General features: G+C 63.9%; 64 protein-coding genes and 1 tRNA gene (1 of these 65 only partly in view). 28 read left to right on the forward strand and 37 right to left on the reverse strand.

What is annotated here, in order from left to right; genetic code table 11:
* Positions 1-143: 143 nt before the first annotated feature.
* From ACFPO9_RS19475 to ACFPO9_RS19490, 4 genes are all read left to right on the forward strand, one after another.
* Positions 144-2,852, forward strand: a complete 2,709-nt coding sequence (locus ACFPO9_RS19475) for a polysaccharide deacetylase family protein (protein WP_379773716.1) — start codon at positions 144-146, stop codon at positions 2,850-2,852.
* Between the two features lie 105 nt (positions 2,853-2,957).
* Positions 2,958-4,253, forward strand: a complete 1,296-nt coding sequence (locus ACFPO9_RS19480; RefSeq protein WP_379773719.1) for a family 1 glycosylhydrolase — start codon at positions 2,958-2,960, stop codon at positions 4,251-4,253.
* 3 nt (positions 4,254-4,256) lie between these two features.
* Complete coding sequence (locus ACFPO9_RS19485; protein ID WP_379773722.1) at positions 4,257-4,997, forward strand: SDR family NAD(P)-dependent oxidoreductase; 741 nt, start codon at positions 4,257-4,259, stop codon at positions 4,995-4,997.
* Between the two features lie 19 nt (positions 4,998-5,016).
* Entirely contained in the window at positions 5,017-5,298 is a 282-nt protein-coding gene (locus tag ACFPO9_RS19490) for a KTSC domain-containing protein (RefSeq protein WP_379773725.1), read from the forward strand.
* A gap of 368 nt (positions 5,299-5,666) precedes the next feature.
* Here ACFPO9_RS19490 and acs read toward each other — a convergent pair whose 3' ends face one another.
* On the reverse strand, positions 5,667-7,661 hold the full coding sequence (gene acs, locus ACFPO9_RS19495; RefSeq protein ID WP_379773727.1) for an acetate--CoA ligase: 1,995 nt from the start codon (positions 7,659-7,661) through the stop codon (positions 5,667-5,669).
* Positions 7,662-7,860: 199 nt separating this feature from the next.
* On the opposite strand from acs, the gene ACFPO9_RS19500 reads away from it, so the two are divergent.
* The 4 genes from ACFPO9_RS19500 (at position 7,861) to ACFPO9_RS19515 (ending at position 11,119) form a co-directional block, all read left to right on the forward strand.
* Positions 7,861-8,469 carry a TIGR00645 family protein gene (locus ACFPO9_RS19500; protein ID WP_379773730.1) on the forward strand — a complete coding sequence of 203 codons (609 nt, stop codon included), beginning with the start codon at positions 7,861-7,863 and terminating at the stop codon, positions 8,467-8,469.
* A 16-nt stretch (positions 8,470-8,485) separates the two neighbouring features.
* Positions 8,486-10,021, forward strand: a complete 1,536-nt coding sequence (locus tag ACFPO9_RS19505; protein WP_379773733.1) for a fumarate hydratase — start codon at positions 8,486-8,488, stop codon at positions 10,019-10,021.
* 84 nt (positions 10,022-10,105) lie between these two features.
* Positions 10,106-10,969, forward strand: coding sequence for a glutamate racemase (gene murI / locus ACFPO9_RS19510; protein WP_379773735.1), 864 nt, complete (start codon positions 10,106-10,108; stop codon positions 10,967-10,969).
* A gap of 74 nt (positions 10,970-11,043) precedes the next feature.
* Positions 11,044-11,119: transfer RNA gene (locus ACFPO9_RS19515), tRNA-His, on the forward strand.
* 350 nt (positions 11,120-11,469) lie between these two features.
* Here ACFPO9_RS19515 and ACFPO9_RS19520 read toward each other — a convergent pair.
* Genes ACFPO9_RS19520 through ACFPO9_RS19530 form a run of 3 tightly spaced genes read right to left on the reverse strand, consistent with a single transcriptional unit; the run spans position 11,470 to position 12,835 of the window.
* Entirely contained in the window at positions 11,470-11,958 is a 489-nt protein-coding gene (locus ACFPO9_RS19520; protein ID WP_379773738.1) for a hypothetical protein, read from the reverse strand.
* Entirely contained in the window at positions 11,955-12,458 is a 504-nt protein-coding gene (locus tag ACFPO9_RS19525; protein ID WP_379773740.1) for a glycoside hydrolase family 24 protein, read from the reverse strand. Before ACFPO9_RS19525 ends, ACFPO9_RS19520 begins: the two co-directional genes overlap by 4 nt.
* Positions 12,455-12,835 (reverse strand): hypothetical protein, encoded by a 381-nt coding sequence (locus ACFPO9_RS19530; RefSeq protein ID WP_379773743.1) that lies wholly within the window; start codon positions 12,833-12,835, stop codon positions 12,455-12,457. Before ACFPO9_RS19530 ends, ACFPO9_RS19525 begins: the two co-directional genes overlap by 4 nt.
* 132 nt (positions 12,836-12,967) lie before the next feature.
* On the opposite strand from ACFPO9_RS19530, the gene ACFPO9_RS19535 reads away from it, so the two are divergent.
* Positions 12,968-13,513, forward strand: a complete 546-nt coding sequence (locus ACFPO9_RS19535) for a serine O-acetyltransferase (RefSeq protein ID WP_379773746.1) — start codon at positions 12,968-12,970, stop codon at positions 13,511-13,513.
* A gap of 47 nt (positions 13,514-13,560) precedes the next feature.
* Here the strand turns inward: ACFPO9_RS19535 and ACFPO9_RS19540 are convergent, their stop codons facing one another.
* The 28 genes from ACFPO9_RS19540 to ACFPO9_RS19675 form a co-directional block, all read right to left on the reverse strand.
* Positions 13,561-15,591 carry a right-handed parallel beta-helix repeat-containing protein gene (locus ACFPO9_RS19540; RefSeq protein WP_379773749.1) on the reverse strand — a complete coding sequence of 677 codons (2,031 nt, stop codon included), beginning with the start codon at positions 15,589-15,591 and terminating at the stop codon, positions 13,561-13,563.
* Positions 15,592-15,681: 90 nt separating this feature from the next.
* On the reverse strand, positions 15,682-17,895 hold the full coding sequence (locus tag ACFPO9_RS19545) for a hypothetical protein (protein ID WP_379773751.1): 2,214 nt from the start codon (positions 17,893-17,895) through the stop codon (positions 15,682-15,684).
* Positions 17,896-17,898: 3 nt separating this feature from the next.
* A complete protein-coding gene (locus ACFPO9_RS19550) occupies positions 17,899-19,179 on the reverse strand; it encodes a hypothetical protein (protein WP_379773753.1) in 1,281 nt (426 codons plus the stop codon).
* 21 nt (positions 19,180-19,200) lie between these two features.
* Positions 19,201-19,956: a hypothetical protein gene (locus ACFPO9_RS19555; RefSeq protein ID WP_379773756.1), complete on the reverse strand. Its 756-nt coding sequence runs from the start codon at positions 19,954-19,956 to the stop codon at positions 19,201-19,203.
* Positions 19,953-20,414 (reverse strand): hypothetical protein, encoded by a 462-nt coding sequence (locus ACFPO9_RS19560; protein ID WP_379773758.1) that lies wholly within the window; start codon positions 20,412-20,414, stop codon positions 19,953-19,955. Before ACFPO9_RS19560 ends, ACFPO9_RS19555 begins: the two co-directional genes overlap by 4 nt.
* Positions 20,411-20,740: a hypothetical protein gene (locus ACFPO9_RS19565; protein ID WP_379773760.1), complete on the reverse strand. Its 330-nt coding sequence runs from the start codon at positions 20,738-20,740 to the stop codon at positions 20,411-20,413. The genes ACFPO9_RS19560 and ACFPO9_RS19565 overlap by 4 nt, the downstream gene beginning before the upstream one ends.
* 2 nt (positions 20,741-20,742) lie before the next feature.
* Entirely contained in the window at positions 20,743-21,309 is a 567-nt protein-coding gene (locus ACFPO9_RS19570; RefSeq protein ID WP_379773762.1) for a hypothetical protein, read from the reverse strand.
* Complete coding sequence (locus ACFPO9_RS19575) at positions 21,306-22,727, reverse strand: hypothetical protein (protein WP_379773765.1); 1,422 nt, start codon at positions 22,725-22,727, stop codon at positions 21,306-21,308. The genes ACFPO9_RS19570 and ACFPO9_RS19575 overlap by 4 nt, the downstream gene beginning before the upstream one ends.
* A complete protein-coding gene (locus ACFPO9_RS19580; RefSeq protein ID WP_379773767.1) occupies positions 22,727-23,371 on the reverse strand; it encodes a phage adaptor protein in 645 nt (214 codons plus the stop codon). The genes ACFPO9_RS19575 and ACFPO9_RS19580 overlap by 1 nt, the downstream gene beginning before the upstream one ends.
* Positions 23,372-23,704, reverse strand: a complete 333-nt coding sequence (locus ACFPO9_RS19585) for a hypothetical protein (protein ID WP_379773770.1) — start codon at positions 23,702-23,704, stop codon at positions 23,372-23,374. It lies immediately after the preceding gene.
* Positions 23,705-23,781: 77 nt separating this feature from the next.
* Positions 23,782-24,774, reverse strand: coding sequence for a N4-gp56 family major capsid protein (locus ACFPO9_RS19590; protein WP_379773772.1), 993 nt, complete (start codon positions 24,772-24,774; stop codon positions 23,782-23,784).
* Positions 24,775-24,786: 12 nt separating this feature from the next.
* Positions 24,787-25,626: a hypothetical protein gene (locus ACFPO9_RS19595; RefSeq protein ID WP_379773774.1), complete on the reverse strand. Its 840-nt coding sequence runs from the start codon at positions 25,624-25,626 to the stop codon at positions 24,787-24,789.
* A 41-nt stretch (positions 25,627-25,667) separates the two neighbouring features.
* Positions 25,668-25,910 (reverse strand): hypothetical protein, encoded by a 243-nt coding sequence (locus ACFPO9_RS19600; RefSeq protein WP_379773776.1) that lies wholly within the window; start codon positions 25,908-25,910, stop codon positions 25,668-25,670.
* Positions 25,907-26,110, reverse strand: coding sequence for a hypothetical protein (locus ACFPO9_RS19605; protein WP_379773779.1), 204 nt, complete (start codon positions 26,108-26,110; stop codon positions 25,907-25,909). The genes ACFPO9_RS19600 and ACFPO9_RS19605 overlap by 4 nt, the downstream gene beginning before the upstream one ends.
* 17 nt (positions 26,111-26,127) lie before the next feature.
* Positions 26,128-28,281 carry a portal protein gene (locus tag ACFPO9_RS19610; RefSeq protein ID WP_379773782.1) on the reverse strand — a complete coding sequence of 718 codons (2,154 nt, stop codon included), beginning with the start codon at positions 28,279-28,281 and terminating at the stop codon, positions 26,128-26,130.
* Entirely contained in the window at positions 28,281-29,741 is a 1,461-nt protein-coding gene (locus ACFPO9_RS19615) for a phage terminase large subunit family protein (RefSeq protein WP_379773784.1), read from the reverse strand. Before ACFPO9_RS19615 ends, ACFPO9_RS19610 begins: the two co-directional genes overlap by 1 nt.
* On the reverse strand, positions 29,725-30,216 hold the full coding sequence (locus ACFPO9_RS19620; RefSeq protein ID WP_379773787.1) for a DUF2280 domain-containing protein: 492 nt from the start codon (positions 30,214-30,216) through the stop codon (positions 29,725-29,727). Before ACFPO9_RS19620 ends, ACFPO9_RS19615 begins: the two co-directional genes overlap by 17 nt.
* 34 nt (positions 30,217-30,250) lie before the next feature.
* Positions 30,251-30,883: a putative metallopeptidase gene (locus ACFPO9_RS19625; protein WP_379773789.1), complete on the reverse strand. Its 633-nt coding sequence runs from the start codon at positions 30,881-30,883 to the stop codon at positions 30,251-30,253.
* 234 nt (positions 30,884-31,117) lie between these two features.
* Positions 31,118-31,546 (reverse strand): hypothetical protein, encoded by a 429-nt coding sequence (locus tag ACFPO9_RS19630; RefSeq protein ID WP_379773792.1) that lies wholly within the window; start codon positions 31,544-31,546, stop codon positions 31,118-31,120.
* A gap of 120 nt (positions 31,547-31,666) precedes the next feature.
* Complete coding sequence (locus ACFPO9_RS19635; RefSeq protein WP_379773795.1) at positions 31,667-32,542, reverse strand: DUF2829 domain-containing protein; 876 nt, start codon at positions 32,540-32,542, stop codon at positions 31,667-31,669.
* A gap of 14 nt (positions 32,543-32,556) precedes the next feature.
* Positions 32,557-32,829: an Acb2/Tad1 domain-containing protein gene (locus ACFPO9_RS19640; RefSeq protein WP_379773797.1), complete on the reverse strand. Its 273-nt coding sequence runs from the start codon at positions 32,827-32,829 to the stop codon at positions 32,557-32,559.
* 112 nt (positions 32,830-32,941) lie between these two features.
* Positions 32,942-33,997 (reverse strand): tyrosine-type recombinase/integrase, encoded by a 1,056-nt coding sequence (locus ACFPO9_RS19645; RefSeq protein ID WP_379773799.1) that lies wholly within the window; start codon positions 33,995-33,997, stop codon positions 32,942-32,944.
* Complete coding sequence (locus ACFPO9_RS19650) at positions 33,994-35,373, reverse strand: replicative DNA helicase (protein WP_379773801.1); 1,380 nt, start codon at positions 35,371-35,373, stop codon at positions 33,994-33,996. The genes ACFPO9_RS19645 and ACFPO9_RS19650 overlap by 4 nt, the downstream gene beginning before the upstream one ends.
* The gene (locus ACFPO9_RS19655; protein WP_379773804.1) at positions 35,370-36,431 is read right to left on the reverse strand and encodes a replication protein; all 1,062 of its coding nucleotides are present in this window, start codon (positions 36,429-36,431) and stop codon (positions 35,370-35,372) included. The genes ACFPO9_RS19650 and ACFPO9_RS19655 overlap by 4 nt, the downstream gene beginning before the upstream one ends.
* Positions 36,428-36,832: a hypothetical protein gene (locus tag ACFPO9_RS19660; RefSeq protein ID WP_379773806.1), complete on the reverse strand. Its 405-nt coding sequence runs from the start codon at positions 36,830-36,832 to the stop codon at positions 36,428-36,430. The genes ACFPO9_RS19655 and ACFPO9_RS19660 overlap by 4 nt, the downstream gene beginning before the upstream one ends.
* Positions 36,833-36,835: 3 nt before the next feature.
* Positions 36,836-37,015: a hypothetical protein gene (locus ACFPO9_RS19665; protein WP_379773808.1), complete on the reverse strand. Its 180-nt coding sequence runs from the start codon at positions 37,013-37,015 to the stop codon at positions 36,836-36,838.
* 11 nt (positions 37,016-37,026) lie between these two features.
* Positions 37,027-37,281: a hypothetical protein gene (locus ACFPO9_RS19670; RefSeq protein WP_379773810.1), complete on the reverse strand. Its 255-nt coding sequence runs from the start codon at positions 37,279-37,281 to the stop codon at positions 37,027-37,029.
* 104 nt (positions 37,282-37,385) lie between these two features.
* The gene (locus tag ACFPO9_RS19675; protein WP_379773813.1) at positions 37,386-37,634 is read right to left on the reverse strand and encodes a transcriptional regulator; all 249 of its coding nucleotides are present in this window, start codon (positions 37,632-37,634) and stop codon (positions 37,386-37,388) included.
* On the opposite strand from ACFPO9_RS19675, the gene ACFPO9_RS19680 reads away from it, so the two are divergent.
* The 18 genes from ACFPO9_RS19680 (at position 37,627) to ACFPO9_RS19765 (ending at position 47,732) form a co-directional block, all read left to right on the forward strand.
* A complete protein-coding gene (locus ACFPO9_RS19680; protein WP_379773815.1) occupies positions 37,627-38,460 on the forward strand; it encodes a S24 family peptidase in 834 nt (277 codons plus the stop codon). The two genes, ACFPO9_RS19675 and ACFPO9_RS19680, sit on opposite strands and share 8 nt — an antisense overlap.
* Positions 38,457-38,921 carry a hypothetical protein gene (locus ACFPO9_RS19685; protein ID WP_379773818.1) on the forward strand — a complete coding sequence of 155 codons (465 nt, stop codon included), beginning with the start codon at positions 38,457-38,459 and terminating at the stop codon, positions 38,919-38,921. The genes ACFPO9_RS19680 and ACFPO9_RS19685 overlap by 4 nt, the downstream gene beginning before the upstream one ends.
* Before the next feature lie 253 nt (positions 38,922-39,174).
* Entirely contained in the window at positions 39,175-39,360 is a 186-nt protein-coding gene (locus tag ACFPO9_RS19690) for a hypothetical protein (protein WP_379773821.1), read from the forward strand.
* Positions 39,357-39,632, forward strand: a complete 276-nt coding sequence (locus ACFPO9_RS19695) for a hypothetical protein (protein WP_379773824.1) — start codon at positions 39,357-39,359, stop codon at positions 39,630-39,632. The genes ACFPO9_RS19690 and ACFPO9_RS19695 overlap by 4 nt, the downstream gene beginning before the upstream one ends.
* A complete protein-coding gene (locus ACFPO9_RS19700; protein ID WP_379773827.1) occupies positions 39,626-39,832 on the forward strand; it encodes a hypothetical protein in 207 nt (68 codons plus the stop codon). The genes ACFPO9_RS19695 and ACFPO9_RS19700 overlap by 7 nt, the downstream gene beginning before the upstream one ends.
* Position 39,833: 1 nt before the next feature.
* A complete protein-coding gene (locus tag ACFPO9_RS19705) occupies positions 39,834-40,025 on the forward strand; it encodes a hypothetical protein (RefSeq protein ID WP_379773829.1) in 192 nt (63 codons plus the stop codon).
* Between the two features lie 40 nt (positions 40,026-40,065).
* Positions 40,066-40,755, forward strand: a complete 690-nt coding sequence (locus ACFPO9_RS19710; RefSeq protein WP_379773832.1) for a PRTRC system protein E — start codon at positions 40,066-40,068, stop codon at positions 40,753-40,755.
* Positions 40,756-40,767: 12 nt separating this feature from the next.
* Positions 40,768-41,172 carry a PRTRC system protein C gene (locus tag ACFPO9_RS19715; RefSeq protein ID WP_379773835.1) on the forward strand — a complete coding sequence of 135 codons (405 nt, stop codon included), beginning with the start codon at positions 40,768-40,770 and terminating at the stop codon, positions 41,170-41,172.
* Positions 41,173-41,177: 5 nt separating this feature from the next.
* On the forward strand, positions 41,178-42,224 hold the full coding sequence (locus ACFPO9_RS19720) for a PRTRC system protein F (protein WP_379775035.1): 1,047 nt from the start codon (positions 41,178-41,180) through the stop codon (positions 42,222-42,224).
* Positions 42,221-42,961, forward strand: a complete 741-nt coding sequence (locus ACFPO9_RS19725) for a PRTRC system protein B (protein ID WP_379773838.1) — start codon at positions 42,221-42,223, stop codon at positions 42,959-42,961. Before ACFPO9_RS19720 ends, ACFPO9_RS19725 begins: the two co-directional genes overlap by 4 nt.
* Positions 42,962-42,977: 16 nt before the next feature.
* Complete coding sequence (locus ACFPO9_RS19730; protein ID WP_379773840.1) at positions 42,978-43,784, forward strand: PRTRC system protein A; 807 nt, start codon at positions 42,978-42,980, stop codon at positions 43,782-43,784.
* 4 nt (positions 43,785-43,788) lie between these two features.
* Entirely contained in the window at positions 43,789-44,568 is a 780-nt protein-coding gene (locus ACFPO9_RS19735) for a PRTRC system ThiF family protein (protein ID WP_379773843.1), read from the forward strand.
* On the forward strand, positions 44,565-44,759 hold the full coding sequence (locus ACFPO9_RS19740) for a hypothetical protein (protein ID WP_379773845.1): 195 nt from the start codon (positions 44,565-44,567) through the stop codon (positions 44,757-44,759). Before ACFPO9_RS19735 ends, ACFPO9_RS19740 begins: the two co-directional genes overlap by 4 nt.
* Positions 44,756-45,304, forward strand: coding sequence for a hypothetical protein (locus ACFPO9_RS19745; protein WP_379773847.1), 549 nt, complete (start codon positions 44,756-44,758; stop codon positions 45,302-45,304). The genes ACFPO9_RS19740 and ACFPO9_RS19745 overlap by 4 nt, the downstream gene beginning before the upstream one ends.
* An 8-nt stretch (positions 45,305-45,312) precedes the next feature.
* Complete coding sequence (locus ACFPO9_RS19750) at positions 45,313-45,600, forward strand: hypothetical protein (RefSeq protein ID WP_379773850.1); 288 nt, start codon at positions 45,313-45,315, stop codon at positions 45,598-45,600.
* On the forward strand, positions 45,597-46,244 hold the full coding sequence (locus tag ACFPO9_RS19755; protein ID WP_379773853.1) for a J domain-containing protein: 648 nt from the start codon (positions 45,597-45,599) through the stop codon (positions 46,242-46,244). Before ACFPO9_RS19750 ends, ACFPO9_RS19755 begins: the two co-directional genes overlap by 4 nt.
* Positions 46,241-46,477, forward strand: coding sequence for a DUF4224 domain-containing protein (locus ACFPO9_RS19760; protein WP_379773855.1), 237 nt, complete (start codon positions 46,241-46,243; stop codon positions 46,475-46,477). The genes ACFPO9_RS19755 and ACFPO9_RS19760 overlap by 4 nt, the downstream gene beginning before the upstream one ends.
* Complete coding sequence (locus ACFPO9_RS19765; protein WP_379773857.1) at positions 46,434-47,732, forward strand: hypothetical protein; 1,299 nt, start codon at positions 46,434-46,436, stop codon at positions 47,730-47,732. The genes ACFPO9_RS19760 and ACFPO9_RS19765 overlap by 44 nt, the downstream gene beginning before the upstream one ends.
* Positions 47,733-47,956: 224 nt before the next feature.
* On the opposite strand, the gene ACFPO9_RS19770 is transcribed toward ACFPO9_RS19765, so the two are convergent.
* Together ACFPO9_RS19770 and ACFPO9_RS19775 are read right to left on the reverse strand one after the other, a co-directional pair.
* On the reverse strand, positions 47,957-48,367 hold the full coding sequence (locus ACFPO9_RS19770; RefSeq protein ID WP_379773859.1) for a hypothetical protein: 411 nt from the start codon (positions 48,365-48,367) through the stop codon (positions 47,957-47,959).
* Between the two features lie 144 nt (positions 48,368-48,511).
* A complete protein-coding gene (locus ACFPO9_RS19775) occupies positions 48,512-48,877 on the reverse strand; it encodes a hypothetical protein (protein WP_379773861.1) in 366 nt (121 codons plus the stop codon).
* A 297-nt stretch (positions 48,878-49,174) separates the two neighbouring features.
* Here ACFPO9_RS19775 and ACFPO9_RS19780 point away from each other — a divergent pair, with 297 nt between their 5' ends.
* The gene (locus tag ACFPO9_RS19780) at positions 49,175-50,698 is read left to right on the forward strand and encodes a vanadium-dependent haloperoxidase (protein ID WP_379773863.1); all 1,524 of its coding nucleotides are present in this window, start codon (positions 49,175-49,177) and stop codon (positions 50,696-50,698) included.
* Positions 50,699-50,751: 53 nt separating this feature from the next.
* On the opposite strand, the gene ACFPO9_RS19785 is transcribed toward ACFPO9_RS19780, so the two are convergent.
* The 3 genes from ACFPO9_RS19785 to dusA all read right to left on the reverse strand — a co-directional run.
* Complete coding sequence (locus ACFPO9_RS19785; RefSeq protein WP_379773865.1) at positions 50,752-51,093, reverse strand: energy transducer TonB; 342 nt, start codon at positions 51,091-51,093, stop codon at positions 50,752-50,754.
* A 75-nt stretch (positions 51,094-51,168) separates the two neighbouring features.
* Positions 51,169-52,968, reverse strand: a complete 1,800-nt coding sequence (locus ACFPO9_RS19790; protein ID WP_379773868.1) for a methyl-accepting chemotaxis protein — start codon at positions 52,966-52,968, stop codon at positions 51,169-51,171.
* Positions 52,969-53,313: 345 nt separating this feature from the next.
* Positions 53,314-53,526, reverse strand: the 3' end of a protein-coding gene (dusA, locus tag ACFPO9_RS19795; protein WP_379773870.1) for a tRNA dihydrouridine(20/20a) synthase DusA. Its footprint extends 780 nt past the window's final position; only the last 213 of its 993 coding nucleotides appear in the window; its start codon lies off the right edge, out of view — the gene reads right to left on this strand; the stop codon is at positions 53,314-53,316.

The raw sequence follows: 53,526 nt of genomic DNA on the forward strand, positions 1-53,526 counted from the left end.
TATAACCTCACGGCCAAACTGTAATGAACGCTTGCACAAAAGGGGGCGTCCATGTACGGGGACGACGGCACTTGCGTAATTCTCTGTTCCAGATCCGCCGAGTGGTGATATTGTTGCCGAGTTAAAACTTTTGACACCCGGCCGTGAAACGCAAAGCCCTCTATCTCGTCATCTTCGCCGTCGCCGCTGCGGGCGCCGGTTCCGGCACCTGGATCGCCTCCCGCAAGCCGAACACGCCGGCGGCGCCGCAAGCCGCCGGGCCGGCCATGAACGTCAGCGCCGTCTCGGCCGACCTGGCGCGCATGCTCGATGCGTATCGCAAGATGATCGTGCTGACGCTGGACGAAGACAAGCTGTCGGACGCCGCCAGGGCCCGGACCCACGAAGTCGGCCAGCAGCTCTTCCACGAGAACCAGGAGCGCATCGCGAAGGTCGATGAAGCGCTCACTAAGCTGCTGGCGTCCGGCGATCCGCGCCGCTTCGATGCGGTCGGCGGCCTGCTCGATTACGTCGAGTCGGGCGAGGGCCTGTACGACGCCGACCGCCTCGCCTTCCGCGAGCTGATGCAGTCGCTGCTTGGGCAGGTGGCCAAGGATTCGTCGCTGCCGGCCATCAAGCTGCACAAGCGCGTGTCGGAAGACCTCGATGCGCTGGCCGAGATCGAGCGCAATTACGAGAAGGAGATCCGCGCGGTGTTCGGGCGCTTCGAGTCGCGTTCGATCGCTCTCAAGCGCGAGAAGTGGGACAGCTACACGGCCTACCTGAAGACCCTGTACCAGCGCGAACGCATCCTCAAGGATTATGGTGTCGTGCTCCCCTACCCGGCCAAGCCTGAACCGGCGGAGCCGGGCATGCCGCCCCAGGCCCAGCAGCCGCAAAAGGATGAAGACGAAATCTTCGGCAAGGCGCTGCCGAAGAAGACCATCGTCCTGACCTTCGACGACGGCCCGCACCGCCGCTACAGCGAGGAGATCGCGGCCATCCTCAAGCAGTACAAGGCGCCGGCCGTGTTCTTCAGCGTCGGCCGCAATATCGGCACGCTCGATGCGAAGGGCGAGGCGCACCTGAACGCCGGCGCGGAGGTCAGCCGCAAGCTGATGGCGGACGGCTATGTGCTGGCCAATCACAGCCTCACGCACGCGCAGCTGTCCAAGCAGAGCGGCGACGGATTGAAGAACGAGATCCTCGGCACCGACACTTTGCTCCGTGCGGTCAACCCGCAACGCTCCGCCCTCTTCCGCTTCCCCTACGGCGCACGCAACAAGGAAGGCATGCACATGCTGGCCGATGCGCATCTGAAGTCGGTGATGTGGAATATCGATTCGCTGGACTGGGCGGATCCTGTGCCGTCCTCGATTGCCGACCGCGTGCTGCGCTCCGTCGACAAGGAAGGCCGCGGCATCATCCTGTTCCACGACATCCACGAGCGCACCGTCAAGGCGCTGCCGCTGGTGCTGGAGAAGCTTGCAGCCGAGGGTTACCAGTTCGCGGGCTGGGATGGCAGCACATTCAAGGTAAGCGCTTCCACCGCGGCGGCGCCCGTGCCACGCGCGGCCGCCACCGGCTATGCGAATTCGTGGGCGATCCTGGTCGGCGTCGACGCGTACAAGAAGTGGCCGCGCCTGCAGTATGCGGTGCGCGATGCCGAGGGCGTCGGCCAGGTGCTGGTGCAGAAGTTCGGCTTCGCGCCCGAGCGCGTGATCACGCTGAAGAACGAGCAGGCGACGCGCGCCGGCATCCTCGGCGCTTTCCACGACCTCATGGAGCGCGGGAAGAACGCCGGCGGCCTGCAGCCGAACGACCGCGTCTTCGTGTTCTTCGCCGGCCACGGCGCCACGCGCAAGCTCAGCTCGGGCCGCGATCTCGGCTACATCGTCCCCTACGACGCCGACCCGGACAATCTGGCCACGGACGCGATCCCGATGACGGAAATCCAGAACATCGCCGAGAGCCTGCCGGCCAAGCACGAGCTGTTCGTGATGGACGCCTGCTACAGCGGCCTCGGTCTGACGCGCGGCGGCGCCAATGCATCCTTCCTGCGCGAGAACGGCCGCCGCCTCGGACGCCAGATGCTGACCGCCGGCGGCACCGACCAACTGGTGTCCGACGGCGGCCCGAACGGCCATTCGGTATTCACCTGGACCCTGCTGCAGGGCCTGGGCGGCAAGGCCGACCTGAACGGCGACGGCCTGATCACGGCGACCGAGCTGGCGGCCTATGTGGCGCCGGCGGTGTCCAGCGTCTCGCAGCAGACGCCGGCCTTCGGCAGCCTGCCCGGCTCCGAGGGCGGCGACTTCGTGTTCGAACTGCCGGAAGAGACCGAGTTCCTGAATACGAACACGGCCCAGCTGTCGAACGATGCGATCGCGCTGAACACGAAGCTGGATGCGAAAGGCCCGTCGCCTGCGACGGGCGCGCCCCTGACTGTCGTGGTGAAGGATCTGCAGGGCGGCACCGCGACCATCACCGCGCCGGCGGCGGTGCCGGTGTCGAGCCGCCAGCAGGCCCAGCGCGCCAACGACCACGGCCTGCAACTGTACAAGGAGAAGCAGTATGCGCAAGCCGAGACGCAGTTCACCGAGGCCCTGAAGCTGCGGCCGAACTTCGCGCTGGCGGCCAACAATCTCGGCTTCGTGTTCTATAAGCAGGACAAGTTTGCGGAGGCCGCGCGCTGGTTCGAGAATGCGATCAAGATGGATCCATCGCGGGCGATCGCTTACATGAATCTGGGCGACGCGTATGCGCGGGCTGGGCAAGGTGACAAGGCCAAAAACGCGTACAAGACTTACCTGGAACTGGCGCCGGGTGGGAGTGGCGCGGGGTATGCGAAGCAGCAGCTTGAGAAGCTGTAAATGTGCAGGCGATTTGTATCACTCTGTTAGTTGGGTTCGCTTTCGAACGAAGGAATTGTTAACGGTCAAGTAAGCTGCTCTCAAGATTCTGAACAGGAGAGTGGCGTGTTTACTGGCTTCATGTTTGCAACCGGCATCGAAAACAGCATTCCCACCATCGGCAACGGCAAGTTCCGCGTCGATGAGATGGAAAAGTGCGGTCATTACAAGCACTGGCGGACCGACTTCGACCTGGTGCAGGAAATCGGTCTTCGCTTCCTGCGTTACGGTCCGCCCTTGCACAAGACCTGGCTCGGGCCTGGGCGCTACGACTGGTCCTTCGCTGACGAAACCTTCAACGATCTGCATCGGCGCAATATCGTTCCGATTGTCGACCTTTGCCACTTCGGCGTACCCGACTGGATTGGCAATTTCCAGAATACGGATTTTCCCGCATTGTTCGCGACCTACGCGCGCGCGTTCTCCGAGCGCTTCCCTTGGGTGCAGATGTACACGCCGGTCAACGAAATGTCGATCTGCGCCCTGTTTTCGGGACTCTACGGCTGGTGGAATGAGCAGGGTACGACCGATCGGACTTTTGTTACCGCGCTGAAGAACGTCGTCAAGGCGAATATTCTGGCCATGCGCGAAATCCTGCAGGTGCGGCCCGATGCGCTGTTCGTGCAAAGCGAATCGAGTGAATATTTCCATGCCGAGTGCCCGGAAGCGATCGGGCCCGCCGAAATGAAGAACGCCAGCCGTTTCCTGTCGCTCGACCTGAATTATGGTCGGCGCGTGGACTCGCAGATGTACGAATACCTGATGGCGAATGGAATGACGCCCGAGGAATACCACTTCTTCCTCAACAATAATCTCAAGCATCACTGCCTCATGGGCAATGACTACTACCAGACCAACGAACACTTTGTCGGCGAAGACGGCAACACCTGGCCTTCCGGCGAGGTATTCGGGTACGCCGTCATCACCCAGCAGTACTATGACCGCTACCGCTTGCCGGTCATGCACACCGAGACCAACCTTGCCCAGGGCCCGGCCGGCGACGAAGCCGTCCGTTGGCTACACAAGGAATGGGCGAACGTCCTCAGCATCCGCAACAGTGGCGTGCCGGTGGTCGGCTTCACCTGGTATTCCCTCACCGACCAGGTCGACTGGGACAGCGCGCTGCGGGAAAACAATGGAAACGTCAATGCGCTGGGCCTGTTCGACCTCGATCGCAATATCCGGCCGGTGGGAACGGCCTACCGCAACTTGATCCGCGCCTGGGGCAAGGTCCTGCCGACCCAGAGCGTGTGCCTGCAGGTGCCGGTGTCGCTGCCGCAGGATTACGTGACGCCGCACGCCCCTGCACCTGTCCACGAAAACAGCGAAGCGGCCACCGCCGCGCCAAAGAACACGGAGTAAGCCATGAACCTGGATAACAAATCCGCCATCGTCACCGGCGCCGCCGGCGGCATCGGCCTGGCGATTGCACGCCGCCTGCTTGGCGGCGGCGCCAGCGTGGTGCTGGCCGATCTCGATGACGAGCGCCTCGCGTCCGCCAGCGCCGAGCTGGCCAAGGACGCCGCTCCGGCGCGTATCGCCGTCGTCCGCTGCGATGTTTCCAACGAAGCCGATGTCGCGAACGCCGTCGAGACAGCCGTGCAGCACTTCGGCGGCATCGACATTGTCGTCAACAATGCCGGCCTGATGGTATTCAAGCCGCTCGAGGAACAGACCGGCGAGGACTGGGCGCGCATCCTCAACGTCGACCTGGTCGGCGCCTTTTACTTCATCAAACAGGCGTTCCTGCGGATGAAAGAAGGCGGCGCCATCGTCAATGTCGGCAGCGTGCACGCCATCGAAACCGAGCCCATGGTGTCTTCCTACGCCGCGGCCAAGGCAGCACTGCTGTCGCTAACCCGCTCGGCTGCGCTGGAAGGCAAGCCCAAGGGCATCCGCGTGAATGCCGTGCTGCCGGGGGCCATCGATACCCCCATGCTGTGGGATAACCCAAATGTGCGGTCCGGGATCGAAATCATCGACAAGGCCGATGTCGGCCAACCCGAGGACGTGGCCGAGGTCGTGGCCTTCCTGGCGTCGGACAGCGCCCGCTTCGTCCAGGGCGCGTCGTTGCTGGTCGATGGCGGTAGACTGGCACGTCTCTGACTCATTCTCGCAGCCATACATGGACATGAAACGCATCAACGCCGGCAAGCTCCGCGCAATCGGCTACGACAGCAAGGCACGCACGCTGCGCGTGGAATTCGGCGACGGCAGCGCCATCGATTACGCGAACGTGGGCAGCGATGTCTGGAAGCGTTTCTCGACCTCGGGCGCGGCCTGGAGTTTTTACCGAGACAATATCGAGGAAGAGTTTGCCGGCACGCGTGGGCGCGCTGCGGTCACCAGCCAGCGCGCCGAGCTGGACGCGCTGTTCGGCTCTCCTGAAAAAGATGCAGACAGCTGACTAGGTCGAGCTTGGCTTCCGGAATGCCGTACCAGGTATTGCGGTCGGTGTCCTCGTTGCGCACCGCGCGTGTGCCCCAGCATTCGTAGCTGCCGAACAGGGTATTGTCGACGTGGATTCGCGAGATGTAGCGCGTCGACGTGTCGACGAAGTGGATGGATACCGTGAAGTGGTCCTTGAAATGGACCTTCAGCTCCTTGCGGCCGCCGTAGTCGATGCTAGGTTAAATGACGCTGATACATTGCCAGTCGTCAATTTGGGAGGGTTGAGGCAGCGCAAAAAAACGCCGCAACCGTTTCCACGGTGCGGCGCCAACTCTGCTATCAATCGAACTTGGATTCCCGCCAGCGCGGGAATGACGTCATTGGTTAAGCCGACTCTTTGAGCTGCTCCAGGATCGCCGGATTCTCCAGCGTCGACACGTCCTGGGTAATCACCTCGCCCTTGGCCAGCACGCGCAGCAGGCGGCGCATGATCTTGCCGCTTCGCGTCTTCGGCAGGTTGTCGCCGAAGCGGATTTCCTTCGGCTTGGCAATCGGGCCGATCTCCTTGCCGACCCAGTTGCGCAATTCAAGCGCCAGGGCCTTGGCTTCGTCGCCGGTCGGGCGCGCCTGCTTCAGCACCACGAAGGCGCACACGGCTTCGCCGGTGGTCTCGTCCGGCTTGCCGACCACGGCCGCTTCCGCCACCGCCGGGTGCGCCACCAGCGCGGACTCGATCTCCATCGTGCCCATGCGGTGGCCGGAGACGTTCAGCACGTCGTCGATGCGGCCGGTGATGGTGAAATAACCGGTGTCCTTGTTGCGGATCGCGCCGTCGCCGGCCAGGTAGTATTTGCCGCCCAGTTCGTCCGGGTAGTAGGCGCTGCGGAAGCGGTCCGGGTTGTTCCAGATGGTGCGGATCATCGACGGCCACGGTCGCTTCACGACCAGGATGCCGCCGTTGCCGTTCGGGACGTCATGCCCGGCTTCGTCGACGATCGCGGCCATGATGCCCGGCAGCGGCAGCGTGCAGGAGCCCGGCACCATCGGCGTCGCGCCCGGCAGCGGGGTGATCATGTGGCCGCCGGTTTCGGTCTGCCAGAAGGTATCGACGATCGGGCAGCGCTCATTGCCGACGTTCTTGTAGTACCACATCCAGGCTTCCGGATTGATCGGCTCGCCCACGGTGCCCAGCAGGCGCAGGCTGGACAGGTCGAAGCTCTTCGGATGCACCTTCTCGTCGGCGTTCGACATCTTGATCAGCGAACGGATCGCGGTCGGCGCGGTGTAGAAGATCGAGACCTTGTGCTTGGCGATGGTTTCCCAGAAGCGGCCGGCGTGCGGGAAGGTCGGCACGCCTTCGAAGATGATCTGGGTGGCGCCGACAGCTAGCGGGCCGTAGCAGATGTAGGTGTGGCCGGTGACCCAGCCGATGTCGGCGGTGCACCAGTAGACATCGTCCGGCTTGATGTCGAAGGTCCACTTCATCGTCAACGCGGACCACAGCAGGTAGCCGCCGGTGCTGTGCTGGACGCCCTTCGGCGTGCCGGTCGAGCCCGAGGTGTAGAGGATGAACAGCGGGTGCTCGGCGTCGACCCACTCCGGCTCGCACTGCGCGGCCTGGCCGTCCACCAGCTCGTGGAGCCACAGGTCGCGGCCTTCCTGGAAGGCGATGTTGCCGCCGGTGCGCTTGTAGACGATGACGTCCTTGATGGTGTCGCAGCCGCCCATCGCCAGGGCTTCGTCGACGATGGATTTCAGCGGCAGCGATTTACCGCCGCGCATCTGCTCGTCCGCGGTGATGATGGCGACGGCGCCGGCGTCGATGATCCGTTCCTGCAGCGACTTCGCCGAGAAGCCGCCGAACACCACCGAGTGGGTCGCGCCGATGCGGGCGCAGGCCTGCATCGCGGCCACGCCTTCGATCGACATCGACATGTAGATGATGACGCGGTCGCCCTTCTTGATGCCGCGGCTCTTCAGGCCGTTGGCGAATTTGCAGACGCGCTCGTGCAGTTCGCGGTAGGTCGCGCGCGTCACCTGGCCGTCGTCGGCCTCGAAGATGATCGCGGTTTTATCGGCGTTGCCGTTCTCGAGGTTGCGGTCGAGGCAGTTGTACGAGGCGTTCAGCTGGCCGTCGGCGAACCACTTGTAGAACGGGGCGTTCGATTCGTCCAGGGTTTGCGTGAACGGCTTGTGCCAGGCGATGTTCTCGCGCGCCAGGCGCGCCCAGAAGCCTTCGTAGTCGTTCGCGGCTTCCGCGCACAGTTTGTCGTACGCGTCCATGCCGGAGATGGCCGCGTTGGCGGCGAAGTCAGCCGGCGGGTTGAACACGCGGTGTTCTTGCAGGCCCTGCTGCTGGTTGTTTTCGGTCTCGGCCATTCTAGTCTCCTTAGGATAGTAGTAGTTTTGCCACATACCATATCGGGGCTCGCTTACTGAGCCCTTACAGGCATCCCAAGGTCATTCTACCAACTTTGCGGAACAACGAAGAGGCAAGCCAGCCATCCGTTCCGGGTGTAGAATGTCGAGCTGTCTTGACCTCGACCCTGGGCCTCGCCCTGACCAGCTCTCATCGCAGATGATCGAATCGCAACCCTCTTCCGCACCACGCAAGCGCAGCGCCCTCGCCAGCTTCATGTTCGCCAGCCGCTGGCTGCAGCTACCCCTTTACCTCGGTCTGATCCTGGCGCAATGCGTCTACGTGTTCCACTTCTGGGTCGAGCTGAAGGATCTGGTATTCGCCGCGATGGGCAACCAGGACGCCCTGCAGCACATCTTCCAGGCCGTGGCCGTGCCAGGGGCGCCGCTGCCGACCAAGCTGAACGAGACCACCATCATGCTGGTCGTGCTGGGCCTGATCGACGTGGTGATGATCTCGAACCTGCTCATCATGGTGATCGTCGGCGGCTACGAAACCTTCGTGTCGCGCATGTACCTCGAAGACCATCCGGACCAGCCGGAATGGCTGTCGCACGTGAACGCGTCCGTGCTGAAGACCAAGCTGGCAATGGCGATCATCGGCATCTCCTCGATCCACCTGCTGAAGACCTTCATCAACGCGAGTGCGTATGAAGTAAAGCCGCTGGTCGCGCAGACCGTGATCCACACCGTATTCCTGCTGTCGGCCATGGCCATCGCCTATACCGACCGCATCATGACCAACACCGCAAGCAGCACCAAACACTAACCTGAACGAGAACGAAATGACTGTCATCAAACAGGACGACCTGATCGAATCCGTCGCCGCCGCACTGCAGTACATCAGCTACTACCACCCGGCCGACTACATCCAGCACCTGGCGCGCGCGTACGAAGCCGAGCAGAGCCCGGCCGCCAAGGATGCCATCGCCCAGATCCTGACCAACTCGAAGATGTGCGCGGAAGGCAAGCGCCCGATCTGCCAGGACACGGGCATCGTCAACGTGTTCCTGAAGATCGGCATGAACGTGCGCTTCGAAGGCTTCGGCAGCGGCTCGATCACCGACGCCGTCAACGAAGGCGTGCGCCGCGCGTACAACTTCGCCGACAACAAGCTGCGCGCCTCGATCGTCGCCGACCCGCACTTCGAGCGCAAGAACACCAAGGACAACACCCCGGCCGTCGTGCACATGGAACTGGTCCCGGGCGACACCGTCGACGTGATGGTCGCTGCAAAAGGCGGCGGCTCCGAGAACAAGACCAAGTTCGTGATGCTGAACCCGTCCGACTCGCTGGTCGACTGGGTCCTGAAGACCGTGCCGCTGATGGGCGCCGGCTGGTGCCCGCCGGGCATGCTGGGCATCGGTATCGGCGGCTCGGCCGAGAAGGCGATGCTGATGGCGAAAGAGTCGCTGATGGAAGACATCGACATGTACGAGCTGAAAGCACGCGGCCCGCAGAACAAGCTGGAAGAGCTGCGTATCGAACTGTGCGACAAGATCAACGCGCTGGGCATCGGCGCCCAGGGCCTGGGCGGCCTGACCACCGTGCTGGACGTGAAGATCAACATGTACCCGACCCACGCGGCATCCAAGCCGGTGGCGATGATCCCGAACTGCGCCGCCACCCGCCACGCCCACTTCGTGCTGGACGGCTCCGGTCCGTCGTACATCGAACCGCCGGCGCTGTCGACCTGGCCGGACGTGAAGTGGACCCCGGACACCCAGAAGTCGAAGAGCGTCAACCTGGACACCCTGACCAAGGAAGAAGTCGCTTCCTGGCAGCCGGGCCAGACCCTGCTCCTGAACGGCAAGATGCTGACCGGCCGCGACGCCGCGCACAAGCGCATCCAGGACATGCTGGCCAAGGGCGAGAAGCTGCCGGTGGACTTCACGAATCGCGTGATCTACTACGTCGGCCCGGTCGATCCGGTCGGCGACGAAGTGGTCGGCCCGGCAGGCCCGACCACCGCGACCCGCATGGACAAGTTCACCGACATGATGCTCGAGCAGACCGGCCTGATCGCGATGATCGGCAAGGCCGAGCGCGGCCCGGCGGCGATCGAATCGATCAAGAACCACAAGTCGGCCTACCTGATGGCGGTCGGCGGCTCGGCCTATCTGGTGTCGAAGGCGATCAAGTCGGCCAGGGTGCTGGGCTTCGAAGACCTGGGCATGGAAGCGATCTACGAGTTCGAAGTGAAGGACATGCCGGTGACGGTGGCTGTCGACTCCACCGGCACCTCGGTGCACACGACCGGCCCGAAGGAATGGGCTGCCAAGATCGAGTCGCTGAAGGGTATTCCGGTCAAGCTTGCTTGATGAGGTAGGGCGGGCTCTCCGAGCCCACGTGACCCGAAGCCGCCCCGGCCTCTGCCGCGGCGGCTTTTTTGTTACCATGAGCCCATGAATCTGCATTTCCCTTACCCCGACGCCCCGGTCGGCATCTTCGATTCCGGCGTCGGCGGCCTGTCGGTGCTGCGCCATATCCGCGCCCTGCTGCCGCACGAACACCTGATCTACGTGGCCGACTCCGGCTTTGCTCCTTACGGCGACAAGCCGGCGGACGTGGTTGCCGAGCGCTGTTTCGCGATTGCCGACCTCCTGGTCGCACAGGGCGCCAAGGCCCTGGTCGTGGCCTGCAATACCGCGACCGTATCGGCGGTGAGGCTGATGCGCACGCGCTATCCGGACCTGGCCATCGTCGGCGTCGAACCGGGCCTGAAGCCGGCCGCGGCGGCGACCCGCAACGGCAAGGTCGGCGTGCTGGCCACCGAACGCACCCTGGCCGGCGCCAAGTTCCTCAAACTGCGCGACCAGATCGCGGAAGCGACCGGCGCCCAGTTCCTGCTGCAGCCCTGCCAGGGCCTGGCCGACCAGATCGAATTCGGCGAACTCGATTCCGACGAGACCACCGCCATGCTGCGGCGTTACATCGCCCCGCTGCTGGCGCAGGGCGCGGATACCCTGGTGCTGGGCTGCACCCACTATCCGCTGGTGCAAGCGTCGATCGAGGACGTGATCGCTTCTTGCGGCGGGCGCGACGTGGCTCTGATCGACACCGGCGATGCCGTGGCGCGCCAGCTTGGCCGCCTGCTGGAAGCCGCCGGCCTGCTGCGCGCTTTCGATGCGCAGGTTCCGGCGCGCCTGACTGCTTATACGAGTGCCAGCGCCACTGCCCTGTCTGCGGCTTTCAACAGCTTGATCGGCATCGACCCACCCGTGCAGGAGACCAGCTTCGCGCTGCCTCGCACTGCTGGGCACATTTAGATTTGCCAGATGGCGAAGTCGCCGCTATAATCTCGTTCTGTCTCGGCAACAACGAGGCAGCAAGTAAGACAGTGGTGGCTGTAGCTCAGTTGGTAGAGTCCAGGATTGTGATTCCTGTTGTCGTGGGTTCGAGTCCCATCAGCCACCCCAAGAATTCCTTTAGATTCAATAAGTTGAGCAAATCTAAATTTTTCGGATAGTGAAATTTCCAACGGATTTAGGGATTTTCCAATGAGTCGAAGTGAAGAAGCCACCCTTGCGGTGGCTTTTTTGTTTCCTGATTGATACAGTTTGAGCAAGATCAATGCGGGACGATTTAAGTAATTCAAGCTGCTCCGATGCAGTCCGACCGCCCAAACTCCCGCCTATCCGCCGACGTCGAAATGGCCCTGCTGCTGGTTGACGTCGCCGGCGTGCACGCTGCGGCCAGGTTCCTGACCAAGCGTGGCGCCAGCTTCGCCCTAGTCTGCCGGGTGCTGGCTGAGCCGGCGCGGCGTCGGTCAGGGAGTCAGCCCGTTATCGCGCACGAAGGCCTGGCAGGCGCGGCCGGTGGCGAGGTCCTCCTCGACGGCCAGCTTCAGCGCGACAATATCTCGCTCAGCGTCTTGTCGAACCAGCCGGCCGGGTGAATCGGCGTCATCGCCGCGGCCGGCGCCTTCGGCTTCGGTGGCGGCGGCAGGTCGGTCACCACATAGCGCGGCGCCGACGTACACGCGCTGAGTAACAATGCGCTCGCGAACAGGCTGAAGCTCTTCATGCTTTTTCTCCGTAATGGTCAGGTTGTCGAGGGCCTGTTGCGCGGCCTTGACGCCGTTTTCCTGCGTGCGCGTGAGCACGGCCAGGGCGTCGGCTGCTGCACGCTCGGCGATCGCGTCGGCGCGTCCGGCCTCAAACCGGGCAGCGCCGTAGTGCTCGACGGCCAGCCGCGCCCCGGCGGCAAGTGCGAGCGCCGCCAGGGTGGCGATGAGGAACTGCTTAAGGCGACTCACGCGATCACCCCGCCAGAGCGCCGGAAGGCAAGGGCCAACTCGTCCAGCGTATTTTCGCGCTGGCCGTAGCCGGCGCCCGGCAGCGACGCCCAACGCGACCGGCACTTGTCAATGGCGACCGCCACGCGGCCCGCCTCGATATCGTCCAGTGCCCGGCATTCTCGGATCAGTTGAATGGCGATTGCGTCCTGGCTTGCGGGCGAAAAGTCGGTCAGCTTCAGCCTGACCTTATAGGCGTCGAAAATGTCCCGCTTGATCTGGTAGCGGCCAGCCGCGGTCGACTTCAGTGGCCGTCCGTCTTGACCAATAATCGGGTCGCCTCTCTTATCACGCAGTTCGACCAGCTGGCGGGGATGGTCACGGTAGCTATTGAACAGCCGCGGGTGGTCGGGCGTGCTGCCGACCAGAACGTTGTAGCCATTGTCGGAGATGGCCAGCAGGCGCGCCGTCAGCTCGCTCACGGCGACGGTCTGCAGGAATGCGCGGAGGTTGGTGTTCACAGAACCCCCTTCACATCCCTGACGATCTCGGCCAGGTCGGCGTCCTTCTTCTTGTCCAGGTACTTGAACAGCGCGCGCACCAGCGCCCAGCCGGGAAGGCCGCAGGCGAAGGCGAACATCAGCATCGCGATCATGCCGAACGGATCTTCGACCCAGTGCTGGAAGCCCAGGTAGCGTACCAGCGCAGAGCCGCCGCCGATCGAGCTCACTAGGGTGCAGATCAGGGCAACGCGCCATTCCTGCTCGGTCTTGGGTTTGGTCAGGCTCATGACCACGAAGGCGGCCAGGCCGGCGCCGATCGCGCCCATGCCGGCCAGGCCGCCGATGATCTTCCAGCCTGCTACGCCGGCGGCGCCGGTGGAAATTGGTTCGCTCATGTTTTGAACTTTCATTATTGGATTTGTAATTAAAATAGTAATTTCTATTTGTTTCCCTTGAGATAGATTCCGTTATACTGGCGCGCTCTTACCTCCCCGGCAGTAGCAAGCTGAACTTTACAAAGACGGAAAATGATCACTTCCCGCGAAGACTATCTGCGCTATCTCGAGGCCGACCGAATCGCCCTGTGCCGAACGAAATCCTTGCTGCGCCTTTGGTTTGACGATGTGTGGAAATTCCAGCGGCTGATGCGTCAGCTGGAGTACCTCGTCAACTGCAAGAAAAGCCGGCTTTTGAGGCTTGTTACGCACTATCGATATCGGAAACTCGGCATCAAGCTTGGGTTTTCGATCTCCATAAACACCTTCGGCCCTGGGCTGTCGATTGCGCATTACGGGACAATCGTGGTCAATGGTGGCGCCAGGGTTGGCGCAAATTGCCGCCTGCATGTGGGCGTGGTTATAGGTACCGAGGCCGGGAAAAGGAGCGACGCACCGACCATTGGAGACAATTGCTACATTGGCCCTGGAGCTAAGCTTTTCGGAAAAATTAGGATCGGCCACAACGTTGCGATCGGTGCGAACGCGGTTGTCACAAAGAGTTTCGAAGAGGGAACCGTAACGCTCGCTGGTGTACCAGCCCGGGTGATTTCCTCGAAGGGCTCGATCGGCTTGTGAATAATCCAGCCGGTACACCCGGACCGTAGTGCCATCAGTTAGCGCACTCATACAGCCGCTCCCGTGGCATCGATCCAAGCCGAGCCAGTCCACCAGATGGGCTTGCCGTTGGCACTAAGGGTTGTATCGAAATACATGGTGCCGCGCCATTCTTGGTCGGTTGCCACGCCCATTGTTGCCTTCGTAGGTCGGTTTGCTGTCGATGACCGTTCGGCGCCGGCCGAGATAATGCGCCACGTGCCTGGTGTGCCGGTAGTCATGCAGAGCCAGCCCGCGACACCATAGCTATTAGGACTAGTGTTCCAGACCACGTCGCCCTTGCTCCAGGTTCCCGCCGTTGGAGCCGCAGTCCCGCTTGCTTGCACGCACTGGCCGGTGATCAGGTTGCCAATAAAGTTGCTCCGCTGTGGTAGGTTGCCGTGCGAGCCAAGACCGGAACCATCAGAGGTATTGCCGAATGCATTCCAGCCGGTACCGCCATCATTCCGCACTGTATAGCCTGCGATGTTCGACAGGACATTGAGCGCCGCCGTAACGAGGCTAGTAAACGTACCGGCACTTCCCGCGAGGTACACACCGTTTCCAGTAATAGCGCGGATTTTGTTGCTGCTAACGATTGCCCGCGTACCAGCATTGTTCAGGTGGACTCCATGCCGCAACGTGCTTAGGTCACAATTAGTAATCGTGACGTCATTGGTTGGAGATGCCGCAGTGCCATAGACGCGGATGCCGTCGTTGGTTGCTTGCTTTGTCATTGCGACCGTCACGTTGTCAACTACCGTGCCGTTCCCGCACGACATCGCGCTTCCACCAATATCGACACCGTGCTCTGCATATCCGCCGGTGATCTTCACGTTGAGTACCTTGCAGCGGTCGCCATAGACTGATATCCCTGAATAGGCGGCGTCAGCCGGCAGTTTCACAGCCACGCCGTCGACGTTCACGCCTGACGCCATGATCTTGACCCCTCGCTTAGCACAGTCGACGAAGCGCGTGCCGTTAACGGAAGAATCCACGTCCGTTACTAAATCGTCCGGCTGGAATACGATGCCGTCCGCATCGATACTCGGCGTGATGTTCTCGATCAATCCACCATTGACGACCAGCTTCTTGAAGTGCGTGGCGTCCGTGCCGTAGCTGGTCGCCAGGATGCCGCGTGCTATGCCAGTTACCGGTGCACTGATGTCGTGTACATGCGGATCATTGATCGTGACCTGTTCCGATCCGCACTGCACCATGATGCCGACAGCGTATGGCGCATCACCTGGTTGTTGTTTGCAGTTGCGTACCTCTGGGCTATTCAGTGTGATGCGCTTGGCCGTGTCGCCAATCTGGAGCACGTTTAGTGCGAGATTGCTCCCGTCGAAGCAGAAGCCGTTCAGCGTGATCTGTTGCCCGGTGATTTTCACCGTGCCTATGCTGCTCGGCGTGGTCGACAGGATCGTTGCGCCGGCACCATTGATTCGGCGCCGCGTGCCGCCGATGATGATCGGATCGTTTTCGGTCGCGGTGATCTTGTAGACGCCGGGCGGGAACAAGTCGGCGCCTTCCGCAAGCGCCTTCCTGATGGACGACGTGACATCCATCGATCCCGTGCCGGCCGTGACCGCGTCACGTTCCTGCTGGGTCATGAAGTCGAACACACTGACCGTCTCGAGCAGCTTATCCTGCAACGTACGGACAATCGCGCCGGCCTTGGCCTGGATGATGCCGATCAGGGCTGAAGCGGTTGCAGCAGCCAAGGCTGTGAACTTAACGTAAGCCGATAGCGTGGGCGTCAGCGACAACGGCGTGGCTGCGCCGCTGATGTCATCCACAGGCCAACCCGGCTGCGTAATCCCCAGCGCACTCTTCAGCAAAAACTTATAGCTCTTCTCCGGATCCAGCCAAAGCAAGCACGACCCGGTCGCATCGAGCGTGATCGTGGTCGGGTTCTTAATCGTCAGGTCCTGGTCCTGATACGTCGCCTCCAGCGTGGTCGTACCAGCCAAGTAAGTGGTCAGCTTCCCGCCAGCAAGCGGAAGACCCAGCGCGCTGAGAAACTGGATTCGTGGAATGGTCGCAATGACGCCAGTCATGGATGACTTTCTAAAAAACCCGGTCTCGGCCGGGAGCGGACATAAAAAAGCCCGCCGGGTCAAGGCGGGCTGCTGGAACTGCTAGAACTTCTACTGCCTGGGCAGCTGCTGCACCGCCGGCACCGACGGAATCGTCAGGCCAGCGCCGATCTCGCCGCCCAGCACGCCGACGCCGTTCGACAGCAGCATGTTGCGGGTATTGATGCTCTGGATCAGCGGTGCCAGGCTGTTCAGGGTCTGCGCGCCTTCGCCGCCGCGGGACAGCAGCATGTTGCCCATCTGGTCGCGTACCGTCTGCGGCAGCGCGACGCGGCTCCAGGCTTTCTTGCCGGATGCGAGCGCTGATAGCAGGTTGCCGGTCTTGGCGGCGCCGACCGCGCTACCGACATCCGACATCGCGGACATGCCGAGGTCTTCCGCGCCGGCCAGGCGCGCGGCGGTCTGCGAACCGCGGCCGACGCTCTGGAGCCCCTTCAGCTGTTCCTCGCGGCCGACGCCGGCGGCGAACTGCCGATAGGCGCGCTCGGTACCGAAGATCGCCCGCAGCTTTTCCTGCATCGACTGGTTCTGCCACATGTTCTGGATGTTGGTCCGGCCGCCCAGGTTGCCCAGCTTTTCGCGCAGGCCGTCGTAGGCGCCGATCCGGAACGCTTGCAGCTCATTGGGCGACATGCTCTTCACCATGCTCTGGATGCTCGACTCGTCGAGGTTGATCGACTTCAGGCCAGCCTCCCCGGCGTCGATCAGCTTCGATGGCTCGGAAAACGCCTCCCGCGCCTGCCGGTACAGCGAGACGCCGGTGCGCGGGTTGGTCGTGACCTGGTCCATCTCGCCGACGAGCGCATTCTTCAACTGCACGTACGCCTCGCCGACTGGCGTCAGCCTGCCGTCCTTGCCGATCGCCTTGCTGCTCTGTAGCACGTGGTCGATGCCCTGCTTCACATGGTCGAGGTCGCCCATATTCCATTGCGCAGGCCGCGCCGCATCCAGCGTGAACGGCATCTGGCGCGCGGTGGCGATCTCGCGGCCAACTCTCGTCACGCCCAGCGCCTCGGCGTTCTGGATGATGTCCGCCAGGTTCGCACTGGGCATGACGTTAATCTGGCGCAGCTGGTTGTACAGCGGCGCCGAATCCCGCTCACGGCGTGCGATCAGCGAATCGACGGTGCTGTCCAGCCGCTGCCCCTGGGTGCCGAGCGCATCGTCGGCAGCCTGGCGCATGCGGTCGCCGGCGCTGGCAGCGCGCTGGCGTTGCGCGATGCTGACCGCCTGCTTGGTGCGTCCAGGCAGGGTGGCCAGGGTGTCGAGCAGCTGGTTCGTATTCTTGCCGCCGGCATCGACCAGCCTCGCCTCGTCGCCCAGCTTGCCAAAGCGTGCGGCGATCTGGGTCAGCGGGTTTCCCGCGCCGCTGGTGAAGTAGGAGCCGTTGGCGTCGCGCGACAAGGCCTCGGCGATCTTCTGCTGCGCGAACTCGGCCGCCGCCGTACCGGACAAGCGCTGCTTCATATTGCGGCCGACGGCGGCGATGCCCGCGCCGACTGGCGACGAAATTCCACCGAATACCGCGCCCGAGCCGGCGCCAATCGCGCCGTCGGCGAGCATGCCGCCGAAGGTGTCCGCGTTCGAACTGGCGGCGCCCGTCACCCCGCCATACGCGGCGCCGGCGCCGGCCGCCAATCCAGCGCGCGGCAAGACGCCGACCACGCCTTTCGCGCCGGCCGCGGTGCGCATCGCTGCCGGCAGCAGGCCGCCGACCGGGAGCGTCGCCACGATCTGCCCGCCGATCTCGCCGGCGCCGTTGGCGATCGGGCTCGCGGCCTTATAGGGGGCATTTTGTGCATCGAGCCTGGCCTTGCCAGCGTCGGCGTCATCGGTCAGCCAATTGGCAATCCGGGATAGCGACGAGGTCGGCTTCTTGCCGGTGACCAGGTTCGACAGCGTGGGCGCGGGCTTGCCAGGCATTACATCGTCCACTGCGGTCAGCAGCTTGCCGTAGAGACGCTGCGCACCAAGTGCCAGCTTGCCGAGGCCTGTGCCGGCGCCGGCGCCGAACCCGGCCGCGCTTTCGGCCAGAAAATTGCCGGCGCCACCGGTGCTGCCGGGTGCCGCCGCCGGCGCTGCGGCGGCCGACGCGGCCGGCTTGCCGGACAGGTGGCCGACGATGTCTTCCGGCTTATAGCCGGCCGTCGTCGCGGCCTTGATCTTATCGGCGTATTCCGGCGAGGCCGACAGGTGGCCCGCAATCTCGGCATCGCTGTAGCCGGCCGCCTTCGCCTGGGCGATCTTGTCTTGAATCGTGCTCATGGATTAATGCCCGAAAATGTCGGAAAGCGATGGTTTAGCCCCCGGCCGCGCGCCAGGCGGGCCCACAGGCGCCGCCGGTGCCGGTGTTTCCTGCGGGGAGAATGCTGCATGTCCGGCGTTGTTCAGCAGGCCCTGGACCGCCAGCTTGCGATTCGCGGCTTTCTGCTGAAGCACTGCGGCGCTGTCGCCTGTCTGCGGGAAGTACTGCTTCTTCGCGTTTTCGAACTCGCCGGCGCCGATCGCCGCACCGGATTCCTGACGCAGCACGGCGTTGACGAAATCGCGCTGCGCCTGGTCGGCACGCTGGCTGGCATCGCTCAGCTTGTTATTCGCTGCGGTTCCGAGCGCGCCGCCAACGAGCCAGACATCGGACAGCGAATTTTTGGCATTGATGCCGGCCGGGCTGTACTGGCCTTCCAGTTCGCCCAGGATCTTGTCAGCCTGCTGCGCGCGGGCGCCGAACGCCGCCGACTTGCCCTGGAACTCGGTGGGGGCCTTGTTGCTTGGGTCGGCCGGGCCGCCCGGGATCGCGACAAGCGTACCGTCGGAATTCGCGCGGTAGCCAGAGGGCACCTTGCCCTGGGCCAGCTGCTCACGGGCGCGGGCATCAGTGAGGTTCTGGCCGCGGATCGTGGCGGCGACCGTAGCTGCATTGTTCGCGCGCGAGGCCGCATTGTTCGCCACTGTGTTGGCATCAGGAGCGAGCTGCTTCATGACGTTCTCGGGCGTCATGATCCGCTGCAGCATGCCGATCTGCCACTTCGGGAAGTCAGCAGGGTTCTGCGGGATCGTGGCCCGCACCGCGGCGGCCGCTTCGGGCGCCAGATCGCCGGCTTGCTCGTGCAGGCTCAAACTGGCCAAGGCCTGCTCCGGCGACGTGAAGCTGGCAATGTCGGTAACGGCCTTTTGCCGTTTCTTCTCGCGCAGATCGTAGTCGGCCGTCGTGGTTTCGGCCTTCAGCTTACCGGTCTGCGCATTCAGGTGGCTGATGTCGGCCCCGGTCTTGCTGAGGTCCTGCTGCTGCTTTGTGTAGGCGAGAGCCTGCTTCGCATAGCCTGCCCGCGCCAGGTCGGCGGCCACCTGGTCGGGCGTGCCGCCACCGGATAGCAGCTGGGCGAGCTTGCTTTCGCCTGCAAGGCCGCGTTGGTATTCGGCAGCCTGCTGGGCGCCCGCGTCGACGCCTTGCTTCAGGTGCTGCACCTGAAGGATTTGCATCAGGGCGTTGGTTGGTGACTCGAACTGTGGCTGCTTGAGCCCGCCGATAATGGATGCATCAATTGCCATACGTACCTCAGCTAAAAATTTTTAGGGAGCTCCGGTGCTCTTGCTCTTCAGGAGGCTCAGCAGCTGGTTCTGCTGGTAGTTGTTGACCACGGTGCCGAGGGCATTGGTGACCCCGTTTGCGGCCCCCACATATCCCGACGCCCGTGCGTTCCCAGCGCCCGTGATGTTCTGGCCAGCGGTGGTCGAGTAGTTGCCCAGGGTCGCGCTCGCGCCATTCGCATAGTTCTGGCCAGCGGCGCCAAGCGCGCCAGATGCGGTCTGCGCTGAACCGGCCAGCGACAGCAGCGGGTTCATCTTGTTAGTACGGTTGGTGTTAAACCGGTCATACGCAGCTTGCCACTCCTGCGATGCCGCTCCCTGTGCGTAGTTCGTCGCGTCCTTGATCGCCGCACCCGACAGCAAACCGCCGCGCGCGGCCGCGCTGCGTTCCAACGCCTGCTGGCCCTGGTCGAGCCGGAACTGGTAGCCCGGGTCTGCGGTGAAGTCCGACATGCTGAAGTCTTTCATCAGCGAACCGTTGGCGTCCCCTCCAGTGGACAGCCCGAGCAGCTGCATCAGGCGATTACGGGCGGTGTTGCCGGCGTCGATCGTTGGCTGCTGCAGCTCGATGTTCTTGTTGAACATCTTCTCCTGCAATGCCAGCTCGGCGTCTTTGGAGTCCTTGGCGATCGCATTTGCCTCCGCGGCGGACTGCTGCTGCGCCTTCGATGCTTTGTTGGCCGAATAGGCGGTGATGCCCGCGCCCACGACGGCGGCGCCTGCTACCCAGAATGTCATGGGAGTACCTCTTGAGGTTCGTATTGAAGTCGGTTACCGGGTTCGTACATATCTTCCTCATCCGGCTCGACCAGTTCTTCTTCAGCGTCCTCGACCGTGTCGGCTTCCACCACATGGAAGGTCATGCAAAGGGCATCCGTCTCGGAGTAAACCGCGCGCTTCGTGCCGGGCTTGCACATGAGCAGCTGAGGCCCTGTGATGCGTTGCACGCCATCGTCTGTGGTAACCACGACGGTGCCGCTGACGATCAGGTAGAAATGTTCCTTCTTATGCACTTTACCGATCACTAGCACGCCGGCGTGGCGCCATACCTCACGGCAGTACATGCCAGCGTGGAAGTAGTGCTTCGTCGCAGGCTCGTACTGAGGCAGCTTGCTCACTTCCTGCTGCAGGCGGTCGACCTTCTGGCGCATCGTCGGCACCATACCCAGAGCGCCGCTGTAGGTGACCTTGATCATGGATTGGTCTCGTAGGCGGAGACGACGATATCGAGCGCGCCCGCCGCGTCCGCGCTGCCCACCAGCGCGCTACCGGCTTCCATGGTCTGCGCCAGCGCGCCGTGCACGACGCGGGTCTCGCCGGCCGCAATGACCATGCCGAAGGCGACATTGCGCGCGGTGCCGCCCGCCGGGCGGATGGCCAGCGTGCAGTTACGCGCCGCGGCGGTCTTGTTCGTCACCGAGCAGGCCGAGATCGTCGTTTTCGTGTTGGCCGGCGTCGTGTACAGGTCGGCCGCCGCCACGGCCAGTTCGGCCACGGCGATTTGTTTGGGAAGTCGTTGCATGGTTAAACCACCGAAGTAATGATGCCGTTGGAGACAGTCACCGTCTTGCCAGTGAAGCTGCCTGTGAAGTTGGTGCCGACGTTTTGCGCTGCCATCGAACCCAGGCCAGTAACCTGCGCTGCCCCGACCTTGATCGGGACGTTCTGCACCAGGGTCAGCCGGCCCTGCTGGTCGACCGTGACCTGCGCCACATTGGCGGCGTCGCCGTAGCTGCCGGGGGCGACGGCCGTGTCCTGCAGCGCGAAGCGGTAATCGGCCAGGCTCAGTGCGGTCCCGGCGCGGTACGGCGCCGACTGCTGCACCAGGTCGGCGGCGAGTCCCGGGGATGCGGGAATGGGCTGCTGGACCAGCTCGGTCGGCCCCTCGGCGGCCGGCAGCGGCTGGACAAGGTCCGGCGCCGCTGCGGCCTGCTCAGGCAGGAACGGGGCGAACACATCGGCGCCGACGTCGCCCAGCGTACCGCCGAGGCGCTCGCGCACCACTTCCAGCAGCTTCAGCGCCTCCATGGTCAGCGTGCCATCCGGGTTGACGAAGCGGATGCGCGAGGGGAACGGAACAAGGATGCTCATGCCATCTCCACTACCGCACCGAACACGGCGAACTTCACCGGGTCCGTCATGCTGATTTCCCAGACGCGATCCCGGCCGGAGCCGAGCCGGTGGAATTTTGCGCGCGCGCCGTACTGGCCGGCGCCGCCGACCGTGGCCGTGCGTTCCGGGCTCCAGGTGTGGCCGCCGTCGTTGGAGTAACGCAGCATCAGCAGCGGCGCCTCGCCCTGCCCGTTATCCACACCCACGCCCGTTTCCATGTCCACCTGCAGGCTGCTGTAGGTCCTGCGCAGTCCCAGCGCCTCGGTGGCCGTGGTGCGGCGCCGGCGCAGGATCGGGACGCCGGCGTCGGTATAGGTGTCCAGGTCCAGCGCGTAGACATCGCCGGTCTCGAAGTCGCCCAGCAGGTGCGCGCCGTTGGCGTACACGTGGCAGCTCGGGCGCCAGCGGGTCAGCTGCCCGTTATCCGGGTCGCGCCAGGCGCGCTCGTGCCACAGCTGCGTGGCCGCGTCGTAGCACCAGGTCGCGCCGGCCGCCGGGAAGGTCAGCACATAGAAGATGTGCCCTTCCTGCTGGTAGGTGAAGGCGAAGGCGTCGTCGATGCGCGCATAGCTCTCGATCGCGCGCTCTATGGCGTGCGTCGAGATCCGCAGCGGCGTGTAGCCGTCCGCGCGCCAGACGATACCGGCGCCCTTGTCGTCGGCGCCGAGCCAGAACACGGTGTTGTCGGCCTTGGCGACGGTGCCGGCCGCGGCGCAGCCGTGCTCGATGAAGACATTGCCGGCGCGCTGGAATGGCATGTCGGCGTTGCCCGTGTTCGACCACACCTCGGCGGACAGTTCGCCGAACAGCCACAGTTCGCGGTGGTCGCTGATGACCCCGATTGTGTTGTCGGGCGCGCCCTCGGCCGAGGCGAAATCGAGGCCATTCCACTGGCAGCCGTCGTTCGGCACTTCGTTCATGTAGAACTTGCCGGTGCCGTCACCGGTAACCAGGAACCAACCGTCTTGGTAGGTGGCGCGGGTGACGCCGCTCGGGAATTCCGGGTCGGTGATCGCTTCCAGCGTCGACGCCTTCACGTCGATCAGCCAGCCGTGCACGCCATCCACCAGCAGGATCTGGCCGCCGTTTGAAGCGATTCCGATCTCGCCGGTGTAGGTACCGATCTCGCCCAGGGCCAGCTGCTGGTAGTCGCTGTCCACGCGGTAGACCACGTTACCGGCCACCCACCAGGTGTAGGCGCCTTCCTTGAAGCAGGCGCGCACCGGCGCCGTCGGGAAGGTCAGCTTGCGCACCGTGCCTGGCGTGCCGTACAGCGCGATCGGCGCGCGCGGGCTGGCGTTGTCCAGCTCGACGTAGCAGTTCAGCGTGCGCTGGCAGTCGGCGTTCAGGCTGCGCGCCTGGTAGGACGGGCCGACGAAGGGCAGTTTCGTGCGCATCAGTCTCTCACTTCGAAGCAAATGGGGGCCGACTCGATCGCGTACTCCAGCGCAGCCGCACGTTTCGCCTGCCAGCGCGCGGCGATGACCTGGGCCTTGGCGTCCGGGGTGTCGAACTTTAGAATGAGCTCGTTGGCAACCCCGTAGCCCAGGGCATTCAGCATGTACTGCGGCACGTCGGGCGTTACCGTGCCGTCGGCGTCGCCGACGATGCGCTGGTACTGCAGCTTCACCACCGGGTCGGTGTCCGGTGCCGGCCACAGGTTCAGCACCTGGTCGGGCCCGACGTAGAAGTGCGTCGGCATGCCGGCGGCGCCGCTATCGCACATCTGCGCCCAGCGCGCGTGCGGGACCTGGGTCAGCGCCACCTTGCGGCCATTGACCAGGCGCCAGGCCGCCGGCGCGCTGAAGTAGTCAACCGGCAGCGGAATGGACTGGCCACCGGTCCAGGCCAGCGCCGTTTCTGCCGAGAGCTTCGGCCAGCTGTAGCCCGCCAGAGGCAGTTCCTTCAGCACCGCGTCCAGCGCGCGCAGGGCGAGCTGCATGTCGTCACCGCTGGCCGCCTCGCCGGCGCCGATGACGCCGAGGTGCTCGAGCGCGTCGTTGCAGACGTCGGCCGCGGCGAGGGTCCAGGCGGTCGACATTTACGCTGCCTCGGACGTGAACGAGTAGCGCGGGATCTGGACGGGGTGCATTTTGTCGTCTTCGCCGCGCACGTGGGTGTCGATGACGGACGACTTCAGCACGTCCAGGATGTGCTCGTCGACCTCGACCGGCACGTTGCGCTTGATTTGCACCAGGCGGAAGTTATGGCCGATGATCACGTCGCCCTTGTCGCCGCCTTCCGGTTCGCTGTGGATGGTGACCTTGTACTTCTTGAGTGCTTTCGACTTCGTCGCTTTGCCAGCCGGTGCATCGGATGCAGGGGTATCGGCCGGGTTGTCGGAAGGGGTTTGGTTCTCGGTTGCCTTGCTCATATTTTCTCCAGTGGAAAAGGAAAGGCCCGGTTTATGGCCGAGCCTTCGTTACTGCGGGCGATGTCAGCGCAGCGTGATTACGCGGTGGCCAGCGATTCGATGCGCAGCATCCAGGCTTCGTTCAGGATCTTGGTGGTGGTCATCGCTTTCCAGCCGACCGACGAGCGCTGGTTCAGCGGGTCGGCCGAGCCGCCCGAGCCCAGTTCCTTGACGATGGTCTGCATCGCGGCGCCGGCCAGCGGGCAGACACCGTAGGCGTTGTCTGCGATGATCAGGGTCGCGTAGACGTCGTTCTTGCCGCTGCCCGAGGTCTTGAAGCCGCCCGTTGCGACGGTGGTCACATCCGGGAAGATCTTGCAGTTGGTCGAGGACACGAAACGGATGTTCTTGTACGAACCGATTTCGTCTTCCATCACCGATTCCTTCGAGCCGTAATCCGACACGGCGCGGTAGCCGGTGATCTGCTCGAGGTCGAATTCGACATCCGGGTGCACCAGGGCGATGTAGGCCTTGCGCACCGAGCCGGAGCCGACCTTGTCGGAGCCATCGATGCCTTCCTTGACGAACTTGGCGTTCTGGTTCTTCAGGAAGCGGATGGCCTTGTCCAAGTCGGTGGCGGTGATCTTGTTGATCACGGCGGCACGGGATGCGGCACCCGAGGCATAGGCCACGTTCGTGCCGGCTACCAGGACGTCGCGACGTACCTGGTCGATGGTGATGCCCGACTGGTCACCGAGGACCTCGGTCGCTTCGGTCACGACCGGATCCTGGTTGACCATGTCGACCACATCGGACAGCACGATGAAGTCTCCGTACTGGGCCAGGGTGGCGGTGATGTCGGTCACGGACAGCTGCGAGCCGCCCGGGGTGACGCCTTCGGTCAGCGGAGTCAGTGCCGGGGGCAGCGCCGAGTAGCGGCGGAACTTGATCTGGTTGCCGTTCTTCTTGGCGATCGGGCGTTTCTGGCCGTAGCGGCCATGCACGTCGGCCGGAACGGCGCGGGTCAGCAGATTGCGGTCGTAGAAGGCCTGGGTGCCCGGTGCGACCTGCGAAGTGGTGGTAGTTGCCATGTGAAACTCCTATTAATAGCCTTTGACGCGCTTCACCTCTTTGGCAAAGTCGGCGTCGCTCATGTTTTGGATGCGCTTCACTTCCGCCAGCTGGGCATCTTCGGGGGCGCGCGCCACCGACGACGCACCCGGGCCGGGGACGCTCATCGCGGATTTTTGCTGCTGCCGGGCGGCTTCGGCTGCGAAGCGCTTCCCAACCTGGCGTTCGGTGAACGCCAGCTTTTCCTGCGTGATCACACGAACCACTTCCAGCGGGTCCTGCGCTGCATCGCCCAGCTCCTGCCATGCCTTCGCGATCGACACCTGCAGCTCTTCCGGCATGTCGGTCGAGAAGGCGTCCGGATGGGCCTTTTCGATAGTCGACTGGAAGGCGACGGCGCGATCGGCGGCCTGGTGTTGCGCGGTCGGGTCACTGGCGACGTAGCGGATGGCGTCGGCCAGGTCTGGATTCGCATCCAGGATGGCCGGCTTGTTCGCATCGCGGTCGCGCTGCTCCTGGGCGCGGCGCAGCGCCGCGGCTTCCTGGGCTGCCCGGGTATAGGCGGCCTGGTTGTCGCGGGCGATCTTCTCGGCGCGCTCGGCGCGGGCCATGGCCTCGGCGAGCGGATCAGCCGGTTTGGTCTGCTCTGCGCCAGGTGCGGCGCCAGCCGGCGGATCGGCGGGCGTGTCGGCCGGCGCCGACTCGGCCGCAGATGCTGCTGCCGGCGCCGGTGCTGCCTGCGCCGGCGCCGCCGGGACGAAACGGCCATCATCGCCGCGCGCGGTAGTGGCCGGGGTGGCCGCCGCGTCAAGCGCTGCTGCTGCTTCGTCGTACTGGCGTTGGTACTCTGCTGGATCGAGGTTGTGTGACATGTTTGCTCCGTATGGGGCGCGTGCGCGCTAATCCACGTTTTTCAAAGTGCCGAGCCCTCGTCGGGTAGTTCGGCGGCGAGAATGCCGGCCCGCTCAGCTTCGAGCGCCTCCGGCAAATCCATCAGGTCGCGCAGGGCCTTTATGCGACCGCGCGTTTCCTCGTTGTTCTGGGTAATCAGGCGCTCGGTGTCGTCGGCAACCCGGGCCTGAAGCTCTGCCAATAAAAAAGGCCACCCGGGTCGGATGGCCTGCAATGCGGCGTCGATCTCTTCAATTCGTGTCATGGTCTGGTCGGCGGTTCGGCGAAAGCGCGCGCTTGCGCGTGCTGCGTGGCCAGGATGTTGTTGATAGTCCGGTATTCCGCAGCGCTGGCCACGCCACGCAGCAGTGCCGCACTGGTTTCCTGCTCAAGCACATCGATGCGCGCAAGGATCGTGGCCCGAGCCACGAGCGGGGCCACGATTGCAACGTTGATCCGGTCCATCAGTTCACTTTCTGCCGTTACTGCGGCTGGTCGGGCATTGCCATGGGTTCGGCTTCGGGCGGCATGGCCGGCTCGGGTGGATGCATAGGCGCCTCCTCTGGCGGCATGACAATCATGTCCGGCTGCGCATCAGGCATGGCCATGGGCGCCGCGGCGTCCACCTGGTCGTGGTCGAACGGCGCCGGCTGGGTCAGCACCTGCATCAGGGTCTGCTGCACCAGGGCGACGATCTGCTCGGGCGACATGCCGGACCCGACCACCTGCAGGCGCTTCGTCTCTGCCTCATAGGCCTTGACCTCCAGCTCGCCATCCTTGTTGCCGGCCGCGGCCTCCAGCTGCTTCACCTCGGCATGCGCGTTGTTCAGCGCCTCGCCCATCTGCTTGATCTGCTCCTGCAGCGCCTGCATTTTCTGCTTCACCTGCGGCGGGATGTCCAAGCCATCCTCGTCCTTCAGGATCGGGCTCTCGCGGCCGATTTCCATCACGTCCCAGGTCTGCTCGAGCAGCTCGCGCGCATCGACCATGGGCGCTGTGTTCGGATTCGACAGAGCGAAGTCGGCGAAGGCGCGGATCTTGTTGGTCAGGATTTCCTTCTGCATGAACGAGGCCGTTCCAGTGGCGTGCCATTCCATGAAGGATGTCTTTCCGAAGTCCTTGATCTGCTGCCACTTCTGGGCGATGTCGTCGCCGTGAATCTTGCGCACGGTTTCGACTTCCAGGTACTTAAGGTTCCACTCGACGGTGCGCTCGACGATTTCCTCGATCCACTGCTCGTCGATGTTCTGGATCACTTCCTTGATCGGCAGCGAGCTGGCCGACATGATCATGCTGATGCCGGTCGCAGTCTTGTTCAGGTGGCTGCTATCGTCGCCCTGGGTGTACTTCGTGATGCCGGTGTCGTCGTCGCTGAACTGCTCGCTCATCGCGATCATGTCGCGCCAGCCGTCGGTGATGTCCGGCTCCAGGTGGTGAATGATGGCGGTCTGGCGCTCTTCCGGCGTCAGGTTCGGCTTCATCTGGTAGACCTTGCCCGGGTGCTTGCGGAAATCCTCGCCCGGCAGGAACTTGGAGCGGTCTACGCTCGAAGTGCCGAGCAGGGCCATGCCCTTCCCCTCCATCACCAGGCGGAAGGCCGCGTTGACCACCTTCTGGTGCGGCGCATTGTTCTCGGCCACGCCAACGCCCCACATCTCGTGCTCGACCGCCTCGTAGACGGCGCGCATGCCGGGGTTCTTCCCACTGTAGGGGGACTCATCCACCTTGACGACCACGCCACCGGCCATGATCACGACCGCGTCGACCATTTCGCCGGAATCGCCAGCCACCGAGGGCTCGCCATCCTCGGCGGGCGCCGCAGCCGGCATAGCGGATTTGGGCACCTTGCCGAAGAAGCGCGCCACCTTGATGCGGCTATTCTTGTGCCAGTAGTCGACGTTCGCCCGCAGCTGCCCGGCCTGGTCGCTGCCGCCCGATGTGCCGTTGTCGCCTGGCGCCTGCAGGGCAAGGTCGATGTTCGTGTAGCGCTTGTCCGCCTTCCAAGCCGCCACGGTGTGCGGCGACTCCATCGTGGCCCAGAACACGCCCAGGCCGGCGCCCAGGTCGCGCGCCTCCGGATCCGGGATCACGTCGAGCGTGTTGGCCAGTTCGAAGTAGGGAAAGTCGAACTCGTACTTATCCTCCACCAGCTGCGTGACGCCCAGGCCATTGTCGGCGCGTGTCTCGATCAGCGTCTCGGTGCGCACGAACGGGCCGAACATAAAGCCGGTGCCGTACGTGGCCAGCGTGTTGACGCCAGTCTTGAGCAGGCGCTTCAGGCCCATCCGCTCGAACTGCTCGGTCAGGATGTCCTCGACGGCGTCGGCAAAGGGCGCCAGTTGCTCGTTTGTCGGGCTGGTGTCGAAGGGCAGCTTGCCCGAGCCGAACAGTGCGTCGTTGATCTTGGCACGAGCAGCGCGGACCTTGTTGCGGGTCGAACCGATGAACAGGCCGGCCGCTTTCTTCGCACGGGCTGCGCCGGTGCCGCTGGTGTCGTCCGCGCGCGGGATGCGCATCACGTCCTGGTAGCACTCCAGCATCTTGAGTTCTTGCGGCTTGCGTGCCTGCTCCCAGCCGGTCAGGCGGGTGTGCAGCAGGTTGGCCAAGCCGGCGTGTTGTTGGAGTTGTTCGCTCATCAGAAATAAAGTCCGTCGTCGTCAGGTTGTGCCAGGTGCAGCGGCGCGACGTTCTCGGTGTCTCGTTTCGACACCGCATAGCGGCGCATCATGTAGGCGTAGCGGGTCGCGCTCATCAAGTCGTCGCGAATCTTGACGATCTTGCCCTTGTCGTCCCGGTGGTACTGCAGGAATTCCTCGAACCAGTCGCGCAGGCCTTCGAACACCTTGAATTTCCCGGCCAGCATCAGGTCGCGGATCTCCATCAGGCCCACCTCGACGCCATTGCCGCCGTCTGGCCAGGTGGCATGTTCGGCCAGCAGCGTAAAGCCGGCCTCGATGTAGTACTTCTTCAATTCGATCGCGCTGCCCTTTTCGGTTTGCAGGCCATCGTGCGGCCAGGCGGTAGGCACGCCTGCCGCCCACACCTTCACCGCGCCCCAGGCTTCGATCGGCTTGGCCAGGCTCTTCTTCCAAGCGCGCGTGACGTAGATCACGTCGTTGTCGCGGTCCCACGCCAGCTGCACGTGCGCCTGCGGGTGGTCCCAGCCGAAATCCATGCCGTTGATGAGCGCCCAGTGGCGCGGGATCTCGAAGGCCTTGCAGGTGATGGCGTCTTCCGCCAGGTCGTAAATTCGTCCGTGTCCCAGCATTGGAACCCCTTTCGTTCGCATGGCGCGCTGGTGCGCCGGGTAGCTGGCAAGCAGCCCTTCCTTCACCGTCTGGCTCAGGTGCGGCGCATCGTCCCAGCCTTTCTGCATGTATTTCTGGACCGGCGACGGGCTGTCCATGAACTGGATCACCAAGTCGGTGCGGCCGTTCTCGGGGGTAAAGGTCAGGATGCCGCGGCCGCCACGCCCCTTGTCGCCTGTCGCGGTTCGCGTCAGCACCTGCGGGAAGATGGCGGCGTCGCGCGGCTCCTCATCGATGTGGAACCAGTCGACGCTGTCGCCCATCAGCGCGTGCTGACCTTGCGAATACGACCAGAACTGGATCGCTGCATCGCCGCCCTGCACGTCGCCGCCGCCGATCTGCCGGATGTACACCGTGCGTAAGGCATTCGGCGTACCGGCCATCGACTCGTAGTCCTTGATGTGCTCCGGCGGGATCAGTCCGCCCTTGAACGCGGTGCCGTCTTTCTTGCCGACGATCGGCTCCTGCAGCAGGTCGCGGCACTTCTCGCCCGAGTAGCCCAGGCACCAGATCAGCGGCGCGTGCTCGAAGCAGTGTCCCTCCCAGCCGGCCGGGTAATCGCCCAGGGCGTGGACGGCATCTATATAGGTGCCGGTATAGGTCTTACCGATGCGGTTCGCCGCGATCAGACAGACCTGGGAGTAAGTGGCCGTGTTCGCGTTGAACTCGCGTTGCCAATCGTACAATTTGGCGTGCAGCGTGCGGTAGCGGTAGGTGAAGGCGCGGCGGTTTCGTTCCTCCAGCAGGGCGAGCAGCCTTTCCTTCTCGGCCCTATTGGTGGCCGTCATGGCTCATCGCCGCCGAGGCCTTCGCAATCTCGGCGTCCAGCTCGGCGTCCGACAGGCGCGCCACACGGTGTTCCAGCGGGCCACCGTTCTTCCCGGTCAGCTCGTGGCGGTTCGTGAAGGCGCCGCCGACCTCTTTCGACGCCTGCTCCAGCAGCTGCGCGGCGAGTCCGACGTTCTTCACCGACTCGGCCCGCGTGAACATGCGGTTCAGCGCGCGCAGGCGGAAGGTCTGATTCGCGATCGGGATGTCGCTGATGTTGTTGAGGAATTTCTTCCGGGTCTCCTCGAACAGGTCGCGCCACTTCTGGCTTAGTGCCTTGCCGACCTTCTTCGTCGGGTCGTACACGGCCACCTGCTGCCGCTCGATCACCAGGCCGAATTCTTCTTTTACGGCCTCGGCCACCTGCGACGGGGTGTCGTAGCATGCGAGCGCTTGCACGATGAAGCGCTTCACGTCATCGTTCAGCGTTGCCACGGTGGATAACTCCTGTAAATGGTGGGTAAAGGGATCAAGCCAGTTTCAACAGGCAGGTTCCGCAGGCCCGGGCGATGTCTAATTTCGCAACCTCGGGACCGCGCTTCACGGCGTCGACCAGGTACTGCACGTCCTTCGACGGACCGTAGCGGCGCACCACGCCGACGAACTCTTCGACGTCGTGGCCACGGATCGCCAGCTTGGGCGAACCGCTCCGGGTGAACGCTGGGGCGCCGAATGCGTCGCGCTCCTGGCCAATGTGATACAGCTCGTGCTCCACCAGCGCGCAGAATTCCAGATCGGAGCACTGCGCGCTGTAGGCCGCGTCGAGGGTGATCAGGAAGTCCGGCACGGCGCCGAACCAGTCGCGCATCTGCTGTTCCTGCCGCCCCTTTTGCCAGGCGCTGGCCCGGAACGTAACCTGCTCGCATTGGCCGAGGACTGTGCGACCCTGCCTGGTGAAGCCGGCCGACGCCCAGAGCACTTCGAAGTGCGCCGCTTCCACGTGCGCATGCTCTTCGTTGAAGAGGCGCGAGTGTTCGGCCAGGAACGTTTCGTTGATCCAGTCGCGGACATCTGGCGCCGGCACGAAGCTGAGCCTTGGAGATTCCAGCATCGCCAGCGGCGGCGCCGGGCGGCGCGGAACCGTACCCTTCTTCGTCGCCATGACAACCTCGCCAACCCGTGAATAAAAAAGCCGCCGGCGCATCGTTGCGCGGGCGGCGGAACCCTGACCGGGATCAGGGAGGAGACAATCAAGCCGGTTACAGCGTCCGGCGACGTGGCGCGCCTGGGTAGCGCTCGCCTGGTCAGGCCCACAGTGGCCCGTAAACGACAAAACCCGCCAGAGCGGCGGGTTTTACTTTTCTCCGGACGTGCAAAACCGCCCAGTGACCGAACTCTACAAGAAATAAAGCCGGGTTGCAACGTTCTTGCGCAGCTTCTGCTCTAGCTCGTCGCGCGCGGCGGCCAGTGTGGCGCCAAAATCCGCATTTGGGAAACGCCAGGCGGTGGCGATCCCCTGGCTCTTGTAGATGGCCCAGCGATGCAGCATCACCAGGCTATCGACCATCGCGCCGACCGCCTCGCCCATCTTGATGTCCGCAGCGCGCTGCGCATCGTGCACATTCACTTCCGGCTCTGCATCACTCGCCAACTTCATGCCGCCGGCGCCCAGGTCGCGGTCATCGGTGCGCATGTAATCGAGCCAGCACGCCATCAGCTGCGCGTATGGGTCGGGCCGGTTGAATGCCGGCTGCGCGACTTCGTCGCGGCGGACGCGGCGAACGGTCGGTGCGTTGAAGGTGCCGAGGGTTGCGGTGGCAGACATAGCGATCTCCTGTTGAGCCAGGGATCAATTTTAGAGCTTGCGAACAAGAAATTTCCGCGAGTCATCGCCAGATTTTGATACTGCCGCCCAGCAGCGTGGCCAGGCGGCTACATCGCCAGGTCAGGTCTCGGCCAGCGAGGTGAAGGCTTCGATCCGCTCGCCCAGCACGCGCGAGTAATCCGCCATCGCCGCATGCTGAGCATGCAGCCGACCCTGCTCGCTGTCGTCCAGCTGGGCGAACGTGGTCGTCTCGAAGAATGCTGTGAGTTTCTCCTTGCGTTCGTCCAGGTCGCGCTTCTCGTCGATGACGCGCTTCTGATGAGCTGGCAGGCCCTGCAATGCTGGAGCAGTAAAAGCCCTTGCCGGCTCACGCACGATGTCCGCTGGTTTCGGCAGGCGCTGCTGCTCGGCAGGCGAAAGATCCGGCAGCGGTGCTGGCCCGGTTGCCTTCGTGCCGTCGGCATAGACCTTGGTTTCGACGGCGCCGACGATCTGCCAGTCTTCGGCCAGCATGTCGGTCTGCGATGCGAGCCAGCCCATCAGGATCCGGTTATCGGCCGTCTTCATGAGGATGCAGGGCAGGACTTCGGCACCGCCGCCGTTCTCGGTGCGCGCCCATTCGCTGGCGTTCTTCGACCAGAAGTTCTCGAAGGCGATGTTGCGCGGGTTGGTTGTGCTGCCGGACAGCGAGATCCACATGCCGTTGCCATTCCAGCCAGCGCGGGCGACCTTGGCGCCACGCTTCATGGCTTCGAGGGCCAGGCCGAACGTCATGGCGTCGCAAGGGCGGTAAGCGTTGTCGAATGCCGCCTTCGGGGTCCAGCTGACGTAGCCTTCGTGGCCTGGCACGTTCGGCTTGCCGTCCGGCTCGTATTCGACCAGGTAGCCCTCGTCCGCGCCGTTCTCGTTCGCCGGCAGCTGCCAACCACGGAAGGCGATGTAAGCCGCCCGGATCATGGGCTCAGCGGTGATGATCTTTGTTCCAATGAATCGCATGTTGTCCCCAATCGTCAGAACGTGGTCGGCTGCGCGATGCCGCGGATCACGGCCATGAAGCCGCGCTGCAGGTCGGTGGCGCCGATGCTGATCCAGCGCTGGTCCAGCGTGCGCGGCGCCTCGCCGGTGGTCGGTGGCGTCTTTGCAATTTCGGCGTCACGGGCGCGGAGCTTGGCGATGTAGGCGCCGCACTGCTCGGCCAAAGCCTTGCCCTCGTTCATGAGCGCGACTTCCTCTTCGCTCAACTGGCGGTAGCCGGTGATCTTCGGCTGGGTGAAGGTTTCCATGGTGTTGCCCTTTCAGTTGGTGCTGCGGTTGATGCGCTCTCGCGCCGGTTGGTCGCCGGGCAGCCGGTTTAGCGAATACCCGATGACTGTTGATAATCTGAAACCCTTGGATTTACGGGCTTTCTGCCAGTTCGCGCGCCACTTTCGCGCCACCGAAACCCACTTTTTGGCCGATCACGTCAGCTGCACGCGCAGCGGTGTCGAGGTTTTTCTCGAGGTAGCCCATCGTGGTCGCATGGCTCTTGTGACGCATCACGCGCTGGATCGTCTGGATCGGGACACCGGCCTCGGATAGCAGCGTGGCGAACGTTCCGCGCAGGCGGTGCGGGGTGATGCCCTTGACCGAGCACTCCTTGTTCGCACGGCGCATGGCCTGGCGCGCGAACCCGGGCGCGAAGGCCTGGCCGCTCGGCTTGGCTACGATCAGGCCTTCCACCTGGCGCATCGGGTCGAGGTGTTCGCGCAGCCATGCCGGCATCGGGATCGGTTCGGCCTCGCGCCCCTTCGTGATCCCGGGCGTGTAGGTCGAGCGTTCCCAGTCCATCCATTCCCAGCGCGCCGACGCCGCCTCGCTCTCGCGCAGGCCCAGGCCGAACATCAGGCGCACCGCCGTGCCGACGCTGGGCGCGCGCTTCGTGGCCTCGTCGACGGCGTCGAACCAGGTCCTGGCCACGTCGACCGGCAGGAACGGGCGCGGCTTCTTCTGCACCTTCAGCATCTTCACGCGCCAGGGCGAGGTCGCCAGGATCTCGCGCTTGACGGCCCACATGGTCAGCAGCTTCAGGATCCGGAGCCAATGGTTCGCGGTCGACGGCGCGTGCGTCTTCAGGTGCTCGCCACGCGCCAGCTCGACGTCCTTCGTCGTGATCTCGCCGATCGGCTTCGCGCCCAGGTCGTACATGTGCAGGCGCCGGAAGGTCTCAACGCTGCGGATGTGCGCCTCGCTCGCCACCGGCCTGTGAACAACTACCCACATGCCGGCCAGCTCGTCCAGGGTCGGCACCGGCTCCCCGCCGTTCGCGCGCACGACCGCGGCGTCATATTCACGCTTGGCCATCTCCTCGGCCTTCGTCTTGCTGGTCACGCGGGTGCTGCGCTGCACGCGCTCCTTGCCGACCTGGAATCGGAAGTGCCAGATCCGGCCCTTCTTGAAGAGGTTCGCACTCATCCGTCGAACCTCCCCGCGCTGCGCCCCTTCGCCGACGTCGCCGGCGGCGCGCCGGACCAGTCCGCGAAGCTGCAGGTGGCGCCGTCGAAGCGCAGCAACACGTCGCCCAGCGGGCCGCCGCGGTGCTTGCGCACCAGCACCTCGGCAAAGCCGCGCAGCTCCGGGTTCTCCGGGTCGTACATTTCGGGGCGGTGCACCAGCATCACGATGTCGGCGTCCTGCTCGATCTCGCCCGAGTCGCGCAGGTCGGACAGCACCGGGCGTTTGTCCGGCCGCTCCTCGACCTTCCGGTTCAGCTGGGCTAAGGCCACCACGGCCACTCCAAGTTCCTTGGCCAGCGCCTTCAGGCCGCGCGAATACGAACCGATCTGCTCGTGCCGCTTCTCGCCCTCGCCGCCGGTCATGAGGCCCAGGTAGTCGACGATGATCATGTGCAGGCCGTGCTTGCGCTTCCAGGCCTTGGCCTTCATGCGCAGCTCGAGCAGCGAGATTGCCGGGGTGTCATCGATCGCGAAGCGCAGCACGTCCAGCTTGATGCAGCCGGTGGTGACGCCAGCCCAGGCGGCTTCGTCCTCGGGCGGGATCTGCCCCATGACCTTGGCCAGCGACACCTGGCCGCGGTTCGCCAGCGCGCGGCCGGCGATTTCCTGGCTCTCCATCTCCATGCTGAAGTTGAGCACGCTGTGGTCAGCGGCGACGTTCAGGCCGAAGTCACTGGTCAGGGCCGTCTTGCCCATCGAGGGGCGGCCGGCCACGACGATCAGGTTGCCGGGCCGCGCACCGCCGTTCAGCAGCCGGTCCAGGCCGGGGATGCCGAACGGGATGACGTTCACCAGCCCCTCGGCGCGCTTGCTGACGCCGTCGATGAAGTCGACCAGGATGTCGCGGATCATCTTCGGCTCGTTGCGAACCCGGCGCTCGGCCAGCGAGGTGACCATCGTCTGCATTGCGTCCAGCACCTGGTCGGCGCTCTTGCCCTTCGGGTTCGCGGCCAGGCCAGCGATCGAGTCGGCCACGTGCATGGTGGCGCGCAGCAGCGCACGGTCGACCACGATGCCCGCGTAGTGGTCGATGGCGGCCGCGCTCGGCACGGTCTGCGCCAGCTGGTTGAGGTATTCGCCGATGCCGTCGACCACGGCGCCGCCGCGGCCCTCCAGCGCCGCCCAGACGGTCATCACGTCGGCCGGCTCGCCACGCCCGATCATGCGCACGATTTCCGCGAACACGATGCGGTGGTCCTCGCGGTAGAAGTGCTTCGCCTGCAGGTCGCCGATCCGGTCGAAGCTGTCGTTGAAGCGCAGCAGCGCGCCAAGGACGGCCTGCTCGGCCTGAATCGAGTGTGGTGCGACACTGTCCGCACCGTGCTGTTTCGTCATGGTTTCCTCGTGAATTTGCCGCCAATCGCGTCGGCGTAGCCTTGGCGGCCGATGAGGCGGTCGAAGCCGATCATCGGCGGCAGGTCGTTGTCGTCGCGCAGCCAGGTGAAGTAGCGCCGCGCCAGGTCGGGCTTGTTGGAGAAGGTCAGGAACTCGGTGACCAGTGCCTCGCGCGCCGGGACGAAGATCGAAAGCGAGATCTCGCCCAACTGCTGGCCCAGCACCTCGTTGAAGATGTCGATCACCTCATGCACCGGCGCCGAGTACTCGACCGCGATGACGTCCGCCCAGCCCTGGGCGTTCAGCCAGGTGGCCGGGTACGGGATGAACTTCGGATCAAGCCAGGTGCCGGATACCTGGCGCTTCTCCAGGGCAGCCAGCATTTCGGCCAGCAGGGCCTCATCGGGGCGAATTTTGGCGAACGCCTTCTCGGCGGCGCCGCGCGACTTCTTCAGCGGATAAGCGGCGTAGAAGCGCTCGAAGCGGTCCTGCAGGTCGGCAGCGATTCCCGTCCTGGCCCGGCCTTTTTGGCCTGCTGGGGTCTCGGCGACCTGGTCGCGGTCCGCTTGCGGAGCGCAAGATGTTTTCTTTTGGTGGTTTTCTTTTGGAAGGGTTTCTTTTGTGTGTCCAGATTCTGGACTATCGACCTGTCCAGATTCTGGACTATCAGCGTCCACATTCTGGACATGTCCGGATTTTGGACTACCCTGTCCGGATTCTGGACTATCTGTCATGCTGCGGAGCTGCGCTTTCGAGAACCAGCGGCGATGATCTTTCTGGATGCCGATGATCATGCCGAACCGGCCCGGGCGCTTGTTGATCACATTGCGCGCCGCCAGCGCATTGAGTGCAGACGTCACGTGTTGGCGGGCCACGCCGCACATCGCGCCGATCTGCGCGGCCGACATGTCGTCTTCCTTCTTGCCGTAGCCGTAGGTCTTCCGGATCACCGTGAGGATGACGGACTGCTCGTGCAGAGAAAAGCCGCTGCCCAGGATCGTCTCGAGTAGCTCGTTCGCGATCATCGTGAAGCCGTTCTCGGTTTGCGGCGTGGTCATGCGGCCGCCTGGCGCGCCGGGCCGAACAGCGCTGCGACGAGCGGATCGCGACGGTTCACTGCCGTATAGGCGCGTGTCGTCACCTGCTGGGGCGTGCAGATTGGCCCGCGGTCCGGCACCACAGCGCGCGCCTGGTCTTTGCGCTGGAGCTCGTCCAGCTGCTCTTTCGAAGCAGGCCCGGGATGCCACACATGGGCCAGTCCCACGCCGCCGTTGGTCGGCGTCTTGACGTAATGGACACGGCCACTGGTCATCAGGGCCATGAGCCTGACGTGGATGGCGTAATAGCTGAAGCCGAGGTCACGACACAGTTCCTGTATCGTGCTCGGCTTGCGGCGCAGCGCTTCCTCGATCTGGTCAGCCAGTCCTCTGCAGGCCTGTTTGCTCTTGTGGCGCCTCATCGGTCACGTCTCTCCCGCTTCGTCGACAACCTTGCGGAGCTCCTGGCGTGCACGGTACTCGGCCTCGCGCTCAGGCGAACGCGGGGGCGTGGCAATGGCCACCTTGTCGATGGCACGCCAGATTCGCGCCGCCGTGCCGATCTTGTCGTTTTTTGGATTCTTGGGTTGTGCCTGGTCTTGCATGTGTTCCTCGGTCAGCTGCCGCAGTACTGCAGGTGGGATTCGTTTGGCGCGGGCCGGCCCGGGAACGATATGGCCATGTGCTGGCCATGATCTGGCAATTCCCTCTGCTGCTGGGCTCGCTTATGCTTCTGTTCAGCCGTCCAACGCTTCAGAAAGGAACGAATGAGGGGGCTGGTCTTGACGTCCGCTGCGGCACGTTCGGCCTCGTAGTCGACGAACTCGTCGGCGCTCAGCAGGGCTTTGATTTCGATGGTTTTTGCGGCCATGGTGCTTCTCCTTGTGGGTGGTTCTGGATGGGGTGCTTCTTTAGTGCAATGACTCAAGGGCAACTGATTAGGTGCAACTTTTTGGACGGCAAAAAGCCGCAGGGTTACTGCGGCTGGGATTCGGGGTAGGACTGGGCAGCCAACTCGGGCCAGATGCGCTGCCAGTCGTCGGGGAACATCTCGCGCCGCGTGACTAGGCCACCCGTCGCGGTCTCGATCGCCGCACCATAGATAACTGGGATCGGCCTGGTTCCGTCGGCCCAGCGGCTTACGTCTGGGGCATGTGCGCCGATGGCCTTGGCCAACGCCGCCTGGCGGCCGCGCTCTTGAGAGAGGTAAGTTTTGATGTCCATGACCGCAGGATATAGCGATTCGCTAAATAACGTCAATAGCGAATCGCATATTTCAAACTTTAGCGCGATGCTATTTAATGCTCAGATGCAAACAAATGATGAAGTGCGTCGGCAGAACCTCTTGATCGCCATCGAGCGCGCCGGCTCGGCCGCAAAGCTTGCGGAGGCCGCGAAGACATCGCCTGCGTACCTGAGCCAGATCAAGAACCGGACGCCAGACAGTAAATCCGGCACCCCCAAGACCATGGGCGATGACATGGCGCGAAGGATTGAGGCCGCTATCGATGAGCAGCCCGGATGGATGGATGTCCCTCATGATCGTGGAGAGGCCGGTGGTGTTTCGCCAAAGGTTCTTGACCTGGTGCCGGGCGCAAAGCGCGTGCATGGGGCCGACCAGGACGACCCGAGCATGACGCAAATCCGCAGGGTGAAAATCAAGGTGCAGGCCGGCATTACCGGCTTCCAGGTCGAGCCCGAGCACTACGACGGTGAAACCCAAGGCGTGCCCACGAAGTGGATGCTGAAAGAGGGGCTGAGCAAAGACGCGCTGGTATCGACCACGGTGCGCGGCGACAGCATGGAGCCAGCCCTGTACGACGGCGATGTAATCGTGGTGAACACGCGCGACACGCAGTTGGTGTCCGGCGTCGTATATGTGGTGAATTACGAAGGCGAGGCGGTCGTCAAGCGCATACTGCGCGACGCTGGGCAGTGGTGGTTGACTTCAGATAATGCGGATCAGCGGAAGTATCACCGGCAATTATGCAAAGGCGCCGAATGCATTGTGATCGGGCGAGTGGTTAGAAAAGAAAGTACGCACATATGAATATTTTCGAAGGCGCAAGAAGAATCGTAAAAGTTGTCGCGGTTTTTTCGATTGCATGTGTTGCGCTCGTCGTAGGCACCACCAAACCTAATGTTTATGCATCTTATGCGCTTGATGACAATAAAAATGTCAAGCAGGTGTCGAACTGTAACGGTCAGGCATCGTTCTACACACATGTAAAAGGGACACCAAAATGGAATGACGTCCACTTTTGCGGATGGTCAGAAGGGCCGGATGAAATTGAACTGAGCAATGATGAGGTTGTGCGTCTGAACGATGCAATTTCGGCGCGGCGGATGGAACAGATCGGTGAGGCGGTCAGTGGAACGATTGTCGGATTGCTGATGACGTGGGGCATAGTTTGGGCCATTGGCTATATCGTTCGTGGTTTCTTAGGCATCCCTCGAGGCCAGGATTATCGTATCGAGTCGCTAAGCAAGAATACCGAAGTCAACACGTGAGACGAATACTTGCTCTCGCTCTGTTCAATAAGTAGCTCCCCTCCCCATCGCCACAACACAGCCCGCCGCGAGCGGGCTTTTTTTCGCCCTGACGCTGGGCCGGCGCATTCGAGATGTTCGGACTTTCGCGAACGGCGGAAAAATATTTAGCGCATCGCTATAAATAATCCTTGACCGTATTTAGCGAAACGCTATACGATCTCTCCATCACGACGAGCTCAGCACCCGCCGAGCCGCCGAACTGGAGAGCCCGATGTCGATCATCGCCAACATCTCGAAGTACACCTCTGAACAGGCTGACGCCGCGCAGGAGCGCGATGTTGTCGGCTTCCTGCTCCTGCACCGTATTGAATGGACGGACCGCCACCCTGGCCTGATGTTGGTGGCCGTGGGTCTGCTGATCGTCCTGTCCAGCGTCCTCGAAGAGGTGCTGCCATGAGCCGCGCCACCGACTTGGTCGAGCAGCTGTTCCGGGCCGCATTCGACCGGCCGCGCGACCCACGCAGCGCCGAGTACAAGGAAGGCGTGCGCGCCATCCTTGTATACCGGATTAAGGGTGGTCTTACCCGCTGCCCCTACGCGATGGGGACCGCGAGCGCCGACGCCTACTACGCCGGCACCGACGAGGGCCACCGCATCTGGCGCGCACACGAGGAAACCTTGGCGCAGGGCGGCGCGGCAAAGGCCGACGAACCGAGCCAGGTGTGCTGATGGCCGTCGCTAGTCAAATTGCGCGCGTGATTACCTTGATCACCGAAGACGCGACCGCCCAGCACCCGAACGACGTCGAGAAGCGCTCGACCGCGTTCACGCAAATGCTCTGCGGTGCGATGGAAGGCCTCGATCACCCAGAGGCTGCTGCCGCGCTGCGGGCAATGCTCGGCGTGCGCCGGCCTGCCGCGGGAGCCTGACATGGCGCGCGTCGAACCAGATCGCGCAGCGCTCGAGGTGGCCCGTCACATGCTGGGCTCGAAGACCTCGCTCGACGACATGCTCAAGAACCCCACGCTCAAGGCGGCCCTGAAGGCTGCGGCCCGCCGGCACATGCGGCGCCGCGACCAGTTCGACCCCAAGAAGCTCCAGGCCAACGACCACGACGATTAACCACCGCCCGCCCGGGCACCACAACCAAGAGGACCACTCTATGTTCACTACCCTGCATGAGCTCGCGAAGAAGGCGCCGCTTATGATCACGGTCGCCGCCGAGGGCGACGGCCAGCTGCGCGTCAACGTGACGCCAACGCCCACCGACACGAAGGCGAAGCACAGTCTGCCGCAGCCGCTGTCCCTGCTGGCCACGCCGACCGAGTTCGACGCCGACTTCATCGCGGCCCTGTCGACCTGGCAGGCACCGAAGCGCTCGCTGATCCAGCAGGCCCAGGACGCCGCCGGCGGCGCCGCGCCAGCCCTGCCCGCGCCGAAAGCTGAAGTGAAGAGCGACAGCAAGTCCGAGAAGCCGGCCCGCAAGGGTCGCGGCAGCAAGGGTGCCGAGGACGACAAGAAGAACGACGGTGCACAGGATGCCGTCGCTGCAGCTGGCGAAGCGAACGCCGGCGATCAGCAGCAGGCCGTCGCCGATGAATCGGCCGGCAGCGCCAGCGCCAGCACCGGCACCACGGTCGACCAGGGCGCCGCGCCGGCCGGTGACGCCGCGGTAGGTAACAAACCTGCCGGCGAGATGTCGGCCGTCGCCGACCAGGCTGGAGCCGACGTTTATACCCGCGACATTTTCGCCGAGAGCACGAGCAGCGGCGCCGATGTGCAGCTTTCGGCATCCGCTCCCGCGCCCGCCGCCCAGGCTGTCGGCAACGTCGACTCCATGGACATTTTCTAAGCGGAGGACGACATGCAAATCGAAAACCTCGTCCGCGAATTCAAATACAACGGCGTGGCCCTGGCCGACCCGGGCGCGTTGCTCAGCCTGGAGCAGGTGCGCGACTTCTACGCCAGCGTCTACCCGGAGATCCTCAGCGCCGACATCGAAGGCCCGCAGCAAGTCGCCGGCAAGCAGATTTACACCTTCCGGCGCGCCGTCGGCACCAAGGGTGCCAGCCGTGCGGTCGAGCTCGCGCTGCAGCGCCTGCGCGCCGACGGCCGCCTCGACGGCGCTATGCGCCCGGCGAACGTGCTGACCGCTGCGCAGGCGCGCCAGCCGCTGGCCCAGCAATTGAAGCGCGTCCTCGACCAGGCCAGCCGCGCCGGTGGCGTGCGCTGCCTGGCGCCGTCCGCCAACCACCTGGTGCTGCCGTGACCGCGATGCTCCCGCTCGCCGCTCTGGCCCTGCCTCAGCTGGCGGCCGAGATCCCGACACGCTACGTGATCCCTGGCGTCGACGCACTCATGGTGCCGCTGACCATCGCTCTGCTCGAGGCGGACGTCATCACGGCGCCGATGCTCCGCACGCCCCGCAATGCGCTGTTGGTCGACGTGATCGGCGAGCCGGAGAAGCAACTGTCGGCTCGGGCGCTGTCGCACTGGTGGACGAAACTCATCCGCGAACACTCCTGCAAGTTTTTCCGCTGGAGCCTGCAGGTGCAGCAACTTGACGACACGAACTACGACAAGCTGACGACGGCGTGGTTCTGCTTTAGCCGGATGGGAGACGACATTCCTCGCTTTGCCCTGGCAAAAGGGATCGAGCGCCTGGAGCTGTTGAAGGAAGGTTTCGGCCAGACCGTGCTGGCGGTGCTGCGTGATGCCGTGATGTTGCTTCCGGAGTCGTTCAACCCGTGGTTCGCGCTCGACTGGGCCGACCAGGCCTATTGGAGGGAATCGCGCGACGACGCCGAGCTGCTCGAGATGCGGCGCGAAGACGGCAACTACAAAACCGTCGAGGAATTGCTGGAGAACGAGCACGTGGTTACGCGCGCCGTCTTCTTCGCGGAGCTGCCCGAATGGGTATGCGCACCGAAGCGCACGCTGTCCCGTGAGGCGATCGCGGCGGCCGCCGGCGACGACCAGTTAGCGCACCAGGCAATCGAACTGTGCGATCAGGTCCACGGGCTGGTCAACCGCCCGGACTTTGTCCTGCACCCCAGCGACAAAGGCGCATATCGCACCGGCAATTATCCAATCGACGGCTGCATGGTGCTTCTCTGGAAGCCGTTCGATGTCATCGGCGAGACCATCGACGACTACCTGAACGATCTCGGCCAGTGCGGCGAATACACCGATTTCATCGACGCGAGCCCAGTCCCTGTGACGGCGGCCGGCGTGCGCGAGTTCATGACGCTGACCGAGCAAACGCTGCAAGTCGCGGTGCTGGTGGAAAAGCTGATCCTGCTGCTGGGAGAAAAATATTGAGCCTCCATCCTGTCGATATCGTCGGCACCGGCGAAACGGTGCTGCACCTGGTCAGCGCGGTGCTGATGTACCAATCTGACCGCGGCGACGTATACGCCACCTCGCACCCAGTGGTGCCGGACGCCCAGCACCAAGGGCGCAAGGTAATCGGCGCCGGCGTGCCGCTGTCGAAAGGCGCGCTGGCCAAGTTCGCCGATGCCGTCAGCGCGGCCACGGCGTTCGCGGGCTTCCTGCCGGCAAACCTGCTGTTCAGCTCGCCAAACCTGATCGCCTGGTGGGCGCCGGCGCAGGTGCGCATGACCTGGTTCAAGGCGGCAGGCTCGGGCAAGGTCGCCGGCCATGGCGAGGCCGCGCACCCGGCGCTCGTGTTCGTGGCGACGCCGAACGACTGGTTCGTGTTCGCGCTGGCCGAGGATGCCCGGCCAGCGCCGACCACCCGCCTGCGCCACGCCCCTCACTTCAACGTGTGGGACGGTGGCCGGATCTGCACCGGCAATGTCGAGCTGCCGCCGACCTTCGGCGCGGAAGTTATCCACAGCTACGAGAACGCCTTCTTCCGCAGCCACTTCACGCACCCGAACCGCGACAAGGCAGTGAAGTACAAGGGCGGCATCCAGCGGCTGTGGCTTGACCAGCTGGACAGCCCCGACCCGGCCGCGATGCAGCGCGCGCTCGTCGATTCAAAAGAAACCCTGCAGGAAGCGATCGCCCGGATCGCCGCCCGCACCAACAACTAACTAGATGAGGACCACCATGCTCAAGCAAGAGATCACCAGCAAATTCGCCGAGCTGCTCGATATTGCCCGCGGCTCGTTCGACCATGTCATGCAGACCACTCGCGACAACTTCGATGTCTTCGTCGAGACCGCGGCCACGCTGCTGCGCGAAGAACGCCCGCTGCCGCTTGCCGTTGACGAAGTCAACACGCCAGCCGAGTTGCTGCAGATGGACATGGCCCTGCTGGCCGCCGCGCCGATCGCCGCCGTGCCGCGCCACGCGCCGTTCCACCCGCTGCAGGAGAATGGCCACCGCTTCCTGCTGGCCGAGGGCGGCCTGTTCGTCGAGGTGCGCCGCCCCTGGCTGCACTTCATCCACCAGCTGGCGGAACACAAGGTCGTCGCGATTCCGTACGGTCCAGTGGCACCGAAGTGCGAAATGGACTTCGGCAAGCTCGGCACCGCGCTGGCCCAGCTGAAGGAATTTGCGGTCAAGGCCCGGGCCGACGCGCCGATCGAAGCGGCCGCGAGCGTGCTGTGGGACCACCGGCAGAAGACGTGGCGGATCGAATATCCGGAAATCATCGGCGAGGCCAGCGCCAGCCGGATCCAGTACCGCCAGGTCGAGCCCGGCCCCGACGAAAGCGTGGCGATCGACCTGCACAGCCACGGGCACCTCAACGCATTCTTCAGCGAGACCGACGATGCGGACGACCGCGGCGCCGTGAAGGTGTCGGGCGTATACGGCAACCTGGACACGGACAAGCCGACGGTGGCGTTCCGGCTGTGCGTGCTCGGGCTGTACATCCCGCTGGTGGTGCCGGCCGAGAAGATCTTCGGGTGATCGCATGCCGCATATCACGCCACCCATCATGCTGAGCCACCCGGTGCGCATCGCCCTGATCGGCTGCGGCGGCAACGGTTCGCAGATGCTGACCGGCTTGGCCCGGCTGAACCACGCCATCACTGCGCTCGGCCACCCCGGCCTGAAGGTGACGGTATTCGATCCGGACACCGTCAGCGAGGCGAACATGGGCCGCCAGCTGTTCGGCGCCTTCGATGTCGGCGCCAGCAAGGCTCACGTGCTGGTCCAGCGGATCAACGCCTTCTTCGGGCTGAACTGGGAAGCCGTGCACGGCCGCTACGACGCGGGCTACGAGCGCCAGCACCACATGGCGATCGCCTGCGTCGACAGCGCGCGAGCCCGGCACGAGATCCACCACAAGCTGAAGCGCTCGGGCGTGCACTACCTGATGGACCTCGGCAACCGCGCGGCCGATGGCCAGGTGCTGCTGGGTGAGCTGTTCGAAGGGCGCGCCGGCCTGCAGGCGCCGGCGAACAGCGCGCTGCTGCCGAGCCCCTACGACGTGCTGCCCGAGCTGGTCGACCTGCAGGCTAAGGAAGACGACACGCCGAGCTGCGGCCTGGCCGAGGCGCTCGAGCGCCAGGAACTGTTCGTCAACCAGTCGATCGTGACGCCGGCCCTGTCGATCCTGTGGGAGTTCTTCCGGCACGGCTGCCTGACCTGGCACGGCGCCTTCGTGAACCTGCGTACCGGCAGCATGCGGCCGCTGAACGTGCGCGAGGCGGCCGCAGCGCCGGCGGCGACCACCCTGGCGGCCGCATGAGCACGACGTTCGAACAGGCGCGTTCCCTCTACGGCAGCGACGAGCAGATGGCCCGGGCCCTGTTCGAGCAGGTAGCGGTTATGCGCCTCGATCTGGAGCTGCAGCAGGCGCTGCGCCGGCGCGCGGAGGAAAAGCTCAATCAGAGCCGACTCCAGATGAGAAAACCCAACGATACAGAAAGAACAACATGAGTATCAGCACAGTAAAGACCTGGCGCGAGCGCCTCGGGAAGCCTGCGGACTTCCCCCTGCATGGGCCCAGCGACGTCGAGCGCGCGATGGAAGCGGAGATTGCGGAGTTGCGCGCCGCACGGAGCGCGCCCACCGACTTGTCGAAGCGTCTGCGTGCCACGGCCGCCGGCACGTTCGTTGGCTGGGACCCGGCGATTGTCACGCCAAAATTGCTCATCGACGCCGCTGAAGAGATCGAGCGCTACTACCGCGGCATGCTGGCCTGGAAGCAGACCGCCGAGAAGAAAGACCGCGACTGGAATGAAGAGCGCATGAGCCGTGTGAACGACCGCATTGCCGCCAGAGCTGCGCATGCGGTGCCGGCCGACGTGCTGACCGTGCCGCTCGCGATTATGAACCTCGGGGTCGATCAACGTGAGAACGATGAATACAAGCGCGGCCATCGCGACGCGCGCCACGCCGCCGCCGACCTGGTGCTGGAACTTGCTGACAATCTCGCGGCCCTGACCAAGCCGAACATCGATCAGAAAGGCTGCGCATCGTGATCCCGCAAATGACCGACCCACTTGGCCGCCACTGGCGCCAGCCAGCGGACATCCGGCAGGCGCCGATGGACGATACCCATGTGCTGCTGACGCCGCGCCAGCTGGCCGGCCTAGCCGAGTACTCGCGCAGCTACCCGTCCGGCACCTATGACGGGAAGTGCTGGAAGCGCGAAGGCGAGGACGACGTCGGCGTGACCTTCTGGTATCTGTGCTGGTACCAGCCGCATCCGACGCCGGGCAAGATTGGAATCGGGTTCCGTATCATCTTGGAAGTCGAGAGCGGAGGTACTGCATGATCCCCGCTTACCCACTGCAGTGGCCGGCCGGCTGGCCGCGCACGCCTGCAATCCAGCAGCGCTATGGCAAGTTCAGCACCAAGAAGACTTCGCCGGGCAGCAGCTGGGCCAGGACCGTCGACATCACCATCGCCGAAGCGACGAACCGCGTGTTGGCGGAGCTGGCGCGCATGGGCATCGACCGCCAGGATGTCGTTATCTCGACGAATCTGCAGCTGCGTCTCGATGGTCTTCCGCGCTCCGGCCAGGCCGCTCCACGCGACGCCGGCGCCGCCGTCTACTGGAAGACCCGCAAGGGAGAGCGCCGCGTGATGGCGATCGACCAGTATTACAAGGTCGAGGAAAACCTGGCCGCGATCGCGGCGACACTGGACGCGATGCGCGCGATCGAGCGGCACGGCGGCGCGCAAATCCTGGACCGAGCGTTCACCGGTTTCACCGCGCTGCCGGCGCCAGCGGCAAAACGACACTGGCGTGACGTACTCGGTCTCGCCTCGAGCGGCGCTTTCACGTTGACCGAGGTGAAATACCAGTACCGCCGTCTGGCGCGCGAGCTGCACCCGGACCACATCGGTGGCAGCGACGCCGCGATGTCGGAACTGAACGTGGCCTTCGAAGAGGCCAGAAAGGAAATTGAACCATGAGCGGATACTTGAGCGCTGACGAGCTCGCCGAGCTGGTCGACTGCAAGCCAAACCAGCGCACCAAGATGGTCACCTGGCTGCGGCAGAGGAAGTGGAAATTTGAGGTGGGCGCGACCGGCCTCCCCAGGGTGGCGCGCGCCTACCACGATAGGATGATGGGTATTACCGATGAGCCGAAACGACAAAAATATGCGGACGAACCGAACCTCAAAGCCTTCGCTGGCGCCCACTAAAGAAAAGACCGGGATCGACAGGCTGTACAAGAGGACGGGCGTCAAAAAGGTGTCGTGGTACTACCAATACCCGGATGGCCGGAACGAAACCGTGGCGACGGCGCCGGCCGGAAACAAGGAAGAGATCCGCAAGGCGGACATTGTCGCGAAGCGCAAGGCGATCGACATCCAGCAAGGGAGGATCATCGCCGGTTCGGTCGCCGAGCTGATCGACCGCTTCAAGACGGAGGAAGACCCGAAGCACTACCTGGACCAGTCGAAGGAGGGTCTCGCGGTGAGGAACGGCACCTATGCGAACCTGATCAAGTTTTTCGGCCAGATGGCACCGAATTCGCTCAAGACGATTCACGGGTATCAGTATGTCGAGGCGCGTGCGGCCGACGGCGCGCCGGCGAAGGCCTGGAAGGAGCTCTACACTTTCTCGACCATCTGCAAGAAGGCGATCAGGTGGGGCGTGATGGAGGCGAACCCGTTCGTGGACATGGACACCGATATTCTGGAAAAGGACGTGCGCACCGTCTCCCGGTCGCAGATCGTCCGGTTTTATCTGTGGAGCCAGCGCCAGGACAACCGGGTGGTGCGCCTGATGGGATGCATGGCCCTCTTCACCTACCTGACCGGGTTCCGGACGGCGGAAGTGCGGCCGATGCTGAAGACGGGATGCTCGCGCGAAGGCGTGACGGTGACCGGCGCAAAACGGAAGCGCGGCGAGGCCGAGGTGCTGAAGCTACGGGAATGGTCGCCGCGCCTACGCATGGTGGTCAAGCGCATCGAGCAGGCCCAGCAGCACATGCCGTCGGTACCGCCCGAGACCGCCCAGACCATGGCGCGCATCGCAATCGCGATCGCGAAGGGGGAGACGGCAAAGGCGGCGGCAGCCGCGGCCGGCATGAAGGAGTCGACCTATTACTACTGGGTCGCGAGGGTGAGGAAGGACGAGCGGGTCAGGCCGAAGGAATCGGTCTACATGTTTCCGGCGGCGGGCGGGAAATGCTATACCAAAGGAGGCCTGTCCTCGTCCTGGCAGGAGGCCATGCTGGCCTACGTGAAAACGCTGGATCAGGATGTGACCGAGAAAACGCTCACCCAGCACCCTGAGTACTTCGCCCAGCTGGACATCCGCCCGGCCGCGATCACGACCAAGCTGGCCAACCGGGAGGCCGATGCCTACGACTTCGCGGCGCACGCGAACCCTCAAACGACGCACCGCCATTACGACCGCCGGCAGGTGAAAAAAGCGCGTGCGACAGAGTAAAAATCTTACAACGGGTTTTTGCTCTCATAGGGGAAAACCAGCGCCAAAAATCGCGATCCGTTGTAACGGCAAAAACGCAAGGCGTTGATCCTGTTGAGTAAATCATGGTCTCGCTGCTGGATTGTGATTCCTGTTGTCGTGGGTTCGAGTCCCATCAGCCACCCCAAAAGAATACGATGAAAAGCCCGGATCGCGAGACCGGGCTTTTTGTTTTTCCGCGTCCCTCACCTGCACCGGAACTCCAGCGACCCCGCCATCAAGGCATCCCCCCGCACCCGCCGCTTGGCCAGGCAGCGCGCCGTCGTACGCGCATCGAAGCGAATGTATCGCCCGGTCCCGGTATAGCTGCAATAGACCTGCCGAATCATCGAACGCGGCCCGGCCTTCATATTCCAGGCCTGGTACAAGGTCCCGCCGGTCTGCCACTCCTTCTCGGGCAATCCCTCTGCCAAAGAACGCTCATCTGCCCGCGTGCCGGGCAGATAGGCAAACACCCGCGCCCGGTCCAGCCTGGACCTGGGCGTCTTCCAGTCAGCCGGGGCGTTGATGGGACATTCGAGTACGGCAGCCTGTGCCGCGGCCGACGAAAGCAGCACGAAAGCCAGCGCAATTTTCTTGCCAACAAGATAAAGCATGGTGCAATTCCGACAATATACGGACTTTCCATGCTAGGCACGCGGCATACGGCCGGCTTGCGCATCCTCACTGGCTGAACTGCCAAAAAACAAAAAGCCAGTCACGCGGACTGGCTTCTTGCATCAGCTAAAGCTAAAGACGGCTTACGAACGGTTCGGGTTGTTCGGGCGGTTGTCTTGGCGGTTCGGCACGCCGTCGCCGTCACGGTCCCAGCCGCCACGTTGCAGCGTCCAGCCGTTGCCGTCCTGGCGCCATTCCGGGCGGTGATACGAGTAGCCTTTGCGAACTTTCTCGAAATGGCCCTTCTGCCATACGTAGCGGTGACCGTTCCAGTTCCAGTAGCCCGGGGCCCATTCGTAGCCGCGGCGTGCGTGGGGCACCATTTCGTGGCGCGGGGCCGGCGGGGCGGTGCGTACGACCAGGACGTCACCTTTCGCGAAGGCCTGCGCCGGGACGAATGCGGCGGTGCTGATCAGGGCTGCGGCAGCGGCACAGAGGATTCGTTTCATGATGCTTCTCCTTTTGATTGGTGTGAGTCCACTATAGCGATCCAAACTAACGCACAGTAAGTTTGATGCAAGTTTTTACAATCGACACAGTGCGCCACAAATATGTAACCGCCAAACAATGAGCGCACTGCACCCTCTCATTTTCGCGGTGGTACCGGATTTGGCGTGAATCAGTACCCGTCACGGTTAGGCTTGAGTGCGCGCAGCCACCTGCGTACTGTCGAGATATCGGGAAAGCGGCCCAGCAGGATCGGCTTGCAGGCTTGCCCGCCAACACCAATCGACGAGGGAACCGTCATGAAATCGCGCATCGGTGTACCGTTCTGTATGCTGCTGTTTTCCATCCTGGCCGCGAGCGCTACCCTCACTGCACGAGCCGGAGCGCCGCGCCCGCCGGTCACATCGCCGACTTACGAAACCCAGCCGGGCACGCGTGAACTGCCGCCGCGCTACGCGCCGCCGGCGGGTCCTGCCCCAGCCGCTCGCCTGGCCTACTGGAATGAAGTCGCGCTGCGCACGATCGCCGTCGATCACACGCCCCCATTCACAGGCGGCGCCACCGTCGTCGCCGAACAGCTCGGACCGACGCGCACCAGCCGCCTGATGGCAATCGTCCAGCTCGCGGTCTATGACGCCCTGAATGCCATCTACCGCCGCTATCCAGGCTACAGCGGCGATCTGCCGGCCTTTGCCGACAGCTCGCCCGACGCCGCGATCGCCCAGGCCACCCACGATATCCTGGTTGCGCATTATTCGCGTCAGCGGCAGCGTCTCGACGCCTGGCTGGCACAGGACCTGGCCAGGCTACCGGACGGACGACGCAAACTCGACGGCGTCGATATCGGACGCCGCGCGGCGGCGGCGCTGCTCGCCTTGCGCGCCGACGACGGCGTGTACTACGGCGAGCCGGTCGTCGGCATCGACTATCACGTCAGCGATGCCCCCGGCAAGTGGCGTCCCGACCCGGTAAGCGGCATCCGGATCGCCCTCGGCGCCTATTGGCATATCAAGCCTTTCGTCCTGCCGTCGACCGCCCTGTTCCGGCCTCCCCCGCCGCCGGCGCTGACCAGCGACACGTACGCCCGCGCCTTCAACGAAGTCAAGGCATTCGGTGGCGATGGCATCCTGACGCCGACGCGGCGTACGCCGGACCAGACCCGGATCGGCATCTTCTGGAGTTACGATGGCGGCGCCTGGATCGGCACGCGGCCGCGCCTGTACAACCAGATCGCGGTGCAGCTGGCCCTGCAGCGCAGCGCCGATCCGCTCGAGCTGGCGCGCGTGCTGGCGTTGGTGAACGCAGCCATCGCCGACGCCACCATCGCCGCCTGGGAAGACAAGTACCGCCTCAATTTCTGGCGCCCGGTCACCGCGATCCGCGAAGCCAGTCCGGGCACCGGTCCGACCGGCCTGGGCGACGGCAATCCGACCACCCGGGCCGATCCCTACTGGACCCCGCTGGGAGCGCAAGCAAGCAACCTGACCGGGCCAAACTTCACGCCGCCCTTCCCCGCCTATCCGTCCGGCCATGCCGAACTCGGCAGCGCAATGTTCCAGATACTGCGGAGGTTCTATGGCGACAATGTCGCGTTCACCTTCCTTTCCGACGAGCTCAACGGCATTACCCGCGACAACCGCGGCCGCGTGAGGCCGCGCGCGCCACGCAGCTACCGGACCCTCGCGCAGGCAGAAGAAGAAAACGGCCAGAGCCGGATCTACCTGGGCATTCACTGGCAATTTGACAAGGCGCAGGGCATCGTCACCGGCCGCCAGGTGGCGGACTACATCTTCCAGCGCGGCCTGGTGCGTCCGGACCAGTAAACGACAAACCGGCCACGCGGGCCGGTTTCTTTTACTTCAGCAGGAACGCAGGATTAGTCCAGCTTCCAGGCGTAGTCGACCTTGGTCCAGGTCTGGGCCGGTGCGCCGTCCTTGGTGCCCGGCTTGAACTTGCAAGCTGCCAGGCCTTTCATGGCTGCCTTGTCCAGACCCTTGAAACCACTCGATTTTTCCAGCTTCGAATCGGCAACCGAACCGTCGACGTTGACCTGGAAGGACATCGAGGTCACGCCCTGCTCTTCGTTCATCAGCGACGCTTTCGGGTATTCGACCTTGCACTTCGACGGATCGAAGGAAGCCGGGGTTTCAGCGGCAGCAGCGAAACCGGCAGCGAACAGGCCAGCAAACAGGACAGCGGCGAATTTCTTGTTGGACATTTTAATTTCCCCTAAATAACAAAGTTTTTTTAAATGGCCGGTAGGCTTACCGGCCGTTCGACGAGCCGTCCTGGCTCAGAATTCTTCCCAGTCGTCGCTGGCGGCTGCGGCGGCGACTTTCTTCGAGGTCGACGAGCCGCTGCCGGATTCCGGCGCCTGTGCTTCGTCTGCCTTCGGCGCAGCCGGCTTGCGGACGGCGGCCGGCTTCTTCAGCTGTGGCGATGCGGCTGGCCTGCGGGCCGGGCGGGCGACCACGGCGCGGGTTGCCACAGCGGTCGAGGCCGGCGCTGCCGGTGCCGCCGCGGCTTCTTCGCCTTCGACCTTGAAGATGCTGACCACGCGCTGCAGCTCGGCAGCCTGATCCTGCAGGCTCTGGAAGGCGGCGGCCGCCTGCTCGACCAGTGCGGCGTTCTGCTGGGTCATGCCGTCCATTTCGATGATCGACAGGTTGACCTGTTCGATACCGGCGCTCTGCTCGGCGCTGGCGTTGGCGATCTCGCTCATGATGTCGGTCACGCGCTTGACGCTGCCCACCACTTCATCCATGGTCACGCCGGCCTGGCCGACCAGCTTGGAACCGCGGCCGATCTTCTCGACGGAGTCGCCGATCAGGGTCTTGATCTCTTTCGCTGCGGCAGCCGAACGCTGGGCCAGGTTGCGCACTTCGGAGGCCACGACCGCGAAACCGCGGCCCTGTTCGCCGGCACGGGCCGCTTCGACGGCGGCGTTCAGCGCCAGGATGTTGGTCTGGAAAGCGATGCCGTCGATCACACCGATGATGTCGGCGATCTTGCTGGCCGAGCTATTGATCTCACCCATGGTGCCGACCACTTGCGACACCACTTCGCCGCCCTTGCGCGCCACATCCGATGCGGTGGCGGCGAGTTGGTTGGCTTCACGGGCGTTCTCGGCGTTCTGCTTCACGGTCGAGGTCAGTTCTTCCATGGCCGAGGCGGTCTTCTCCAGCGAGCTGGCCTGCAGTTCGGTACGCGAGGACAGGTCGGTGTTGCCGGCGGCGATTTCACGCGATGCGGTGGTGATGGTGTGGGTGCCGCGACGGACCTGGCTGACGATGTCGACCAGGCTGTTGCGCATTTGTTTCATTTCGCTCAGCAGGCTGCCGCGGTCTGACGACTTGGTGTCGATGGCGATCGACAGGTCGCCTTCGGCGATGCTGGTGGCGATCTTCGAGGTGTAGCTCGGCTCGGCGCCCAGCTGCTTCAGCAGGCCGCGGGTGATGATGTAGGCAGCCGCCACGCCCATCGCAACGGCGAGGGCCAGCAGGACCAGCATGAAGTTACGTGCGCTGACGAACTGGGCTTCCGCATCGGTCTGGGTCTGGCTGTTCTGCTTGTCTTCCAGCGCGCCGAGCTGATCGAGCGCGTCCAGCCACTTTTTCTGGGCCGGGCGGATTTCCTTGACCATCACGCGGGTCGCGTCCATCGCGTTGTTGGCCAGGTAGAGCGACGATGCCTTGGCGATGGCCGGCATGGCGACGCCTTCCGCATCCTTGATCTGCGCCAGCAGGGCCTTCTCTTCAGCCGAGGCTTCGACCGAGAACTTCCCGGCCAGCTTCTGCTGGAGCGCGTCGTATTTGCCGGTCTGTTCCTTGAAACGGTTCAGTTCCGGCTCCATGTCGGCCGGGTCGGTCATCAGGGTCAGGGTACGCAGCGAGGTGACGCGTTCGCTGACGTTATTGCGCATGTCGACGACCAGGCGGGTCACGACGTTGTTCACGCTCACGACATGATCGAGGCGGTTCTGGATCTGCGCCATACGCACCACGCCGACGACGGTCAGGATGACCATCAGCGCGAGCACGAGAGCGAAGCCCAGCGCCAGACGCATGCCGACCTTCATGTTGGATAAATTCATTTACTGTCTTCCCTGGTTCAAATGAGTGGATCCGCCCGGAACCTTCTGCGCCGCGCGTCGCTTTTGTTACTAAAAGTTCAACTTCTCCGTGAACTTTTGTGTATTTCCGTCAGGATAAATCAAAACTCTGCAATTGCATCGAGTAAACATGATCCATCTCAATACTGTTTCGCTACTACAACAATATGACGGGTCAAGCGGGGAGAAGAGCCCGAATTATGGGTCTATTCTTGCTACCGAGCAAGGAAAATGAAGGCGGCCAGCTGTCTGGACAAGCGCCCTGTGGCGGATTTCGAACAAATAAGGCGGCCCTGCCTGGCGCCGCCGTAACAAAAAGTCAATGGATCAAGCTGCTTTTCGCATGCGCCCGGCGGCTTCCAGCAGCAGTTCCGGATTGCCCTCGGCCAGGCGGCGCGAGTCCGACAGCAACTGGCGGAAGGCACGCGCCCCCGGCAGGCCGGCCATCAGGCCCAGCATGTGGCGGGTGATGCTGTTCAGGCGCAGGCCCAGCGGACCATAGCGCTCGAGTTGCGCGCGGATGTAAGGAATCATCGCTTC

Source organism: Massilia aerilata, assembly GCF_042656905.1.
GTDB classification, from domain to species: domain Bacteria; phylum Pseudomonadota; class Gammaproteobacteria; order Burkholderiales; family Burkholderiaceae_D; genus Telluria; species Telluria aerilata.

Excerpts from the sequence above, each read along its gene's own strand:
- ACFPO9_RS19485 (WP_379773722.1), top strand. The coding sequence starts at position 4,257 with ATGAACCTGGATAACAAATCCGCCATCGTCACCGGCGCCGCCGGCGGC.
- ACFPO9_RS19490 (WP_379773725.1), top strand. The coding sequence starts at position 5,017 with ATGGACATGAAACGCATCAACGCCGGCAAGCTCCGCGCAATCGGCTAC.
- acs (WP_379773727.1), bottom strand. The coding sequence starts at position 7,661 with ATGGCCGAGACCGAAAACAACCAGCAGCAGGGCCTGCAAGAACACCGC.
- ACFPO9_RS19500 (WP_379773730.1), top strand. The coding sequence starts at position 7,861 with ATGATCGAATCGCAACCCTCTTCCGCACCACGCAAGCGCAGCGCCCTC.
- ACFPO9_RS19505 (WP_379773733.1), top strand. The coding sequence starts at position 8,486 with ATGACTGTCATCAAACAGGACGACCTGATCGAATCCGTCGCCGCCGCA.
- murI (WP_379773735.1), top strand. The coding sequence starts at position 10,106 with ATGAATCTGCATTTCCCTTACCCCGACGCCCCGGTCGGCATCTTCGAT.
- ACFPO9_RS19530 (WP_379773743.1), bottom strand. The coding sequence starts at position 12,835 with ATGAGCGAACCAATTTCCACCGGCGCCGCCGGCGTAGCAGGCTGGAAG.
- ACFPO9_RS19535 (WP_379773746.1), top strand. The coding sequence starts at position 12,968 with ATGATCACTTCCCGCGAAGACTATCTGCGCTATCTCGAGGCCGACCGA.
- ACFPO9_RS19540 (WP_379773749.1), bottom strand. The coding sequence starts at position 15,591 with ATGACTGGCGTCATTGCGACCATTCCACGAATCCAGTTTCTCAGCGCG.
- ACFPO9_RS19545 (WP_379773751.1), bottom strand. The coding sequence starts at position 17,895 with ATGAGCACGATTCAAGACAAGATCGCCCAGGCGAAGGCGGCCGGCTAC.
- ACFPO9_RS19550 (WP_379773753.1), bottom strand. The coding sequence starts at position 19,179 with ATGGCAATTGATGCATCCATTATCGGCGGGCTCAAGCAGCCACAGTTC.
- ACFPO9_RS19555 (WP_379773756.1), bottom strand. The coding sequence starts at position 19,956 with ATGACATTCTGGGTAGCAGGCGCCGCCGTCGTGGGCGCGGGCATCACC.
- ACFPO9_RS19560 (WP_379773758.1), bottom strand. The coding sequence starts at position 20,414 with ATGATCAAGGTCACCTACAGCGGCGCTCTGGGTATGGTGCCGACGATG.
- ACFPO9_RS19565 (WP_379773760.1), bottom strand. The coding sequence starts at position 20,740 with ATGCAACGACTTCCCAAACAAATCGCCGTGGCCGAACTGGCCGTGGCG.
- ACFPO9_RS19570 (WP_379773762.1), bottom strand. The coding sequence starts at position 21,309 with ATGAGCATCCTTGTTCCGTTCCCCTCGCGCATCCGCTTCGTCAACCCG.
- ACFPO9_RS19575 (WP_379773765.1), bottom strand. The coding sequence starts at position 22,727 with ATGCGCACGAAACTGCCCTTCGTCGGCCCGTCCTACCAGGCGCGCAGC.
- ACFPO9_RS19580 (WP_379773767.1), bottom strand. The coding sequence starts at position 23,371 with ATGTCGACCGCCTGGACCCTCGCCGCGGCCGACGTCTGCAACGACGCG.
- ACFPO9_RS19585 (WP_379773770.1), bottom strand. The coding sequence starts at position 23,704 with ATGAGCAAGGCAACCGAGAACCAAACCCCTTCCGACAACCCGGCCGAT.
- ACFPO9_RS19590 (WP_379773772.1), bottom strand. The coding sequence starts at position 24,774 with ATGGCAACTACCACCACTTCGCAGGTCGCACCGGGCACCCAGGCCTTC.
- ACFPO9_RS19595 (WP_379773774.1), bottom strand. The coding sequence starts at position 25,626 with ATGTCACACAACCTCGATCCAGCAGAGTACCAACGCCAGTACGACGAA.
- ACFPO9_RS19600 (WP_379773776.1), bottom strand. The coding sequence starts at position 25,910 with ATGACACGAATTGAAGAGATCGACGCCGCATTGCAGGCCATCCGACCC.
- ACFPO9_RS19605 (WP_379773779.1), bottom strand. The coding sequence starts at position 26,110 with ATGGACCGGATCAACGTTGCAATCGTGGCCCCGCTCGTGGCTCGGGCC.
- ACFPO9_RS19610 (WP_379773782.1), bottom strand. The coding sequence starts at position 28,281 with ATGAGCGAACAACTCCAACAACACGCCGGCTTGGCCAACCTGCTGCAC.
- ACFPO9_RS19615 (WP_379773784.1), bottom strand. The coding sequence starts at position 29,741 with ATGACGGCCACCAATAGGGCCGAGAAGGAAAGGCTGCTCGCCCTGCTG.
- ACFPO9_RS19625 (WP_379773789.1), bottom strand. The coding sequence starts at position 30,883 with ATGGCGACGAAGAAGGGTACGGTTCCGCGCCGCCCGGCGCCGCCGCTG.
- ACFPO9_RS19630 (WP_379773792.1), bottom strand. The coding sequence starts at position 31,546 with ATGTCTGCCACCGCAACCCTCGGCACCTTCAACGCACCGACCGTTCGC.
- ACFPO9_RS19635 (WP_379773795.1), bottom strand. The coding sequence starts at position 32,542 with ATGCGATTCATTGGAACAAAGATCATCACCGCTGAGCCCATGATCCGG.
- ACFPO9_RS19640 (WP_379773797.1), bottom strand. The coding sequence starts at position 32,829 with ATGGAAACCTTCACCCAGCCGAAGATCACCGGCTACCGCCAGTTGAGC.
- ACFPO9_RS19645 (WP_379773799.1), bottom strand. The coding sequence starts at position 33,997 with ATGAGTGCGAACCTCTTCAAGAAGGGCCGGATCTGGCACTTCCGATTC.
- ACFPO9_RS19650 (WP_379773801.1), bottom strand. The coding sequence starts at position 35,373 with ATGACGAAACAGCACGGTGCGGACAGTGTCGCACCACACTCGATTCAG.
- ACFPO9_RS19655 (WP_379773804.1), bottom strand. The coding sequence starts at position 36,431 with ATGACCACGCCGCAAACCGAGAACGGCTTCACGATGATCGCGAACGAG.
- ACFPO9_RS19660 (WP_379773806.1), bottom strand. The coding sequence starts at position 36,832 with ATGAGGCGCCACAAGAGCAAACAGGCCTGCAGAGGACTGGCTGACCAG.
- ACFPO9_RS19665 (WP_379773808.1), bottom strand. The coding sequence starts at position 37,015 with ATGCAAGACCAGGCACAACCCAAGAATCCAAAAAACGACAAGATCGGC.
- ACFPO9_RS19670 (WP_379773810.1), bottom strand. The coding sequence starts at position 37,281 with ATGGCCGCAAAAACCATCGAAATCAAAGCCCTGCTGAGCGCCGACGAG.
- ACFPO9_RS19680 (WP_379773815.1), top strand. The coding sequence starts at position 37,627 with ATGTCCATGACCGCAGGATATAGCGATTCGCTAAATAACGTCAATAGC.
- ACFPO9_RS19675 (WP_379773813.1), bottom strand. The coding sequence starts at position 37,634 with ATGGACATCAAAACTTACCTCTCTCAAGAGCGCGGCCGCCAGGCGGCG.
- ACFPO9_RS19685 (WP_379773818.1), top strand. The coding sequence starts at position 38,457 with ATGAATATTTTCGAAGGCGCAAGAAGAATCGTAAAAGTTGTCGCGGTT.
- ACFPO9_RS19690 (WP_379773821.1), top strand. The coding sequence starts at position 39,175 with ATGTCGATCATCGCCAACATCTCGAAGTACACCTCTGAACAGGCTGAC.
- ACFPO9_RS19695 (WP_379773824.1), top strand. The coding sequence starts at position 39,357 with ATGAGCCGCGCCACCGACTTGGTCGAGCAGCTGTTCCGGGCCGCATTC.
- ACFPO9_RS19705 (WP_379773829.1), top strand. The coding sequence starts at position 39,834 with ATGGCGCGCGTCGAACCAGATCGCGCAGCGCTCGAGGTGGCCCGTCAC.
- ACFPO9_RS19710 (WP_379773832.1), top strand. The coding sequence starts at position 40,066 with ATGTTCACTACCCTGCATGAGCTCGCGAAGAAGGCGCCGCTTATGATC.
- ACFPO9_RS19715 (WP_379773835.1), top strand. The coding sequence starts at position 40,768 with ATGCAAATCGAAAACCTCGTCCGCGAATTCAAATACAACGGCGTGGCC.
- ACFPO9_RS19720 (WP_379775035.1), top strand. The coding sequence starts at position 41,178 with ATGCTCCCGCTCGCCGCTCTGGCCCTGCCTCAGCTGGCGGCCGAGATC.
- ACFPO9_RS19730 (WP_379773840.1), top strand. The coding sequence starts at position 42,978 with ATGCTCAAGCAAGAGATCACCAGCAAATTCGCCGAGCTGCTCGATATT.
- ACFPO9_RS19735 (WP_379773843.1), top strand. The coding sequence starts at position 43,789 with ATGCCGCATATCACGCCACCCATCATGCTGAGCCACCCGGTGCGCATC.
- ACFPO9_RS19740 (WP_379773845.1), top strand. The coding sequence starts at position 44,565 with ATGAGCACGACGTTCGAACAGGCGCGTTCCCTCTACGGCAGCGACGAG.
- ACFPO9_RS19745 (WP_379773847.1), top strand. The coding sequence starts at position 44,756 with ATGAGTATCAGCACAGTAAAGACCTGGCGCGAGCGCCTCGGGAAGCCT.
- ACFPO9_RS19750 (WP_379773850.1), top strand. The coding sequence starts at position 45,313 with ATGACCGACCCACTTGGCCGCCACTGGCGCCAGCCAGCGGACATCCGG.
- ACFPO9_RS19755 (WP_379773853.1), top strand. The coding sequence starts at position 45,597 with ATGATCCCCGCTTACCCACTGCAGTGGCCGGCCGGCTGGCCGCGCACG.
- ACFPO9_RS19760 (WP_379773855.1), top strand. The coding sequence starts at position 46,241 with ATGAGCGGATACTTGAGCGCTGACGAGCTCGCCGAGCTGGTCGACTGC.
- ACFPO9_RS19765 (WP_379773857.1), top strand. The coding sequence starts at position 46,434 with ATGCGGACGAACCGAACCTCAAAGCCTTCGCTGGCGCCCACTAAAGAA.
- ACFPO9_RS19770 (WP_379773859.1), bottom strand. The coding sequence starts at position 48,367 with ATGCTTTATCTTGTTGGCAAGAAAATTGCGCTGGCTTTCGTGCTGCTT.
- ACFPO9_RS19775 (WP_379773861.1), bottom strand. The coding sequence starts at position 48,877 with ATGAAACGAATCCTCTGTGCCGCTGCCGCAGCCCTGATCAGCACCGCC.
- ACFPO9_RS19780 (WP_379773863.1), top strand. The coding sequence starts at position 49,175 with ATGAAATCGCGCATCGGTGTACCGTTCTGTATGCTGCTGTTTTCCATC.
- ACFPO9_RS19785 (WP_379773865.1), bottom strand. The coding sequence starts at position 51,093 with ATGTCCAACAAGAAATTCGCCGCTGTCCTGTTTGCTGGCCTGTTCGCT.
- ACFPO9_RS19790 (WP_379773868.1), bottom strand. The coding sequence starts at position 52,968 with ATGAATTTATCCAACATGAAGGTCGGCATGCGTCTGGCGCTGGGCTTC.